The sequence below is a fragment of the Stenotrophomonas sp. YJH_SMC_17 genome (assembly GCF_059371655.1).
Genome location: NZ_JCAFUU010000009.1, coordinates 56232 through 112206, shown reverse-complemented (window position 1 = coordinate 112206; position 55975 = coordinate 56232). Strand labels below are relative to the sequence as shown.

Sequence of the window (55975 nt, the reverse complement as noted above, 5' to 3'; positions counted from 1 at the left end):
CATGCGCAAGCCGGTGTTCCGCGACGCACTGCGTGCCGGCATCATCTTCGGCGTCATCGAGGCGATCACGCCCATCATCGGCTGGTTGCTCGGCCGTGCCGCCCTGCAGTACGTCGAGGCCTTCGACCACTGGATCGCGTTCGGCCTGCTCGGTGCGCTGGGCATCCACATGATCTACAACGGCCTCCGTCCGGACAGCGCCGAGGAAGACGAAGACCCCTCGCTGCACCACGGCTTCTGGAAGCTGGCGCTGACCGGTTTCGCCACCAGCATCGACGCGATGGCAGTGGGTATCGGCCTGGCGTTCATGGACGTGCATATCGGTGTGATGGCTGCGGTCATCGGCCTATGCACGCTGACCATGGTCACCGTCGGCATCATGCTCGGCCGCGTGCTGGGCAGCATGGTCGGCAAGCGCGCCGAGATCATCGGCGGCGTGATCCTGGTGATCATCGGTGCGACGATCCTGTACGAACACCTGCACGGCGTGGGGTAACACCAGATCCTGTAGAGCCGAGCCTGCGCTCGGCTTACGCGCGTAGCGCGGTCTTCAAGCAGACAGCAGCCGAGCATGGGCTCGGCTCTACGGGTTCAGGCGCCGCAGAGTCCTGTAGAGCCGAGCCCGCGCTCGGCTTACGCGCGCAGCGCGGTCTTCAAGCGGACAGCAGCCGAGCATGGGCTCGGCTCTACAAGGGGGCATTGGCTGACAGGTCATGCGGTGTTGCACTGATGGGCAGCCTGGCGGTCGCTGCATAGTCTTCGGGCATGTCCAGCCCCGCACTCCGTATTGGCCGGTGGTCGCAGATCGGCAATGTCTATGCGATCACCGCAGTGACCTACGCGCGGCGACGCTGGTTCGACGATGAGACGAACGTCGATCTGCTGATCGAGGCACTACGCACGGTCGAGCGGACGGGGCGGACGTTCTCCCTGGCTTGGGTAATCATGCCGGACCACCTGCACTGGTTGATCGAGCTGCGACACGGAACACTTGCCGGGTGCATGCAGATCCTCAAGTCCAGAAGTGGACGGTCCATTGCCAGGCGCGTTGATGCCAGTGAGCCGATCTGGCAACCGGGGTATTACGACCACGCGCTGCGCAGCGATGAATGCCTGCGTACGCAGGCAATGTACATTGCGGGCAATCCGGTTCGGGCCGGGCTGGCCACGCATCTTGGCGAGTACCCTCATGCCTGGAGTAGGTGGCGTCTGCAGGGGTAGCGCCATCTTCAGGCGAACAGCAGCCGAGCATGGGCTCGGCTCTACAAAGGCAGGTGCCGCAGAGTCGTGTAGAGCCGAGCCTGCGCTCGGCTCACGCGCGCAGCGCAAGACCGTCAGTCTTCTTCCGGCGGCAGCACGATGGCGTCGTCGTCTATCGCCAGCTTGCCGGCCATCAGCACGGCCTGGGTGCGGTTGGTCACGCCCAGCTTGCGCAGGATCGCGGTGACGTGGGCCTTGATCGTCGCTTCGGAGACGTTGAGGTCGTAGGCGATCTGCTTGTTCAAGCGGCCTGCGCCGAGCATCTGCAGCACGCGGAACTGCTGCGGGGTCAGTTCGCGCAGGCGCTGGCCGACTTCGCGTTCCTCGCGCTCGGTCGGCGGTACGTTGTGCGCTTCCGGCGGTGCCCAGGTCTCGCCATCGAGGATGGTGCCCAGCGCGTGGCCGATGGTGTCCGAATCCGCCGACTTGGGAATGAAGCCCAACGCGCCATGATCGAGCGCGCGCCGCATCACCGTGGCTTCCTCGCGCGCGGACACCACCACCACCGGCAGGTGCGGATGCAGCGAGCGCATGTGCACCAGTGCGTTGAAACCCTGTGCACCGGGCATGTTGAGATCCATCAGGACCAGGTCGGCGTCGTTGTGCTGGTCGGCCAGCGCATACAGCGCTTCCACGCTGTCGGCCTCGAACAGCTGCACGCCGGGGATGACCCGCTGCACGGCCCCACGCAGGGCTTCGCGGAACAGCGGGTGGTCATCGGCAATCAGGAGGGTGGTCATGGTCGGGGGGAACCGTGGGGGAAACCAGATGGGGTCAGAGCCCTTTCCTCGCGGAAAGGGATCCGACCCCTGTCGTGCATCAGCGCACCTTGCGCTCGTCCACCAGCGACGCCACCACCGACGGATCGGCCAGGGTCGAGGTGTCGCCGAGCTGGTCCGGCGCGTTCTCAGCGATCTTGCGCAGGATGCGCCGCATGATCTTGCCCGAGCGGGTCTTCGGCAGGCCCGGCGCCCACTGCAGGTGGTCCGGCGTGGCGATCGGGCCGATTTCCTTGCGTACCCAGGCGACCAGTTCCTTCTGCAGTTCGTCGCTCGGCGCTTCTTCGGCCACCAGGGTCACGTAGGCATAGATGCCCTGGCCCTTCACGTCGTGCGGGAAGCCGACCACGGCCGCTTCGGCCACCTTCGGGTGCGAGACCAGCGCGCTTTCCACTTCGGCGGTGCCGATGCGGTGGCCGGACACATTGATCACGTCGTCAACGCGGCCGGTGATCCAGTAATAGCCGTCTTCGTCGCGGCGGCACCCGTCACCGGTGAAGTAGCTACCCGGGTAGGTGCGGAAATAGGTGTCGATGAAGCGCTGGTGGTCGCCGTACACCGTGCGCATCTGGCCCGGCCAGGAGTCGCGGATGATCAGGTTGCCTTCGGTCGGGCCGTCCTGCACTTCGCCGTCGGCATTGACCAGCGCCGGCTGCACGCCGAAGAAGGGCAGGGTGGCCGAACCCGGCTTGAGGTCCATCGCACCGGCCAGCGGCGAGATCAGGATGCCGCCGGTCTCGGTCTGCCACCAGGTATCGACGATCGGGCAGCGGCTGTCGCCGACCACCTCGTAGTACCAGCGCCAGGCTTCCGGATTGATCGGCTCGCCGACGCTGCCGAGCAGGCGCAGCGAGGCGCGCGAGGTCTTCTTCACCGGTTCCTCGCCCTCGCGCATCAGCGCACGGATGGCGGTCGGGGCGGTGTAGAAGATCGTCACCTTGTGCTTGTCGATCACGTTCCAGAAGCGCGAGGTGTCCGGGTAGTTCGGCACGCCTTCGAACATCAGCGAGGTCGCGCCGTTGGCCAGCGGGCCGTACACGATGTAGCTGTGGCCGGTGACCCAGCCGACGTCGGCGGTGCACCAGTAGATGTCGTCCTCGCGCAGGTCGAACACCGCTTCATGGGTGTAGGCCGCGTACAGCAGGTAACCGCCGGTGGTGTGCAGCACGCCCTTCGGCTTGCCGGTGGAACCGGAGGTGTAGAGGATGAACAGCGGGTCTTCCGCGTTCATTCGCTCCGGCTCGCAGGTCGACGGCTGGCTGTCCACCACGTCGTGGAACCAGCGGTCGCGCGGGGCCTGCATGTCGACCGCCCCGCCGGTGTGACGCACCACCAGCACGGTTTCAACCGTGTTCGTGCCGGGCAGCTTCAGCGCGGCATCGACGTTGGCCTTCAGCGGGATCTTCCGGCCACCACGCAGACCTTCGTCGGCGGTGATGATCAGCTTGCTCTGGCAGTCGCTGACGCGGTCGGCGATCGAGTTCGGCGCAAAGCCCCCAAACACTACCGAGTGGATCGCACCGATGCGCGCGCAGGCCAGCATGGCCACGGCCGCATCGACGATCATCGGCAGGTAGATGGTGACCCGGTCGCCCTTCTTGACGCCGAGGTTGCGCAGCGCGTTGCCGAGGCGGCAGGTGCGCTCGTACAGCTCGCGATAGGTCACGTGCTGGGCCGGCGCATCCGGGCTGTCCGGTTCGAACAGCAGGGCGGTCTTGTCGCCGCGCGTTTCCAGCTGGCGATCCAGGCAGTTCACGCTGGCATTGAGCTCGCCATCTTCGAACCACTTGATGTGGAAGTCGGACAGGTCATAGCTGACGTTCTTGATCTTCGTCGGCGTGCGCATCCATTGCAGGCGCTCGGCGGCCTTGCCCCAGAAACCCTCCGGATCGGTCACCGACGCCTGGTACTGCTGTTCATATGTCTTCTTGTCGATGCGTGCCTTGGCGGCGAACTGCGGATCGACGGGGTAGATATCAGCCATGGCACCCTCACTTGCACGTTGACTTTGTGTGTGCGGTCGCAGCATTGCGGCGACCGATCCCCCTCAGTTTGCCCCATCCACCCCCTGCCGCGTCACCACCCTGGTTAGACCATGGTCGAAAGTGAGCGCCCAGCAGGGCCAGGTTCGACCAATGGCGAATAGCCGCTATACATAATCGCCCCGCAGTCTCGGCTCGACCGTGCCCCACGCGCGGCATCACCTTGCCACTTGGGAGAGAGGGCAACATGAGCCACCGTACGTTGAAAGCCGTGCGCACACCTTTGGCGGCCTGCCTGTTGGTCGCCCTGGTCGCACCGGGCATGGCGTTCGCAGAGACCGCCAAAGAGAAGGCGCTGGAAGCACGCGTTGCCGAACTGGAACGCCAGGTCCAGCTGCTGCTGTCTTCGCAGCAACAACAACAGACCCAGATCAGCCAGACCCAGCAGGCCGTAACCGAAGTCCGCACGCTGCAGGCCGAGCAGAAGCCGGTCGCACAGGTTCCGGCCGGCAAGCAGCCGATCCAGGTCACCACCATCACCCCGGGCGCCGCGCCGGGTACCACGGTCAAGATCGGTGGCTTCATCAAGGCCGACTTCCTCGCCACCCAGACCAGCGATGGCCAGCTGGCCGACGATGCCACCGGCCGCGCGCTGTACCTGCCGGGCCAGACCCCGGTGGAAGGCGCCGGCGGCAGCGGCAAGCGTTCGGGCACCGACTTCAATGCCCACGCCAAGTTCTCTCGCTTCAATCTGGGCATCGACAATGTGAGCGAATCGGGCAACAAAGCCGGCGCGTTCTTCGAGATGGACTTCTTCGGCAACTCGCTGGGCAACCAGACCGCCACCAACACCTACGGCGTGACCCTGCGCCATGCCTACATGTACTGGAACAACTGGCTGGCCGGCCAGACCTGGTCCAACTTCATGGACGCGGCCGCATTGCCTGAGGCGGTCGACTTCGTTGGCCCTACCGACGGCGTGATCTTCGTGCGCCAGGCGCAGGTGCGTTACACCCAGGGCGGCTTCAGCGTCGCGCTGGAAAACCCGGAAACCACCACCCTCACCGGTACCCGCAACCCGGTCACTGGGGCATGGACCAATGCCAGTGCCAACTCCGACCGTGGCAGCCTGCCCGATCTGACCCTGCGCTATGGCTGGAAGGGCGACTGGGGCACCTTCGGCGTCGGCGGCATCGTTCGCCAGCTGAAGGTCGACAACCAGGCCACCGGCGCCAAGGCCGACAAGGTGGCCGGCGGCCTGACCCTGGGCGGCAAGTGGGTGATGGGTGACAGCGATTCGCTGCACTACCAGCTGACCGGCGGCGAAGGCATCGCCCGCTACATCGGCTTGGGCATCACCGCCGACAGCGCCTATGACGTTGCCCGCGACGAACTCAATCCGACCGGCGTGCTGGCCGGCTACGTGGGCTGGCGGCATGCGTTCTCGCCGAAGCTGCGCACCAACCTGATCTACGCGCGTAGCGACTACGACAATGACAGCATCCTCGGCCCGCTGGTGACCAAGAGCGTGCAGAGCATCCGCGGCAACATCTTCTACTCGCCGTTGCCCAAGGTCGATGTCGGCGCGGAGTTGATGTACGGCCGTCGCGAAGTGGAGAACGGCAACAAGGGTGACATCACCCGATTGCAGTTCACCACGAAGTACAGCTTCTAAAGGAGTGCCGACCAAGGTCGGCACCTACAGCGATTGCGTACCGGCCAACGGTCGGCACCCACCGACCCAGGTCGGCACCTACAGAGGGAAAACGTCCCATGTCCAGCACTGCATCAAGCCCGCACAATCCAGCGGGCACCCTGACCAAGGGCCACAAGAAGGTCATCTTCGCCTCGAGCCTCGGCACGGTTTTCGAGTGGTATGACTTCTTCCTGTACGGCTCGCTCGCGGCCATCATCGCCAAGCAGTTCTTCAGTGGTGTCAACGAAACCACCGGCATGATCTTCGCCCTGCTGGCGTTCGCCGCCGGCTTCTTCGTGCGCCCGTTCGGCGCGGCCTTCTTCGGCAGCCTCGGCGACCGTATCGGCCGCAAGTACACGTTCCTGGTCACGATCCTGATCATGGGCATCTCGACCTTCCTGGTCGGCGTGCTGCCCAACTACGCCACGATCGGCTTCGCGGCACCGGTCATCCTGATCGTGCTGCGCCTGGCCCAGGGCCTGGCGATGGGCGGCGAGTACGGTGGTGCCGCCACCTACGTGGCCGAGCACGCGCCGGACGACAAGCGTGGCCTGTACACCAGCTTCATCCAGTGCACCGCCACGCTCGGCCTGTTCATGTCGTTGCTGATCATCCTGGCCTGCCGTTACTTCCTGGGCAACGAAGCCTTCGAAGCCTGGGGCTGGCGCATCCCGTTCCTGGTGTCGATCCTGCTGCTGGGCGTGTCTGTATGGATCCGCCTGCAGCTGAGCGAGTCGCCGCTGTTCCAGCAGATGAAGTCCGAGGGCAAGGGCTCCAAGACCCCGTTCCGTGACAGCCTGAAGGGCGGCAACCTGAAGCTGATGCTGCTGGTCCTGCTCGGCGCTGCAGCCGGTCAGGCCGTGGTCTGGTACGGCGGCCAGTTCTACGCGCTGTTCTTCCTCAGCAGCATGCTGAAGGTCGATGCCACCACCTCCTACCTGCTGATCGCGGCCGCGCTGGCGCTGGGCGTGCCGTTCTTCATCTTCTTCGGCTGGCTGTCCGACCGCATCGGCCGCAAGAAGATCATCCTGGCCGGCTGCCTGCTGGCGGCTGTTACCTACATCCCGATCTTCAAGGGCCTGACCCACTTCGCCAACCCGGCCATCGAAGAGGCACGTGCGTCCTCTCCGGCGCTGGTCGTGGCTGATCCGAACACCTGCTCGTTCCAGTTCGATCCGGTGGGCATGCGCAAGTTCACCAGCTCCTGCGACGTGGCCACCGCCGCGCTGACCAAGGCCGGTGTGCCGTACGACGTGCAGCCCGCCGCCGCCGGTTCGCTGGCGATGGTGAACGTGGGCAGTGCCAGCGTCACCTCGTATGAGGCCGCTGGCCTGACCAAGGAAGAAGGCAAGGCCAAGGCCGATGCGTTCGGTGCGGAACTGAAGACCGCCCTGACCACCGCGGGCTACCCGGCCAAGGCCGATGGTTCGCGCATCCACTTTGCCGGCACGATCTTCATGCTGTGGCTGCTGGTGCTGTACGTGACCATGGTCTACGGCCCGATCGCCGCCTACCTGGTCGAACTGTTCCCGACCCGCATCCGCTACACCTCGATGTCGCTGCCGTACCACATCGGCAACGGCTGGTTCGGTGGCTTCCTGCCGGCGATCTCGTTCGCGCTGGTGGCCGGTACCGGCAACCTGTACTACGGCCTGTGGTACCCCATCATCATCGCGCTGATGTCGGTGGTGATCGGTGGCCTGTTCCTGCGCGAGACCAAGGACGTGGATATCACCAAGTAGGAATGATGTTCACCGGATGAAGGAAAGGCCGCGGTGCAGACCGCGGCCTTTCTGTTCGAGGGAATGGGGGAATTGAGGCGGGGTAGAGTCGACTGTCAGTCGACTATCGCGCGCAGCGCGGGGTTTCCAGATGTCCCGCAAAGGGCAGTCGACTGACAGTCGACTCTACCCAGTCGGCTCTACCGTTACATGGCTCGGCCCCCCCCCGTATAGTCGGTCCATGACCACAACCGCCCCAGCCGACCTTCCTGCCCTCCTGCACGCCCTGCGCAGCGCCTGGCAGTCGCAGCGCCCCACGCTCGACCAGCGTGAGGCCGACCTGCGCCGCCTGCGCGAGGGGCTGAAGCCACGCCTGGACGAAATGGCGCAGGCCATCGCCGAGGACTTCGGGCATCGCGCCCACGTTGAATCGAAGCTGGCCGATGGCATGAGCGTGCTGTCGGCCATCGACCACCTGCGCCGCCACCTGCGGCGCTGGTCGAAGCCGCAGCGCGCATCGTCCGGCTGGAAGCTGTGGCCGGCGCGCGCGCAGCTGCGGCCGACGCCGTTGGGCGTGGTCGGGGTGATCTCGCCCTGGAACTACCCGGTCACGCTGGCACTGGTGCCGCTGGCCACCGCCATCGCCGCCGGCAACCACGTGCTGCTGAAGCCTTCGGAACACACGCCGCGCACCAGCGCGTTCCTGGCCGACCTGCTGGCCAGCGTGTTCCCGCCGGATCGAGTGGCGGTGGTGCAGGGTGGCGCGGACGTGGCCGCAGCGGTGTCGTCGCTGCCGCTGGACCATCTGCTGTTCACCGGCTCGACGGCCGTGGGCCGCAAGGTGATGGCAGCGGCCGCCGAGCATCTGGTGCCGGTCACGCTGGAACTGGGCGGCAAGTCGCCGGCCATCGTCTGCCGCGACTTCCCGCTGGACAAAGCCGCCGCGCGGCTGGCCACCGGCAAGTGGTTCAACGCCGGGCAGACCTGCATTGCGCCGGACTATGTGCTGATCGACACCGCGCGCCAGCGCGAGTTCGTGCAGGCGCTGCAGCAGCAGGTGCGCGAGCGCTACGGCGATTTCAGTGATGCCGATGACTACACGCGCATCATCAACGACGGCCAGTACCAGCGCCTGCAGGGCTATCTGGCGCAGGCGCGCGAACACGGCGTGCCGGTCATTCCGCTGGCGCAGGTGGAAGAGGCGCGCGCCGACCGCGAGCGCCTGCTGGTGCCGACCGTGGTGCTGGACCCGCCGGATGACCTGGACCTGATGCGCGAGGAGATCTTCGGGCCGATCCTGCCGGTGCGCGCCTATCCGGATCTGGATGCCGCATTGGCCGACGTGCTGTCGCGTGACCGGCCGCTGGCGCTGTATCCCTTCAGCCATGACACGGCCACGGTGGAGCGCATCCTCGGCCAGGTCGTGGCGGGCGGGGTGACGGTGAACGACACGCTGCTGCACTTCGCCGCCGACGGCCTGCCGTTTGGCGGGGTGGGGGCGAGTGGCATGGGCGCGTACCACGGGCGCGCCGGGTTCGATGCGATGAGCAAGCGGCTGCCGGTGCTGTGGCAGTCGCGCTGGGCGGCCAGCGACCGGGTGCGGCCGCCGTATTCGAAGATTGCGGGGTTGTTGAAGCTGATGGTTCGGTGAAGCCACGCATGGCGTGACTCTGTAGAGCCGAGCCCATGCTCGGCTGCCGTTGAGCGGCCGGGGTACAGGCAGCCGAGCGTGGGCTCGGCTCTACAAGGCAACCCAGGCCCACCCGGGTAGAATGCCCCCATGAAAATCGCCTCGTGGAACGTCAATTCGCTCAATGTCCGCCTGCCGCACCTGGAGCAGTGGCTCAAGGAGTTCGGCCCGGACATCGTCGGTATCCAGGAAACCAAGCTGGAGGACCACAAGTTCCCCGACTCTGCGCTGATCGCTGCCGGCTACCGCAGCGTGTTCGCCGGCCAGAAGACCTACAACGGCGTGGCGCTGCTGTCGCGTGAGCCGGCGCAGGACGTGCAGATCGGCATTCCCGGCTTCGAGGACGAGCAGAAGCGCGTCATCGCCGGTACCTTCGGCGACCTGCGGGTAATCAACCTGTACGTGGTCAACGGCCAGGACATCGGCACCGACAAGTACGACTACAAGCTGCGCTGGCTCGAGGCGGTGCATGCATGGATCGCCGAAGAACTGCAGCGGCACCCGAAGCTGATCGTGATGGGCGACTTCAACATCGCCCCGGACGCGCGCGATGTGCACGACCCGGAGGTGTGGAACGAAAACCACATCCTCACCTCCACCGCCGAGCGCGGCGCACTCAACAAGCTGCTGCAGCTGGGCCTGCACGATGGTTTCCGCCTGCACAACGACGAGGCCGGGGTGTTCAGCTGGTGGGATTACCGCGCGGCCGGCTTCCGCCGCAACCTGGGCCTGCGCATCGACCTGACGCTGGTCTCCGACGCACTGAAGGCCAGTGCGGCGGCCTCGGGCATCGACCGCGAGCCGCGCACCTGGGAACGTCCGAGCGACCATGCGCCGGCGTGGGTGCAGCTGGGCTGAACGAACGGGGCCCGGCGATTGCCGGGCCCGTTCTGGAAGGACTGCCGGCCAGCGGTCGGCGCGACCCTCAGGTCACCGTATGCTCTTGCGGGTGAACAGGTTGACGATCGCCAGCAGGATCACCGCACCGATCAGCGAGAACAGGAAGGTGCGGAGGGTGATCGCTTCGTTGATGCCGCCGCCGAACAGCCAGCCGGAAATCAGCGCGCCGACGATGCCGACCACGATGTTCAGGACGATGCCCTGCTGGGCGTCGCGCCTCATGATGATGCTGGCCAGCCAGCCTACGATGCCGCCGACGATCAGCCAGATGATGATGCCCATGATCGAACCTCCGGTGGAAAACTGTGACCAGTTGACGCGCACGGCCGTGAACCCGTCGTGCAATTGCGTGATGGGGGCTTGCGGATGAGCCTGCCAGCCACCCTCGACGGCCCGTGGCGCTTCGGCCCGGTGACGGTCTGGCGGCGCCCGCACGTGCCCGGCCATCGCGGCGAACCGCAGGCACGGCAGGTACTGGCACAGGCACTGGGCACCGATCCGGAGACGCTGCCGCTGGTCCGCGACGACAAGGGCCGGCCGGAGCTGAGCGGTACGCTGGCCCACTACGGCACCGGCTGGAGCCACAGCGGCGAGGTGCTGCTGGTGGCGCTGGGCGAAGGCGTGCGGTTGGGCGTGGACCTGGAATTGCTGCGACCGCGGCCGCGCCTGCTGGAGATCGTGCAGCGCTTCTTCCACCCCGCCGAGGTGGCCTGGCTGGAAAGCCTGGGCGAGGCCGACCGCGAGCACTGGTTCTTCCGCGTGTGGTGCGTCAAGGAAGCCATCCTGAAGGCACACGGGCAGGGCATCTCGTTCGGCCTGCACCGCCTGCAGCTGGCGCCGGGGGCGGATGGCGCCCTGCATCTGCGCTGGTGCGACCCGGAACTGGGCGAGGCCGCGCGCTGGCACCTGCACGAATGGCAGGCCACCGGGCAGTTCCGTGCTGCATTGGCCTGGTATCCGCACTGAAGCGGGGAATCAGCGTGCAAAACCGGCGATAATGCCGGCATGAGCGAACACCCACTTCCCGCCAGCGTGGCCGCCACGCTGGAACAGGGCCTGGCCAGCATGGGCCTGGACGCCGCGCTGGCGCCGCCGCTGCTGCGCTACCTGGCCCTGCTGCACCGCTGGAACGGCACCTACAACCTCACCGCCATCCGCGACCCGCAGGAGATGGTCACCCGCCACCTGTTCGATTCGCTGGCGATGCAGCCGTTCGTGGCCGATGGCAGCCTGGCCGACCTCGGCACGGGCCCCGGCCTGCCCGGCATCCCGCTGGCGATCGCCTGCCCGGGCCTGCAGGTCACCCTGGTGGAGAGCAACGGCAAGAAGGCGCGCTTCATGCGCGAGGCCGTGCGCCAGCTGGGCCTGGGCAATGCCCGCGTGGCTGAATCGCGCGCCGAGGCCCTGGACGAGGCAGGCCGCTACGACCAGCTGACCGCGCGCGCGATGGACACCCTGGCCGGCATCGTCCGCGTCGGCGGCCACCTGCTGCGCCCGGGTGGCGTACTGCTGGCCATGAAGGGCGTCTATCCCCATGAGGAGATCGCGGAGCTGCCGGCGGGCTGGCAGGTGCGCGAGGTGACCCCGCTGAGCGTGCCCGGCCTGGCCGGCGAACGCCACCTGGTCACGGTTACAGGCCCCTGATTGCCATCGCCAGCCCCTTGTGGAACAAGAGGTTGGCGATTCACGATTTCCGCCCGGGGCCGGTTGTACGCATAATGACCGGTCCCAACCATCCGTCGACGAGGCACACCTGCATGGCCCGCATCATCGCCATCGCCAACCAGAAGGGTGGCGTCGGCAAGACCACGACCGCCGTCAACCTGGCCGCTTCCCTGGCCAACGCCCCCAAGCGCGTGCTGCTGGTCGACCTTGATTCGCAGGGCAACGCGACCATGGGCAGCGGCGTGGACAAGCGCGAGCTGGCCGCCTCCACCTGTGATCTGCTGCTGGGCGAGAACAGCGCCGCCGATGTGCGCGTGCAGACTGCCGAAGGCTACGACCTGCTTCCCGGCAACATCGACCTGACCGCCGCCGAGATCCAGCTGATGGGCCAGAGCGAGCGCGAGCAGCGCCTGAAGCGCGCGCTGGCGCCGATCCGCGACGAGTACGACTACATCCTGATCGACTGCCCGCCGGCACTGTCGCTGCTGACGCTCAATGCGCTGGCCGCCGCCGACTCGGTGATCGTGCCGATGCAGTGCGAGTACTACGCGCTGGAAGGCCTGAGCGCGCTGGTGGAAACCATCGAAGCGCTGCGCACCAGCCTGAACCCGGCGCTGGAGATCGAAGGCGTGCTGCGCACCATGTTCGACGTGCGCAACAACCTGGCCAACGCGGTCTCGGCCGAGCTCACCGAACACTTCGGTGATCGCGTGTTCCGCACCATCGTGCCGCGCAACGTGCGCCTGGCCGAGGCGCCCAGCCATGGCCAGAGCATCGTCGGCTACGACCGCGCCTCGCGCGGTGGCGTGGCCTACCTGGGCCTGGCCGGCGAGATCATCCGCCGCAACAACGAACGCAACAAGGCCGCCAAGGCCGTGGAGACCGTCTGATGACCAGCACCAAGCCGGCAGCCAAGAAGCGGGGCCTCGGCCGTGGCCTGGACGCGCTGCTGGGCCCGAAGGGAGCGGTCAGCCAGGTGCAGGCCACCACCGCGGTGATCGAGCCGCTGCCGGGTGAAGTGCTGCGCAAGCTGGCCGTGGGCCAGTTGCAGCCGGGCAAGTACCAGCCGCGCCGCGAGATGGACGAGGGCAAGCTGTCCGAGCTGGCCGACTCGATCAAGTCGCAGGGCGTGATCCAGCCGATCCTGGTGCGCCAGCTGCCCGCCGGCAACTACGAAATCGTCGCCGGTGAGCGCCGCTGGCGCGCATCGCAGCTGGCCGGCCTGGACGAGGTGCCGGTGGTGGTGCGCGAGCTGGAAGACCGCACCGTCATCGCGATGGCGCTGATCGAGAACATCCAGCGCGAAGACCTCAACCCGCTGGAAGAAGCCGAGGCGCTGCAGCGCCTGATCAGCGAATTCACCCTGACCCATGCCGAGGCCGCCGAGGCCGTCGGCCGCTCGCGCGCGGCGGTGTCCAACCTGCTGCGCCTGTTGGAGCTGCCGGTGGCGATCCGCCTGCTGCTGGAAACCCGCCGCCTGGAAATGGGCCACGCCCGCGCGCTGCTGACCCTGGCCCCGGAGCTGGCGGGCAAGCTGGCCCAGGAAGCAGCCGATGAAGGCTGGTCGGTGCGCGAGGTCGAGCGCCGTGCGCAGGCCTTTGCCGCAGGCAAGGTGCCGAGCAATCGCCCGGTGGCCACCCCGAAGGTGCAGCAGGCCGACATCGCCTCGCTGGAAACCGAGCTGTCCGAAGCGCTCGGCGCCAAGGTGGCGATCAATCACGGCCGTGGCGGCAAGGGCAAGCTGATCATCCACTACACCGACCTGGATACCCTGGACGGCGTGCTGGAAAAGCTGCGTACGCGCCAGGGCTGAGCCCGGCGCAGTGACAGGGGGCGCGGCCCGTTCCTGCCGTGTCCCGCGAATGACAGGGAACGTACCGCCGCGCGCGCCGTGGGATGTACTGCCTTCCGGCCCGTGGCCTCATCCAGGGAGCAGGACATGAGCAACGCATTCGACGACGTCAGCCCGGGCGGCAGCCCGATCCTGGTCCACAGCCGCCAGAAGGACTTCACCCCGCCGCAGGGTGAAGAACACATCGAGGCGATCGGCGCGCACATTGAGCGCCACCTGGGCCCGGTATCCGGCGTCTTCCACGAGATCATCTCCGACCTGGTGCACATCGACGTGCACGTGGTGCCGGCCACCGACCAGTTCCCGTACCTGCGGCTGGTGACCTCCGGCATGAGCGATCTGCCGATGGCCGTGCCCGCCGAGGTGGACGCGGACGTGCCGCGCTACATGGAACTGATGGTGACGCTGCCGGCCGACTGGCCGATGTCCCAGGACGCCTTCGAGGACGAGCGCAATTACTGGCCGGTGCGCCTGCTGAAGGGCATGGCGCGTTTGCCACACGAGTACGACACCTGGCTGGGCTTCGGCCACACCATTCCCAACGGCCATCCCAGCGAGCCCTACGCGCCGGGGGTGGGCTTCGACGGTGCCATCGTGCTGCCACCGGTGACTGCCCCGGAAGAATTCGCCACGCTGGAACTGGACGACGGCAGGACCATCAGCTTCATGACCCTGGTTCCGCTGTATCCGGAAGAGATGGATCTGAAGCTGAAGAAGGGCGCCGAGGCGCTGCTCGACCGCTTCGATGCGAAGAAGATCCAGGACGTGATCGAACCCGGCCGCGCCAATGTGGCCAAGAAGCGTTTCGGGCTGTTCTGAGCCCGCAGCGTATCCTCTGCACCTGTACTCATTGATTTCCAGGCAACTGCAATGACCATCCTGCTCACCGGCGCTGCCGGCTTCATCGGTGCCTATACCGCCCGCGCGCTGCTGGAGGCGGGCCAGGCCGTGGTCGGGCTGGACAACTTCAACGACTACTACGACCCGCAGATCAAGCATGATCGCGTGGCTGCGCTGTGCCCGACGCTGGACCTGCGCACACTGGACCTGACCGATCGCGATGGCCTGGCCGCGCTGTTCGACGAGGTGCAGCCGACCGCCGTGATCCATCTGGCCGCGCAGGCCGGCGTGCGCTATTCGCTGGAAAACCCGCACGCCTACGTCGACAGCAACCTGGTCGGCTTCGTCAACATGCTCGAGCTGTGCCGCCACCGTGGCGTGCAGCACCTGGTGTATGCCTCCAGCAGTTCGGTCTACGGTGATTCGGCCACGCCGCCGTTCTCCGAGGACCAGCGCGTGGACCAGCCGCGCTCGCTGTACGCGGCGACCAAGGCCGCCAACGAGCTGATGGCTTATACCTACGCGCAGCTGTACGGCCTGCATGCCACCGGCCTGCGCTTCTTCACCGTGTACGGCCCGTGGGGCCGGCCGGACATGGCACCGCTGCTGTTCTCGCGCGCGGTGCTGGCCGGTCGGCCGATCGACGTATTCAACGAAGGCCGCATGCAGCGCGATTTCACACATGTCTCCGACATCGTCTCCGGTATCCTCGGCGCCCTCGCGCATCCGGCCGACGGTACGGTGCCGCACCGGGTGTTCAACCTCGGCAACCATACGCCGGTGGAGCTGGAGCGCTTCATCAGCGTGATCGAGCAGGCCGCCGGCCGCCCCGCGCAGAAGGTCTACAAGCCCATGCAGCCCGGCGACATGGTGCGCACGATGGCCGATACCCGCCGCGCACATGACGCTTTCGGCTTCGATGCGGTGACCCCGATCGAAGAAGGCCTGCCGCCTGTGGTGCAGTGGTGCCGCGAGTATTTTGGTGATCGCGCCTGAGCACGGATCCTCACGCCGCCGGGTTCATCTTCGGATAACCTCGGTTTCGGAGAATGCGCGGTCTTTGTCCCCCCTTTGGCCGAGTGCCTTATGAGCCAACCCGAGCTTTCCGTTGTTGTCCCGGTGTTCAACGAGCGCGACAACGTCGCCCCGCTGGTCGCCGAAATCACCGCTGCACTGCGCGGGCGGCTACCGTTCGAGATCGTCTACATTGACGACCACTCGCGCGATGACACCTTGGCCGTGCTGCAGGGGCTGAAGGCGACCACGCCGGAACTGCGGGTACTGCACCACGTGAACCAGAGCGGGCAGAGCACCGCCGTGCGCACCGGCGTCAAGCACGCACGGGCGCCCTGGATCGCTACCCTCGATGGTGACGGCCAGAACGATCCAGCCGATATTCCCAAGCTGCTGGCCGCGCGCGATGCCGCCGAGGCACAGGTGAAGCTGTTCGCCGGCTGGCGCGTCAACCGCCAGGACAGCGGCAGCAAGCGCTGGGCCAGCCGCTGGGCCAACGCCATCCGCGCGCGCATGCTGCGCGACGACACGCCTGACACCGGCTGCGGCATCAAGCTGTTCGAACGCAGCGCGTTCCTCGACCTGCCGTACTTCGATCACATGCACCGTTACCTGCCGGCGCTGATGCAGCGCGCCGGCTGGAAGACCACCAGCGTGCCGGTCAATCACCGCCACCGTACCGCCGGTGTGTCCAAGTACAACAATCTGGGCCGCGCGCTGGTCGGCATCCGCGACCTGCGCGGCGTGGCCTGGCTGATCACCCGCAGCAAGCGCACCGCGGTGGAGGAGCGTTGATGGACCTGGAGCTGCACTGGCTGGACCAGCCGCTGACCTGGCTGTACTGGACCGGCCTGCATGTGACCGGCTGGAAGCTGATCGGCTACACCGGCGCACTGATGTTCGGCGGCCGCTGGCTGGTCCAGTTCATCGCCTCCAAGCGCGCCGGCAAGCCGGTCATCCCGCGACTGTTCTGGTACATGAGCGTGATCGGCAGCCTGATGACGCTGAGCTACTTCCTGTTCTCGGCCAAGCAGGACTCGGTGGGCGTGCTGCAGAACCTGTTCCCGGCGTTCACCGCGCTGTACAGCCTGCACCTGGACATCAAGCACCGGGGCTGGAAGCGGGACAGGGCCAGCCACTGAGGCTGCGCCGGGATGCGGTCTGCCGTGGGTAGCGTCGTCTGTCAGTCGACTCTCGCGCGGAGCGCGGGCTTTGCTGCATGTGGCGGGAAAGCAGCCGACTGACAGTCGGCTCTACAACGCGCCTTCGGCGCTGGGGCCCTGGCCTGTGGCCGGGGCCCGGTCCTGCCTGCGTTGCAGGCAGGACCTTCGTCCCATGCCATGGGCCGTGGGCGGTGCCATGATCGGGGTCTGCCTTCCCGGGAACCTGTGCTCGTGAAAACCCGTCTTGCCGTTGCCCTGCTGATTGCCCTGTCCGCCCCCGCCGTGGCCCTGGCCGCGCCGCCCGCCGCCGCCGCGCCGGCCAGCGTCGCCACCGAATCGCCTGCCGATGCCGCCTTCCGCGCGCTGTACGAGAAGGAATGGAAATGGCGCCAGGATGGTGGCGGCGAGGCCAGCGAGGACGAGGACGCCCCGGCCAATGCCACCCGCATGCCCGATGTCGGCCCGGCCGCACAGCAGGCGCGCCTGAAGGTGTGGGACGAGACCCTCGCCGCGCTGAAGAAGATCGATCCGAAGACCCTGTCGCCCGACAACCAGGTCAACTACGCGATCTACCGCGACCAGGTGTTCAACCTGGCCGAAGAGACGCGCCTGCGCGGCTACGAGATGCCGTTCAACGCGGACTCCTCGTTCTGGTCCAACCTGTCCTTCATGGCCCGGCGCGAGATGAAGACCGTGCAGGACTATCAGAACTACATCGCACGGCTGAACGATGTGCCGCGTTACTTCGGCCAGCAGACCGAGAACATGCGCGCCGGCCTGAAGCGTGGCTTCAGCGTGCCGCGCGCGGTGCTTGATGGTCGCGAGGTGTCCATCGCCACCGTCGCCGAGCTGAAGGACCCGACCGAGTCGCCGTTGTACGCGCCGTTCAAGAAGCTGCCCAACAACATTCCGGCCGCCGAACAGGTCAGGCTGCAGGCGCACGCGCGTGAAGCGATCAGTGGCAAGGTGGTGCCCGCGTTCCAGCAGCTGCGCACCTTCTTCGTCAACGAGTACGTGCCGCAGGCGCGCACCACCCTGGCCGCCGAAGCAATGCCGGACGGCAAGGCGTACTACAAGCAGCAGATCCACGAATACACCACGCTCGATCTGTCGCCGGACGAGATCCACCGCATCGGACTGGAGGAAGTCGCGCGCATCCAGGGCGAGATGAACGACATCATCAAGCAGGTGAAGTTCAAGGGCAGCTTCGCCGAATTCCTGACCTTCCTGCGTACCGACCCTCAGTTCTATGCCAAGACGCCGGAAGAGCTGCTGTCACGTGCCGCGTGGATCTCCAAGCGCGCCGATGGCCAGCTGGGCAAGTACATGACGCTGCCGCGCGCGCGCTTCACCATCGTGCCGGTACCGCCGGATATCGCACCGTTCTGGACCGCCGGCCGTGGTGGCATGGGCACCTACTGGCTCAACACCTACAACCTGCCGTCGCGCCCGCTGTACAACCTGCCGGCGCTGACCCTGCATGAATCCGATCCGGGCCACGCACTGCAGGGCGCCATCGCCGCCGAGCAGAAGAACCTGCCGGAGTTCCGCCGCAACGCCTACATCTCCGCCTATGGCGAAGGCTGGGCGCTGTACTGCGAAAAGCTGGGCGTGGAAATGGGCATCTACGAAACCCCGTACGAGGATTTCGGCCGCCTGACCTACGAGATGTGGCGCGCGGCGCGCCTGGTGATCGACACCGGCGTGCACAGCAAGGGCTGGACCCGCGAGCAGGCGCTGGCCTACCTGCGTGACCACACCGCGCTGAGCGAGCATGAAGTGACCACCGAAGTGGACCGCTACATTTCCTGGCCGGGCCAGGCGCTGAGCTACAAGCTGGGCGAGATCGCCATCGTGCGCCTGCGTGCGCAGGCGGAGAAGGAGCTGGGCGCCAAGTTCGACATCAAGGGTTTCCACGACACCCTGCTGAAGCAGGGCTCGGTGCCGCTGCCGGTGCTGGAACAGCAGATCCAGGCCTACATCGCCGAGCGCAAGAAGGCCTGACCGTTCCGAGGCAGTTCCGGCCGCTGGCCGGCAACCCGCACGCACCGCAATCGTTCGACATTGCCGACCAGCGGCCGGCACTACCGGGAAACGGGGTCGGATCCCAGGATCCGCCCCCGTGGTCTTTCAGCCGACCGCCCGCGGCTTGGCCACGCGTGCGGCAAATGTCGGCAGCACCAGAAGGGTCAGCACGGTGGCGGTGATCAGCCCGCCGATCACCACGGTCGCCAGCGGCTTCTGCACTTCTGCACCCGAGCCACTGGCAATCGCCATCGGGATGAAGCCGACGATCGCCACCAGCGCCGTGGTCAGCACCGCACGGATACGGCTGGAAGCGCCGTTGATCGCCGCCTGCAGCGGCAGGTCACCGGCGTCCAGGCGCTCGCGGATCGCCTGCATCAACACCAGGCCATTCAAGGTCGCTACGCCGGAGACGGCGATGAAGCCGACCGCCGCCGACACCGAGAACGGCATGCCACGCAGCAGGAGCGCGAGGACGCCGCCGACCAGTGCCAACGGCACGCAGCTGAACACCAGAATGGCTTCCTTGCCGCTGCGCAGGGCCATGAACAGCAGGCTGCCGATCAACAGGAACACCACCGGCACCACCGTCGCCAGCCGCTTCTCCGCACGCTGCAGGTTCTCGAACTGGCCACCCCAGGTCAGGTAGGCACCCGGCGGCAGCGGAACGTCGGCCACCGCCGCCTGCGCTTCACCGACGAAGCCGCCCAGGTCACGCCCACGCACATTGGCCTGCACCACGACGCGGCGGCTGCCGTTGTTGCGGCTGATCTGGTTCGGCCCTTCGCTGACCGTGATGCGGGCGACCGACGACAGCGGAATCACCAGTCCCGACGGCGTAGCGATGGGCAGCGACGCCAGCTGGTCCGGCTCGTTGCGTGAGGCATCGTCCAGGCGCACCACCACGTTGAAGCGGCGATCCCCTTCGAAGATCTTGCCGGCCGCGGTACCGCCGATGCCGGTGGACAGCGCATCGCTCACATCCGCGGCGGTCAGCCCGTACTGCGCCGCCGCCACGTGGTCGATTGCTACGTTCAGCGTGGGCAGGCCGGAAATCTGCTCCACCCGCACGTCGGCCGCGCCCTCCACCGCACGCAGCTTCAGCGCCACCTGGTCGGCCACCTTCTGCAGCTGGCTGAAGTCATCGCCGAAGATCATCACCGCCAGGTCGGTACGCACGCCGGAAATCAGCTCGTTGAAGCGCAGCTCGATCGGCTGGCTGAACTCGAAGCTGTTGCCCAGCTGCTGCCCGGCCAGTTTTTCGAAGCGCGCCACCAGTGCGTCCTTGGCCAGCTTCGGATCGGGCCAGTCCTTGCGTGGCTTCAGCACGATCACGCTGTCGGAGATGTTGGTCGGCATCGGGTCGATCGCCGCCTCGGCAGTACCGGTACGGGAGAACACGGTCTCTACTTCCGGCTGCTTGGCGATTGCCTTCTCCAGCGCCAGCTGCATCGCCAGCGACTGCTCCAGCGAGGTCGAGGGTGCGCGCAGGGCCTGCATGGCCACGTTGCCTTCGTCCAGCGTCGGCATGAACTCGCGACCCAGCAGCGAGAACGAGCCGAGGCCCACCACCACCATCATCACTGCACCGGCCAGCACCGTGCGCGGATGCGCCACGGCCTTGCGCACGACCGGCTCGATGCGCGCGCGCAGCATGCGGATCAGCTTGGTTTCGTGCTCGCCATCGTCGGCATGGGCCTCGCCGTCCTTCAGCTTCGGCTCGCGCACCAGCAGTGCGGCCATCGCCGGCACGAAGGTGAAGGAGAAGATGAAGGCACCGACCAGGGCCAGCATGAAGGTCGCCGCCATCGGGTGGAACGTCTTGCCCTCCACGCCTTCCAGGGTGAGTATCGGCGCGAACACCAGCAGGATGATCAGCTGGCCGAATGCCGCCGGGCGCGCCATCTTCATTGCCGAATCGGCGGCCACGCGCAGGCGCTCCATCGCGGTCAGCGCACGGCCCAGTTCGGCGCGGCGCTGGCCCAGCATCAGCAGCGTCGATTCGACCACGATCACCGCACCGTCCACCAGGATGCCGAAATCCAGCGCACCCAGGCTCATCAGGTTGCCGCTGATGCCGAAGCGGTTCATGCCGATCACTGCGAACAGGAACGACAGCGGAATCACCAGCGCGGTGATGGTGGCTGCACGCAGGTTGCCCAGCAGCAGGAACAGCACCACCACCACCAGCAGCGCGCCCTCGGTGAGGTTCCTGGCCACGGTCTTGATGGTGGAGTTGACCAGCACACTGCGATCCAGCACCGGCGCGGCCACGATGTCGGCCGGCAGCGATGTGTTCACCTGTTCAAGGCGCGCCGCAGCGGCCTGCGCCACGGTGCGGCTGTTGCCACCGGCAATCATCAGCGCGGTGCCCAGCACGGCCTCGTGGCCGTTGCGGCTGGCCGCACCCAGGCGCGGCGCGCGGCTCAGTTCCACGGTGGCCACATCGGCCACGCGCACCACCACGCCATTGCGGGTGGCCACCGGCGCCTGTGCCAGGTCCTCGGTGGTCAGCGCCAGGCCATCGGCACGCACCACCAGGCCTTCGCCGGCACGCTGCACGAAACCGGCGCCGGCCTGCACGTTGGAACGCTGCAGGGCAGTGACCAGGTCGGCCAGGCCGAGGCCGTGCGCGGCCAGCCGCGCACTGTCCGGATGCACGCCGTATTCCTTGACGTAGCCGCCGACCGTATCGACACCGGCCAGCCCCGGGCTGGAGCGCATCTGCGGCGCGATGATCCAGTCCTGCACGGTGCGCAGGTAGGTCGCGCGTTCTTCCGGCGTGCGCAGCAGGTTGCCTTCCGGTGTGCGGTAGACCTCACCGGGCTGCCAGCCGGCGTCACCGGGCTTGGCCAGCCTGGCTGGATCGAACGTGGTGAAGTCCACCGTCCACATCAGCACTTCGCCGAGGCCGGTGGTGACCGGTGACAGCATCGGCGATGCGCCATCGGGCAGGTCATCGGCTGCTTCGCGCATGCGTTCGGCCACCTGCTGGCGCGCGAAGTAGATGTCGGTGGCATCGGTGAAGATCGCGGTGACCTGCGAGAAGCCGTTGCGCGACAGCGAACGTGTGGTGGTCAGGCCGGGAATGCCGGCCAGCGCGGTTTCCAGCGGGTAGGTCACCTGCCGCTCGATCTGCTCCGGGGTCAGCGCAGGTGCCACCGTGTTGATCTGCACCTGGCGGTTGGTGATGTCCGGCACCGCGTCGATCGGCAGCTTGCCCAGCTGGAACAGGCCCACGGCGGCGATCAGCGCGGCCATGAACACCACCAGCCAGCGGTGGCGCACCGCTGTTTCAATGATCAGCTTGAACATGGTCGCCTCCTCAGTGGCCGTGCTCGGCTTCGCCCTTGGCCAGCTCGGCCTTGAGCAGGAAGGCGTTGGCACCGACGATGCGCTCGCTGCCGGTCAGTCCACCGAGGATCTCGATGCGGTCGCCGGCACGGCGCCCGGCCAGCACCGGCTGCGCCTTGAAGCCACCTTCGACGGCGACGAACACCGCGCTGCTGCCATCGACGTTCTGCACCGCATCGGCGGGCACGCTGAGCGAACCGTCCTGGTCTTCGGTGACCACCACGGCTGACACCGGCGAACCGGCCGGCGGCAGCGGCGCATCCACCGGCGTGGCGCGGATCACCGCGACGCCGCCCTGCTGCCGCACATCGGCGGCCGAGCCGGTAACGGTGGCGGTGAAACTGCCGCCTGGCACACTTACTTCCAGTTTCATGCCCGGCGTGACCTGCGCGGCCAGCGCAGGCGGTGCGGTGAACACCAGCTCGTTCATCGCCGGATCGGCGACGTCGGCCACGGCGCTGCCGGCGGCGACCACACCGCCTGGCGTGACCTGCACATTGCCAACGATGCCGGCCACCGGGCTGGTGATGCGCACGCGGCCACTGGCATCGGGCGCACCGTTGGCGGCGGCCTGTGCCTGTGCGGCAGCGGCCTGGGCCTGTGCCGCCAGCGAACGTGCGCGCGAGGCTTCCATCTCCTGGCGTGCGACCACGCCCTGGTCGACCAGCGCCTTGTCGCGGCCATAGGCCAGGCGTGCGGCCTCGGCTTCGGCCGATGCCGCCAGCGCATTGGCGCGGAACACCGCGGCCTCACCGCTGAGCACGATGGCCAGCGTCTGGTTCTGCTTCACCGCTGTGCCCGGTGCCACCAGCACGCGTTCGACGCGGCCGGTCACCGTGGAGGCCACCGAGGCACGCGCACCGACCGAGGGCTCGACCCGGCCTGCGAGGCGGGTTGAACCGCCCCCGCCACGACCGACGGCGACCACTTCGATACCGGAGGCCTTGATCTGTTCCGGGGTCAGCTGCACCACGCCTTCATCGGCGTCCGCCGGCGCCTTCGTGGCTTCGGCCTTGGCTTCCTTGCTGTCGGCGGCGTGGCCGTGGCCATCATCGGCGCCGGCCTTGGCCGTGGCGGGGTCCTCATTTGCAGGTGTCTGCGCATTGCCTGCGCAGCCGGCCAGCAGCACGGTCAGCAGCACGCCGCCGATCAGCGGGAAAGTACGGGAGAGAGTCATGGGGCCTCCACAAAGGGTGCGCGCCCTTCCAGGCGGGCAAGATCGATTTCCGCGGCGACGCGCGACAGGCGCGCATCCACGGCGGTGCCGCGGGCGGCGATGAGGGCGCTGCGCGTGCTGCGCAGTTCCAGCTGGGAGATGCGCCCGGCGTCGAAGCCGATGCGTGCAAGGCGGTAGGCCTCTTCGGCGGCGACCACGCTTTCATCGGCGGCGCGGGTACGGCTGCCGGCGGCCTTCAGACCGGCCACGGCGGACAGGCGCTCGGCCTCGCTGTCGCGACGCTGCTGGTCCAGGCGCGCTTCGGCCGCGCGCTGGTCGGCGTTGGCGGCGCGGATGCCGCCACGGTTGCGGTCGAACAGCGGGATGCTGAGGCTGAGCCCGAGGTTGTAGGCACGCTCGCCGCCTTCGCGGAAGCGGGTCTGCGCGGCGGTGACGCTGAGGTCGGGCAGGGCGCGCTTGCGCTCCACGTCGACCCGCTTGCCCGCCGCATCGGCTTCGGCTTCGGCGATGCGCACTGCCAGTGCGGTATCGGTGGCACCGCGCGGCAGCGGTGGCACGCGGTCGAGCAGGCTGTTGTCGATCGACTGCACCGGCGCATCCAGCAGCGCGGTGCCGGCCAGGCGTGCGAGTGCGGCATCGCGGAAGGCCTGTGCCTCATCCAGCGCGGCGCTGGCGTTGGCCACTTCGCTCTGTGCCTGCACCGCGCGCAGCTGCGGTTCGCGGCCCTGCTTGACCATCGCATTGACGGCAGCCGCATCGTCGCGGGTCAGGGTCAGTGCTTCGCCTGCGAGGGCGTAACGACGCAATGCACTTTCCGCCTGTGCGTAGACCGCCGCCAGTTGGCTGGCGACATCACTGCGGCTCTGCGAACCACGCAGGGCAGCGGCTTGTGCCTCGGCCCGGGCGGCACGAACGCGCGCGCCACGCTGGCCCCAGACCTCCAGCGGCTGGGACAGGGTGAGCACGGTATCGGCCTTGTCCATGCCCCGGTAGATGCCGGAGCCCCAGGCGTTTTCGGCCGACCAGGAAAGGGAGGGATTGGGCAGCGCACGGGCCTGGTCGGCGCGCGCATCGGCGGCCTCGGCCAGCGCCGTGCCCACACGGGTGCCGGGCAGCTGGTCCAGGCGTTCAAGCAGGGTGTCGTAGGAGGGGGCGGCTTGCGCCATCACCGATGCCGCCGGGGCCAGGCCCAGCAACACGGCGACGACCAGCCCGGCCGCACGCGGCGACCGAGGTGTCAGGATCGACATAGGGGGATTCCGGTTGTGAGTGAAACGGGAGCCCGCAATCGCGGGACGCGCTCAACTCACGCCCGGGGTGGACGCGTCAATTCATCCTGGGCGACCACATAGGCCGCCGCATCGCCCGCACTCATCCAGCGCGCCGCCAGTGGCGCCCCGAACGCGGCCAGCGTGTGTGCCGGCAGGCTCAGGTTGGAGTGGTGGCAGTGGTTGTGGCCACAGGCACCGACATGCTTGCCGTCGGTATCGCCATCGGCATCCGGTGCGGATTCCACATGCACCGTGCTGGCATGCGGTTCCACCGTGCACGCCAGGGCGTCGGCCACCGGCACGACCACGAATGCCGCCATCAGCAGCATCAGCAGGGTCGAACGGAGGTGGCGGGTGATCCAGCGCATGAAGGGCAGGCTAGCAAGCGGTTTTCGCCGGATACAATATCAATGGCCGCTTCGGGAATACGTCGGAATCTCCCGTTCAGGTGGGCGGCGTGGCGACATTTTTCGGCCCGTGGAGTCGGGCACCGGGCTGCGCGTCTGTAGAGCCGAGCCCATGCCCGGCTGCTCTCGCACGACCAGCCGAGCATGGGCTTGGCTCTACATTAACGGTCACGGCAGCTTCGCGATCACCTTGATCTCGAACTGGAACCCGTACAGCCAGGTCACGCCGATGCCGGTCAGGGTCGGGTGCGGTGCCTCGCCCCAGTACTCGGGCACGATCGCCCAGGCCCTCTCGAAATTCTTCTCTGGATCGACCAGAAACACGGTCACATCGATCACGTCATCGAACGTGCAGCCTGCGGCGGCCAGCACCGCATTGAGATTCTCGAAGGCGCGGCGCACCTGGGTTTCGAAGTCCGGCTCGGGCGAGCCGTCCTCGCGGCTGCCGACCTGGCCGGAAACGAACAGGAAGCCATCGGATCGGATCGCCGGCGAGTAGCGGTTGCGCTCATAGAGGGCCTGGCGCCCGGCGGGGAAAACGACATCACGCTGTGACATGGGGACGATCCTGTGGGAGAGATCACCATCCTCCCCGCCAGCGCTGTCTGGATAAACTGCGATGATCGGCCTAGATTGATTGCAAATCCCAAATAATCACGGCCGCCCATGGACCGTTTCGAGGCGATGCGGGCCTTTGCCCGGGTGGTGGAAACGGGCAGCTTCACCCGCGCTGCGCACACCCTGCAGATCAGCCGCACCAAGGTCACCCAGCTGGTGCAGCAGCTGGAGGTGCACCTGCGGCTGCGCCTGCTCAACCGCACCACCCGGCGGGTCAGCGTCACCGCCGACGGTGCGGCCTATTACCCGCGCATCGCCCGGCTGCTGGCCGAACTGGATGAGGTGGAGGGCGGGCTGGGCGACGCGGCCGTCCAACCGCGCGGGCGCCTGCGCGTGGATGTGCCCGGGCCCTACGCACGGCTGCGGCTGGTACCGGCGCTGCCGGATTTCCAGGCGCGCTACCCGCAGATCCAGCTGGATGTCGGCGTGAGTGATCGCGAGGTCGATGTCATTGCCGACAACGTCGACTGCGTGATCCGTGGCGGCACCCCATCCGACCCGGCGCTGGTGGCGCGGCCGCTGGGGGCGTTGCCAATCGGCTTCCATGCCAGCCCGGCGTACATGCAGCGTTTCGGTGTGCCGACCGACCCGCGCGCGCTGGAGGGGCCGGACCACCACATGGTCGGCTTCCTCAGCCCACGTAGTGGCCGGGCGAGAGTATTCAGCGCGCAGCGCGGCGACGAGCGCGTAGAAGTGCAGGGTCGCTATACGGTTGGCTTCGACGACGGCAACGCCTATCTGGCGGCGGCGCTGGCAGGTCTCGGCGTGGTCGCGCTGCCCAGCTACATGGCCGAATCGCATGTCGCACGTGGCGAACTGCTGCCGGTACTGGAGGACTGGCAGCTGCCGCCGATGCCGATGCATGTGATGTTCCCGCCCAATCGGCACATGAGCCAGCGGCTGCGGGTGTTCATCGATTGGGTGGTGGAAGCGCTGGGTTGATCGCGCGCGCCTGTAGAGCCGAGCCCACGCTCGGCTGCGTCTGGCACCAGCGCCCAAGGCCCGCGCTTCGCGCGTGAGCTGAGCACGGGCTCGGCTCTCCAGTGGGACCTTCCTGCTGCAGACATGCGAAAATCATCGCGGCACGCTACAGGAACCATCGCCACGCATGAGTCGCATCGTCGCACTGGATACCGAAACCACCGGCATCTCCCACCGCCTGGGTCATCGCGTGATCGAGATCGGTGCCGTCGAACTGATCGAAGGCCAGCTCACCGGGCGCCAGTTCCACACCTACCTGCAACCGCAGCGCAGGGTCGATTGGGGCGCGCAGCGCGTGCACGGCATCAGCGATGCAATGCTGGTGGGAAAGCCGCTGTTCTCCAGCAAGGCCGCCGAACTGCTGGACTTCCTGCGCGGCAGCGAGATGGTCGCGCACAACGCCACCTTCGATGTGGGTTTCCTCGACAACGAGCTGCGCCTGGCCGGCATTCCCGCCACGCTGGCCCAGCACTGCCGCATCACCTGCAGCCTGAAGCTGGCGCGCTGGCGCTGGCCCGGGCAGGGAAACAAGCTGGATGATGTGCTGCAGCGCCTGCGCATTCCCGGCAACCGGGGCCTGCACGGCGCGCTGAAGGATGCCCATCTGCTGGCCCAGGTGATCCCGCATCTGCGTTGATGGCCGGGCGGGGTTACGCCGGCTGCAGCCAGCGCTCGATCATCGCCGCGCCCGTGGCCACGCCATCCTCGCTCGCCATTGCTACGCCCAGTGCAACCGCACGCGCACGCGTCGCGCCGTCCTCGGCGAACCTGATGGCCGCCGCCAGGACTCCCGCATCCAACCGCTTGGGTGACAACGGCGCAGTCGCCACCCCCAGCGTCTGCAGGCGCCGCGCCCAGAAGAACTGATCGGCGGCGAACGGCATCACCAGCGAGGGAATGCCGGCGCGGCAGGCCGAATGCGTGGTGCCGCTGCCGCCATGGTGGATGGCCAGCGCGCAGCGTGGCAACAGTGCTTCATGCGGGGTCGGGCCGACCACGAACACGTTCGCTGGCAAAGCACCCGTCGGTAGTCCGGCCCAGCCCGGAAACAGCAGCACGCGGCGTGGTGCCAACGCCTGCAGCAGGGCCGACAGCACGCGCTCGCGGTCGAAGCCGGTCATGCTGCCGAAGCCGAGATAGACCGGCTCGGGCCCGGCATCGAGGAAGGCCTGCAGGTCGGCGGGCGGCGACCAAGATTGTTCCGGCATCCGCCATTGCCCGCACACCACATGATCGGTCGGCCAGTCGGCAGGCGGCGGCAGCAGCTGCGGGGAAATGCCGTACAACATCGGCAGGCCGGTCCACAGCGTGCGGCGCGGCGGTTGCCCCAGTGCGGCGCGCGCGGCGTTGATCGGCCCGCGGAAGGTGCGCCACACCGCCTGGTTGACCAGCCCGTAACTGGCCCGGCGCAGGACGCCCGGCAGCGGCATCGGCGGCAGGAAGGGCGATGCGAAGTCGCGCGTCGGCGTCAGCGGAATCATGCCGGTGCCGATGGCCGGCAGGCCGTGCCGCTCAGCCACGCTGAGGCCGACAAGCGCGGCCAGGCCGCCGGTCAGCACGGCATCGCAGCCGGCGGCGGCCGCATCGGCCTGCGTCATCCAGGCCGGCACGTGGCGACCGGCCATCCGCGCCAGGCCGCGCGACGCGGCGGCCAGGTTGTTGCCGCGTGCCACCAGGGCCACCACGTCGTCGTGGATGTCGCCTTCCAGCGCCGCGTGCGGCACCCCCAGCGCGCGCGCGCTGCCCAACGTTCCCTGTTCGGCCAGCAGCAGCACCTCGTGGCCGGCCTGGCGCAGCCCATGGCACAGCATCACCAGCGGCCGGGTGTCGCCTTCGGTTCCATAAGTCAGGGCCAGCAGTCGCATCGGGGGGCGGCGCCACGGAAGGGCCGTCAGTATGGCCAGCCCTGCCATGAACGAGGCGTGCCACGTTCAGTCGCCTCGCCTGTGGGTAACTTGCGCAAGTGCTTGAACCCGTGCATAATGCGCGGCTCGCTGTGTCCGGTTTTCTGCCGGGCGGCGCCCCCGGGAGCACGTCCCCGGCCGCCCAACGCCAGCGTAACCCTTTGATTCTCTTGACGTGTGGTGGGCAACCATCGAGGCCGCCGTCTCCCGGGCTACGGGCTGACAACTACTACTATCGAGGTGCGCAATGTCCCGCGTATGCCAGGTTTCCGGCAAGCGAGTGCAGACGGGTAACAACGTCTCGCACGCCAACAACAAGACCCGTCGTCGTTTCCTGCCGAATCTGCACGAGCGCCGTTTCTGGGTGGCCAGCGAGAACCGCTGGGTCAAGCTTCGTGTTTCCGCGCATGCACTGCGCACCATCGACAAGAACGGCATCGATTCCGTTCTGGCTGAGCTGCGTGCGCGCGGCGAAAAGGTCTGAGGAGTAAAGCATCATGGCAGGCAAGCGCGATAAGGTCCGTATGATTTCCTCGGCCGGTACCGGCCACTTCTACACGACCGACAAGAACAAGAAGAACACCCCGGGGAAGATGGAATTCCTGAAGTACGATCCGGTCGTGCGCAAGCACGTCCTGTACAAGGAAGGCAAGATCAAGTAATCCGCACGGATTGCTGATCCCCGCGAAGAAACCCGCCCTTGTGGCGGGTTTTTTCATGCCTGGCATCCAGGTGGTGGGTGCCGACCGTTGGTCGGCACGCTGTTCCCATACCCGGCGGCCGCCAACCCTGGCCGGCGCACTGTCCCCGTGCTCGGCAGGTGTCGACCTTGGTCGACACGCGGTCCCACCCCGGTAGATGCCAACCTTGGTTGGCACACTGCTTCAAAGCAGTCGAGCATGGCTCGACTCTGCAAATCCTGCTGGGCAGAATGGCCCATCACCTCCCGACGGGCGACGCGATGCTGTTCGAGTGGTTGCTGGGTTCGTATCTGCTGCTGATCGACTGGCTGATCCGGCTGGTCGCGCTGTGCTGGATTCCCACCCGCACCACGCCGGGTGCGGCGCGCAGCTGGCTGCTGCTGGTCGGCTTCGTGCCGCTGCTGGGCCTGCCGCTGTACCTGCTGTTCGGCCACCCGTGGCTGTCGCGCGAGCGCATCCGCCGCCAGGCCGAGGCCTCGCAGGTCATCCGCGAGGAACAGGCGCTGCAGCATCGCCTGCGCTGGTCTCCGCAGCCGGACACCGCCAGCGCCGAGATCGTGCCGCTGGTGCAGCGCCAGGGCGATTTCATGCCGGTACACGGCAACGCCGTCGATCTGCTGACCGACTACGACGAATCGCTGCACACGCTGATCGCCGATATCGACCAGGCCGAAGACCGCGTGCACCTGCTGTACTACCTGATGTTCGACGACGCGGTGGGCGAGGCCATCGTCGAGGCATTGCAGCGCGCTGCCGCGCGCGGCGTGCAGTGCCGCGTGCTGCTCGATGCGGTGGGCGCCAAGCGCGGGCTTCGCGCCTACCGCAACCGCCTGGAAGCGCGCGACATCGAAGTGCGCGCGATGCTGCCCGGTGGCCTGCGCTGGCGCCGCAGCGGGCGCATGGACCTGCGCAACCACCGCAAGATCGCGGTGATCGACAACGAAGTGGCCTATGTCGGTTCGCAGAACCTGGCCGGCCCGCAGTTCGTACCCGGCCACCCGAACCGCGAGCTGGTAGCGCGCGTGCGCGGCCCGGCAGTGGCGCACCTGGAAGCGGTGTTCGCCAGCGACTGGTACATGGAAACCGGCCAGCGCCTGGACGTGATTGCCGATGTGCCCGAGTGCAGCGACGACATCGCCACCCAGCTGCTGCCCAGCGGCCCGGCCTATCCGTACAGCAACGCGCGCGATGCGGTGGCGGCGCTGATCCACCTGGCACGGCGGCGGCTGGTGATGGTCACCCCGTACTTCGTGCCGGACGAAGCCACGCTGAGCGCGCTGCGCATTGCGGCGTTGTCCGGCGTCGAAGTGCAGCTGATTCTGTCGGCCAGCAACAACCAGCGGCTGACCTCGTGGGCACAGGAGGCCTACTACGACGAGCTGCTGCGCTGTGGCGTGCGCATCGCGCTGTATGAACCGCAGTTCCTGCATGCCAAGCACATGAGCGTGGACGAGGACATCGCCGTGCTCGGCTCGATCAACATGGATATCCGCTCGTTTGCGCTGAATGCCGAAATCGGCCTGATCTGCTACGACCGTGCGCTGGTGCAGCAGCTGTGCGCGATCGAGGACGGCTACCTGCGCGAGTCGCGGCAGCTGGATCTGCAGCAGTGGCGCAGCCGCCCCACGTGGCGGCGCAGCCGCGAAGGCATCGCACGGCTGGCTGATGCGTTGATGTGAGCGGCGCGTGCAACCGACGGGGTGGATGCCGCCGGCGGGGTGGATGCAACCGACGGGGTAGAGTCGATTGTTGGTCGACTGCTCTTGCGAAAAAACCCCGCGCTGCGCGCGATAGTCGACCAACAGTCGACTCTACCCCCTGTCATTCCCGTCATCGTCAATGGCCTACAATCGGCGCATGACTGATTCACCGCGTAATGGCGAACTGGACCTGGCAATCATCGGCGGTGGTGCCGCCGGCGTGCTGGTGGCGATCCATGTATTGCGCCAGGCGAAGGCGCCGCTGGCGCTGGCCATTTTCGAACCGGCCTCGCAGCTGGCCCAGGGCATCGCCTATGCCACGCCGTGGCCGGAGCACCTGCTGAACGTGCCGGCAGCGAAGATGAGTGCGTTTGCCGACCAGCCCGGCGATTTCCTCGATTACCTGATGGCCGCCAACGCCTACCCGGGGGAGGCGCGCGAGGTGCTGGGCGAGCGCTATGTGTGCCGCCACTTCTTTGCCGCCTACCTGCAGCAGCGCCTGCAGGACGCCGTGGCCGCCAGCCCGGCGCAGCTGCAGGTGATCGCGCAGCCGGTGCTGGGCCTGCAGACGGATGACCACGGCTACCCGCTGGCACTGGGCGATGGCAGCACGCTGCACGCCGCGCAGGCGGTGCTGGCCACCGGCAACAGCATGCGGCCGCTGCCGGTGCCCGGCGCCGACGTGCTGCCCGCCGATGACGTGGTCGAGGCCTGGGACTACGACGGCGTGCGTACCCTGGCCGGGGAACAGGCCGTGGCCATTGTCGGCTCCGGCCTGAGCATGGCCGACACCGTGCTGGCATTGGTCGCTGCCGGTCACACCGGCCCGCTGCATGTGATCTCGCGTCACGGCCTGCTGCCGCTGCCGCACGCACACGGCGGCCTGCCCACGTTCGATCCGGCCACGCTGCTGCCGATGAACCTGCGCCAGCGCCTGCGTGCGTTGCGCGGGTTTGCGCGCCAGGCGCAGGCCGATGGCCTGCCGTGGCAGGGCGTAATGGACCGCATCCGTCCGCATGGCCAGGCGCTCTGGTGCAGCCTCGATGAGGCCGACCAGCGTCGCTTCCTGCGCCATGTGGTGCGCTACTGGGATGTGCATCGCCACCGCATCGCCGAAGAGGTGGACGCGCAGCTGCAGGCCCTGCAGGACAGCGGTCAACTGCGTATCCACCGGTCCCGCCTGCAGCGCGTCTGGCGCGAAGGCGAGGCCCTGCAGTTGTCTGGCCGCGACACCTCCGGCAATGAACAGCAGTGGACGATCGGCGGCGTGATCAACGCCACCGGCGTGGAGACCCGCGCCAGCGCGTTGCGCAATCCCTTGCTGCAGCAGCTGCAGGCCGATGGACTGGCCCGTCCCGGTCCGCATGGGCTGGGTCTGGACAGCACGGTGCCGGGCGACCGCCTGCGCGCCGCCGGTGGCCAGCCGCAGGCGCGGCTGGGCGTGCTCGGCAGCCTGCGCATCGGCAGCCTGTGGGAAAGCCTGGCGGTGCCTGAACTGCGTCAGCAGGCGCAGGCGCTCGCCACCGAAGTGGTCGCAGGAGCCGCGACGGCGATGCCGTAAAATGGGGGCATGGATGTCTCCCACCTGCTTGATGGCCTGAACCCGGCCCAGCGCGAAGCCGTCTCCGCTCCCCCCGGCCACCACCTGGTGCTGGCCGGTGCCGGTTCCGGCAAGACCCGCGTACTCACCCACCGCATCGCCTGGCTGCATGAAGTCGATGGCGTGCCGACCCACGGCATTTTCGCGGTGACCTTCACCAACAAGGCGGCCGGCGAGATGCGCCACCGCATCGATGCCCAGCTGCCCAATGGCAGCCGCGGCATGTGGATCGGTACCTTCCACGGCCTGGCCAACCGCCTGCTGCGCCTGCACTGGCAGGACGCCAAGCTGCCCGAAGGTTTCCAGGTGATGGATTCGGATGACCAGCTGCGGTTGGTCAAGCGCGTGGTGCAGGCGCTGGAACTGGACGACGGCAAGTACCCGGCCAAGCAGATTGCGTGGTGGATCAACGCACAGAAGGACGAGGGCCGTCGCCCGCAGCACATCCAGCCCGAGCCGCACGATGCATGGCTGGAAACCATGCGCCAGGCCTACATCGAGTACCAGTCGCGCTGCGATCGCGCCGGCCTGGTCGACTTCGCCGAGCTGCTGCTGCGCGCGCATGAACTGCTGCGCGACAACCCGGCGCTGCTGTCGCATTACCGCGCCCGTTTCCGCGAGATCCTGGTGGACGAGTTCCAGGACACCAACGCCATCCAGTACGCCTTCGTGCGGGTGCTGGCCGGCGATTCCGGCCATGTGTTCGTGGTTGGCGACGATGACCAGGCCATCTACGGCTGGCGCGGTGCCAAGGTCGAGAACGTGCAGGGCTTCCTGCGCGACTTCCCGGGTGCGCAGACCATCCGCCTGGAGCAGAACTACCGCTCCACCGCCAACATCCTCGGTGCCGCCAACGCGGTGATCGCGCACAACCCGGATCGCATCGGCAAGCAGCTGTGGACCGACAGCGGTGACGGCGAGCCGATCGATCTGTACGCCGCGTACAACGAGATGGACGAGGCGCGCTACATCGTTGAGCGTGCCCGCCAATGGGTGCGCGACGGTGGCAGTTACACCGAAGTGGCCGTGCTCTATCGCAGCAACGCGCAGTCGCGCGCGCTGGAAGAAGCGCTGCTGAGCGAACAGGTGCCATACCGCGTGTACGGCGGCATGCGCTTCTTCGAGCGTGCCGAAATCAAAGACGCGCTGGCCTACCTGCGCCTGCTGTCCAACCGCAACGATGACGCGGCGTTCGAGCGCGCGGTCAACACGCCCACCCGGGGCATCGGCGACCGCACGCTCGACGAAGTGCGCCGCGAGGCGCGCGCACAGGGCATCTCGTTGTGGGAAGCGACCATGCTGGTCACCCAGGGCAACGCGCTGGCCGCACGCGCGCGCAATGCGCTGGCCGGCTTCCTGGGGCTGGTCAACGAGCTGCAGGCCCAGACCGTGCACATGACCCTGGCCGAGCGCGTCGACCACGTGCTGGCCCGCTCGCAGCTGCGCGAGCACTGGAGCAAGGAAAGCCGCAACGCGCTGGACTCGGAATCGCGCACCGACAACCTCGACGAACTGGTCTCGGTGGCCTCGCGCTTCGTGCGCCGCGCCGACGACATCGAGGAAGTGGGCGAGGACATGGACGAGCTGGTCGCGTTCCTGGCCTACGCCGCGCTGGAGGCCGGTGAAGGCCAGGCGCAGGCCGGCGAGGACGGTGTGCAGTTGATGACCCTGCATTCGGCCAAGGGCCTGGAATTCCCGCTGGTGTTCCTGGCGGGCATGGAAGACGGCCTGTTCCCCAGCGCACGTTCGCTGGAAGAAAGCGGGCGGCTGGAGGAAGAGCGCCGCCTGGCCTACGTCGGCATCACCCGCGCACGCCAGAAGCTGGTGCTGAGCTATGCCGAATCGCGCCGCATCCACGGCCAGGACAACTACAGCCTGCCCTCGCGCTTCCTGCGGGAGATTCCGCGCGAGCTGCTGCACGAAGTGCGCCCGAAGGTGCAGGTCTCGCGGCCGGCCTCGATGGGCGCCAGCCGGGTGATGGGCCATGCCTCGATCGAGGCGCCGCCAGTCAAGCTCGGCGCGCTGGTCACCCATCCCAAGTTCGGCGAAGGCATGGTGACCGACTACGAAGGCAGCGGCGCGCACGCCCGCGTGCAGGTCGAATTCGCCGACGCCGGCAGCAAGTGGCTGGTGATGGCGTACGCCAACCTGACGGTGATCTGATCACCGTCGGGGGGCGGGAACTCCTGTAGAGCCGAGCCATGCTCGGCTGCTTTTTGGCGGAGAAAACCAGCCGAGCATGGCTCGGCTCTACAAAGGTGCGTACGCATGACCCGCAACGTGCTCTTCCTCTGCAGCCAGAACCGCCTGCGCAGCCCCACAGCTGAGCACGTGTTCGCCGATTGGCCGGGCATCGAGACCGCCTCGGCCGGGCTGCTGGCCGACGCCGAGGAAGTGCTCAGCCCCGAGCTGCTGCAGTGGGCCGATATCGTGTTCGTGATGGAGCGCGCCCACCGCAACCGGCTGTCCAGCCGCTACAAGGCCTGGTTGAACGGCAAGCGGGTGATCTGCCTGGATATTCCGGATGACTACGAGTACATGGACCCGGTGCTGGTGGAGCTGCTGAAGCGCAAGGTCACGCCCTTCCTGCGCTGACGCGCTGTTGTAGAGCCGAGCCCATGCTCGGCTGCTTCTGGCGGGAAGAACAGCCGAGCATGGCGATGCCGGTTGTCCTGACCGGCACCCTTCGGGCCGTCGCAAGCGACGTTGGCAGCGGCTCGTGCCGCTACCTTCGGCTCTACAATAGGCGGCGACATCTTCCAGGAACGCCCCATGACCGAATCCGCGCTGCACGTCACCGTGAAGTTGAATGCCCGGCTGCAGCCCGAGCATCGCCACGAGCTGTTCGAAGATCCGCTCGACGCGCTGCTGCAGGCGGCCCAGGTGGGCGAGCTCACCGGCGGCGGCACCGCGATGTCGGATCTGGGTGAGGTCGAATACGGCGATATCGAAGTGGCACTGGTCGATGCGGATGGCGTGCCGAAGCTGATCGACCTGCTGGAGCAACTGGGTGCGCCGAAGGGGTCGCAGCTGCAGGGTGCGGGCGGGGCCGATCGCAGCTTCGGCGTGACCGAGGGGCTGGGCATCTATCTGGACGGTCTGAACCTGCCGGACGACGTCTACGAACAGTGCGATTCCAACCACGTGTTCGAACAGCTGTCGGAGAGCATCGACGGCCTTGGCGAGATCTGCAGCTGGTGGCAGGGCCCGACCGAGACCGCGCTGTACATGTACGGCGAATCGTTCGAGGCGATGCGCGATGCGATCGCCGAATTCGTGGCCAGCTATCCGCTGTGCCAGAACGCGCGCGTGGTGCAGATCGCCTGAGGGCGGGCCTGATGTAGAGCCGAGCCCATGCTCGGCTACGGATGAAGCAGCCGAGCATGGGCTCGGCTCTACACAGAAGCAGGTTACTTGCCCGCTGCCTGAAGGGCGTTGTCGCGCAGCGCCATGTCCGTGCCGATCTGGTAACCGCCGAACAGCACCGGAAAGGCGATGATCGCGGCGACCATGATGGATTTCTGGGAACTCCAGACGGGCGGCTTGTTGTCCTGCATGTCGGTCGTCCTTGAGCGCGGCAGCGCGCCGCCCGCCGAGCATGCGCCGCCCGACCGGTGCGTGCAAGCCGGCGGTGCGCACACGCCGCTGCGCGGCGCCGGATTGATCCTGCTCAAGGCGCAGCCTGCACATCCGGTGTGTAATGGTGTCGTTCCCATCTGGCAGATCGCCACGGAGCCCCACCATGTACAAGCGCATCCTGATTGCCACCGACGGGTCCGAGCTGGCCGACAAAGGCCTGGCCAAGGGCCTGGAGCTGGCCAAGGACCTCAATGCCGAGGTCGATATCGTGACTGTCTCCGAGCCGTGGGCCGTCGGCATGTACGACGCCATGGGCTGGAGCGTGGGCTACATGAACAGCCCCGAGTACAAGGCTGACCGCGAGGAAGGCGCGCAGAAGGTGCTGCAGCCGGCGCTGGCCAAGGCGGCCGAGCAGGGCATTACCGCCAATCCGGTGCATGTGCTGGACCGCTATGCGGCCGACGGCATCATCGAGACGGCGGGCGAGCGCAACAGCGACCTGATCGTGATGACCTCGCACGGCCGCCGCGGCGTGACCCGCGTGCTGCTGGGCAGCCAGACCGCCGAAGTGCTGGCACGCAGCACTCTGCCGGTGCTGGTCATCCGCTGATCCACACCCACTGATTCAAGCGTTCCCGGGGAGGGGACCCGACGCCGGCCGCAGGATGCGCGCCGGCGTTGTTCTTTGTGGGGGCCGTGCCGGTTGCCATGATGGGGGTCAGAGCCCTTTCCTTTGGAAAGGGGTCCGACCCCGGTCACCTCACCAGCTGTACAGCTTCCAGTACACCGGCGACACGCCGTCCTTGTCGTTGTCGAAACGACCATCGCCGTTCTTGTCGTACATGTAGTACGGCGCGCCGCGCGACGGGGTCACCTTGACCATGCGCAGCTGCCCGGACACGCGGTACTCCTCGATGGTGTCACCGTTGTCCATGGTCCGCTTGGAGACATCGGCGCCCTTGACGTCGACCGGGGGAGCCCCGGCACCACCCATGCTGGCGCAGCCGGCCAGCAGGAGCAGGGAGGCCAGCATCAGAGTCTTCATGGGTGGGGTTCCTTTGCCTGGAATGGGCTTCGATTATGCCCCATCGCGGCGTGGGGACCGTGTCGCCGCGGTGCAGGCACGGGCGCGTAGAATCGACCCATGAGCAGATTAGTCCTGATCGACGGGTCCAGTTACCTGTACCGCGCGTTCCACGCGCTGCCGCCCCTGTCCAATGCACAGGGTGAACCCACCGGCGCGCTGTTCGGCGTGGTCAACATGCTGCGTTCTACGCTGAAGGAGCGCCCGGCCTACGTGGCGTTCGTGGTCGATGCGCCCGGCAAGACCTTCCGTGACGACCTGTACGAGCAGTACAAGGCCAACCGCCCGCCCATGCCCGATGAACTGCGCAGCCAGGTGGAGCCGATGTGCCGCATCGTTGAAGCGCTGGGCATCAGCATCCTGCGCATCCCCGGCGTGGAAGCCGACGATGTGATCGGCACGCTGGCCCTGCAGGGCCTGGCGCAGGACCTGAAGGTGACCATTTCCACCGGCGACAAGGACTTCGCGCAGCTGGTGCGCCCGGGCATCGAACTGGTCAATACCATGACCGGCAGCCGCATGGATTCGGACGCAGCGGTGATGGAGAAGTTCGGCGTGCGCGCCGACCAGATCGTCGACCTGCTGGCGCTGATGGGCGATACCGTCGACAACGTGCCGGGCGTGGAGAAGTGCGGGCCGAAGACCGCTGCCAAGTGGCTGGCCGAGTACCAGCATCTGGACGGCGTGATGGCCGCCGCGCCGACCATGAAGGGCAAGATCGGCGAGAACCTGCGCGCCGCGCTGGAACGCCTGCCGCTGAACCGTGAGCTGGTGACCATCCGCACCGATGTGGAGCTGGACGCCAGCCCGACCACGCTGGCCCTGCGCGAGCAGGACGTGCCGGTGCTGACCGAGCTGTATTCGCGTTACGGCTTCACCCAGGCGCTGAAGGAGCTGGGCGCGCCGCTGCCGGCACCGGTGGCCGCCAGCGAGGCGACCCCGAGCCTGCGCGGCACTGCGGCCGGTTTCGCCCGTGGCAGTGCAGAGGCGCCCGCCGCCGGCACGCTGGACCCGGCACTGTCCGCGCCGGGTGAATACGAGACCGTGCTGACCGCCGAGCAGCTGCAGTCCTGGGTCGAACGCCTGCAGCAGGCCGACCTGATCAGCTTCGATACCGAGACCGATGCGCTGGACGCGATGCGTGCGCGGCTGGTCGGCGTCAGCCTGGCGGTCGAGCCGGGCAGGGCCGCCTACATTCCGGTCGGCCACGATTACCCCGGCGCGCCGGCGCAGCTGCCGGTGCAGCAGGTGCTCGATGCCCTGCGCCCGGTGCTGCAGGACCCGGCGAAGAGGAAGCTGGGCCAGCACGGCAAGTACGACCTGCACGTGCTGCGCCGCCATGGCGTTGACGTACAGGGCTACCACGACGACACGATGCTGGAGAGCTTCGTGCTCAACTCCACCGCCACCCGCCACGACATGGATTCGCTGGCCCTGCGCTACCTGGGCTATAGCACCATCAAGTTCGAGGATGTGGCCGGCAAGGGCGCCAAGCAGATTCCGTTCTCGCAGGTGGGCATCGACGAGGCCAGCCGCTATGCGGCCGAGGACGCCGACATCACCCTGCGCCTGCACCGCGCGCTGCAGCCGCTGCTGCTGGCCGAGCCGGCGCTGGACAGCGTGTACCGCGACATCGAGATGCCGCTGGTGCCGGTGCTGACCACGATCGAAGCCAACGGCGTGCGGATCGACACCGACGAGCTGCGCCGGCAGAGCCAGGATCTGTCCTCGCGGATGCTGGCCGCGCAGCAGAAGGCCACCGAGCTGGCCGGTCGCAGCTTCAACCTGGATTCGCCCAAGCAGCTGCAGGCCGTGCTGTTCGACGAGCTGAAACTGCCGGCGGTAGTGAAGACCCCGAAGGGCCAGCCCAGCACCAATGAAGAGGCGCTGGAAGCGATTGCCGACCAGCACGAACTGCCGCGCGTGATCCTCGATTACCGCGGCCTGGCCAAGCTGCGCAGCACGTACACCGACAAGCTGCCGGAGATGGTCAACCCGGACACCGGCCGCGTGCACACCAGCTATCACCAGTCCGGTGCCGCCACCGGCCGCCTGTCCTCGTCGGACCCGAACCTGCAGAACATCCCGATCCGCACCGAGGATGGCCGCCGCATCCGCCGCGCGTTCATCGCCCCGGAGGGTTTCCAGCTGCTGGCGGCCGACTATTCGCAGATCGAGCTGCGGATCATGGCCCACCTGTCCGAGGACCCGGGCCTGGTGCGTGCCTTCGAGCAGGGCGCCGACGTGCACCGTGCCACTGCGGCCGAGGTGTTCGGGCGCACGCTGGAGGAAGTGACCCCGAACGAGCGCCGCGCCGCCAAGGCGATCAACTTCGGCCTGATGTACGGCATGAGCGCCTTCGGCCTGGCCCGCAATCTGGGCATCGACCGTGGCCAGGCACAGGACTACGTGGCGCTGTACTTCAGCCGCTACCCGGGCGTGCGCGATTTCATGGAGCGGATGCGCCAGCAGGCCCGCGACCAGGGCTATGTGGAAACCCTGTTCGGCCGCCGGCTGTACCTGAACGACATTCATGCACGCAACCAGGGCCTGCGTGCCGGTGCCGAGCGTGCCGCGATCAACGCCCCGATGCAGGGTACCGCCGCCGACATCATCAAGCGCGCGATGGTGGACGTGGACCAGTGGCTGCGTGACAGTGGCGCACCGGCGCGCATGATCCTGCAGGTACACGATGAACTGGTGTTCGAAACCGAAAGCAGTTTCGTCGAGGAGTTGCGTTTGCAGGTGGTCGAGCGCATGTCGCAAGCGGCCAGATTGCGGGTGCCGCTGGTGGTCGATACCGGTATCGGCAACAACTGGGATGAAGCGCACTGACGGGTTTTCAGGCCGAAAACGACGTGAATTTGTTCATCCGCCGGAAGTTTCTGACTCGCTCATGAATGTTGCCCCGATGGAAGCTGATTAAATTGGGCCCCTTCACGAACCGTTAGTGTTCGGAGTGCTTCTATAACTCTCGACAGGCGCAACGCCTGTTGTGGATCTCTCCCATCCCCTGGAGCAGATCTCGGAACGGGGACTCCTCCCCAAGTGCCCGTTCCCCGGCCCCGTTGACCTCCCCCTGGTCAGCGGGGCTTTTTATTTGTGCCGCCGGTATCGCAGATGGGGTCAGATCCCTTTGCCCGCCGGGCAAAGGGATCTGACCCCAGGTGCTAGGCTGGGCCACTGTCCAGCTGGGGAACCCGCAATGCCCGACCTGTTCGCACTGGCGATGCCGTGGTGGGAGTTCATCCTGCGTGCGGTGGTGGTCTACGTCGTGGTGCTGGGCATGGTCCGGCTCAGTGGCAAGCGCCCGCTGGGGCAGATCACCCCGTTCGACGTGCTGCTGGTGGTGCTGCTGGGCAACGCGGTACAGAACGCGCTGCTGGGCACCGACACCTCGCTGGGCGGCGGCCTGTTGCTGGCGGCCACCCTGATCCTGCTCAACTACGGCGTGGGCTGGGTGAGTACCCGCAGCCGCCGGATTGAGCGCCTGGTGGAGGGAGAACCGGTGGTAATCGCGCGTGATGGGCGCCTGTTCGACGCCGTTCTGCGCCGGGAGCAGGTCACGCGTGCCGATTTCGACGCCGCCATGCGCCAGCAGGGCTGCCTGGGCGTGGAGGATGTCGAGCTGGCCCTGCTGGAAATCAACGGGCACATCACCATCGTCCCCAGGAAGAGCACCTGACGACATAGAGCCGAGCCCCTGCTCGGCTGCGCTGGTTCATCAGCCGAGCGTGGACTCGGCGCTACATCACGCTGCTCAGGGAGTGCAGCGGACGTTGCCTGCAGCCGCCTTGCGCTCGTAGTACGCGAAGCGGTTGCCGCTGTCGACGCCCACCAGGTTGCCGTTCTGCAGCAGCTGCAGCACGAAGTCGCTGCCGACATCGCGGTGCAGGAGCACCTGGCCGTCGCGCAGGCTCGCGCGCAGGCGCACGTCCTCACCACCGGCTTCCACGATGCCGCCATCCAGGAAGCGCAGCTGCGACAGCACGCTGCGTTCGGCGACAAAGCTGCCGCAGGGCAGAGCGGTGGCGGCGATCGGTTCAAGTGCCGCTGCGGTCGCACCGGCAACAGCAGCGAGGTCCTTGGCCGGTCCGCAGGACGGCGCATCCGCGCGCTGTGCGCAGGCCAGCTGCAATGCCTCGCGTGCCTGCTGCAGGCGCCCGCCGCTCCACAGCGACTCGGCCGCCGCTTCACAGAAGGTCTCGCCGTGCTGTTCGCGGCAGAGTGCCGCCAGCTCATCCAGCTGCGCCGGCGGCAAGGGCGCATCGACCGAATGCCGCAGGCCCAGCAGTGCCTCCCCTGCCATCTGCGAAGCGACCTTCCTGGCTGCCGCCATGCAGCCTTCGGCGTCGAAGGACGGTGATTCCTCCTTGCAGATCTCAGGCGTCGGCGGGTCCGTCACTTTCGGTGCCGCTGCGTTGGCCTGTTCCTGGTAGGTCTCCAGCAACCGCATGCAGGCTGCGCCCACGCCCTCGGCACACCAGGCGTGCAGTTTCACGGGTGCGGCCTCCGGCAGCGCCTCCAGGCACTCGGAGGTGTTCATCACGCAACCGTCTTCGACGGGCTCTGGCATCGCCTTGCAGGCGGCGGCGTGCTCACGGGTGAACTCGCGATAGGGCGTGCTGATCGTGCGGTCGTTGTCCGAGAAGTACCAGTTCTCCAGCTGGCCGGTGGACAGGTTGCCGGTACCGAGCACGTCTTCCTGGCGGGCGATGCGCAGGTTCTCGGTGGCCTGGTAGGGGCCGGACAGGGAGCCGTGGCCTTCACTCTGGAGGGTCAGCGTGGTGTTGCCGCTGCTGTCCTTGTAGGTGCCACAGGCCATCGACTGCGCGGCAGCCGGCAGGCTGGCCGAGGCCAGGGCCAGCAACAGCAGGGAACGCCAGCCCGCAGCGCGGGGGCGAAGGAAAACAGCAGCAGACATTGGTTCGTCCTTGAAGGAGGTGGCACAGGACCTGTCCGGTGCAGGGCGCACCACAGGCAACGCAGGCGCCACCGTCAGCCGTGGCACCGGAACTTCAGAGCCAGTCGCGCGGCACCAGGTAGTCGGCCAGACGCGCCTCGGCGCTGCCCGCTTCCGGGGTGAAACCGTATTCCCAGCGCACCCGCGGCGGCAGGCTCATCAGGATGCTCTCGCTGCGGCCACCGCTCTGCAGGCCGAACAGCGTGCCGCGGTCATAGACCAGGTTGAACTCCACATAGCGGCCGCGGCGGTACAGCTGGAACTCGCGTTCGCGCTCGCCATAGAGGGCGTCCTTGCGCTGCTGCACGATCGGCAGGTACGCATCGAGGAAGCCATCGCCGACCGCACGCAGATAAGCGAAATCGCGCTCGAAGTCGCCGTGCAGGTCGTCGAAGAACAGACCGCCGACACCGCGCGTTTCATTGCGGTGGCGCAGGAAGAAGTACTCGTCGCACCAGCGCTTGTGTGCGGCATAGCGTTCGTCGCCGAACGGCGCACACAGATCGCGTGCGACGCGGTGCCAGTGCTGCACATCTTCATCGAACGGATAGAACGGGGTCAGGTCGAAACCGCCGCCGAACCAGCTGGCCACCACTTCGCCATCGCGCTGCGCCTGGAAGAAGCGCACGTTGGCGTGGGTGGTCGGCACGTAGGGGTTGAGCGGGTGGAACACCAGCGACACGCCGGTGGCGCGCCAGGAGGCGCCGGCCAGTTCCGGGCGGTTGGCCGAGGCCGACGGCGGCAGGCGGCTGCCGGCCACGTCGGAGAAGCCGATGCCGGCCTGCTCGAACACCGCACCGTCGCGCAGCACGCGGGTACGCCCGCCACCGCCCTCGGCACGCTGCCACAGGTCTTCCTGGAAGCGGGCCTGGCCATCGACGGCCTCGATCGCCGCACAGATGCGGTCCTGCAGGTCGGTGAGGTAGGCGCGCACGCGCTCGAATTCGTTCATGGCGCGTACTTTACCGCAGGGCCCGGCCAGGCAAGCCCCCTTACTGCTTGTGGTTGGGGGTGCGTGGGGCCGGTCTGGTCCGATCCTCGTGCGCGGACTGTTCCTGGACCGCGCGGTCCAGAGCCTGGCCGAACTCCAGCAACTCCCAGTTGCGCGTCGCCAGCACGTCGCAGGCTACATGGAGGCCACTGCCATCGGCCTCGCAGATGGCCTCAAGCATGGGGCGGACGTCTACCCTGCTGCTGTTCTCCATCACGCTGACCAGATTCTCACAGCCCTGGCGGATACCGGCCTGGCAGACCTTCTGGTAATGCTGGCTGGCCTCCACCCACTTCCCGTTCAGTGCGGCGCGGCTGCCCAGCACGTGGCAGCCCTGCATCCTGCCGGCCGTGCAGCAGCCTTCGGCTTCGCCGTCGATCGGTGCGCGCGGGCAATCCTGCGGGAACGGAGTTTCGTCGAACACCAGTGGCGCGCTGCACTGTGCATTGCCCGGCTGCCGCTGGAACCGCTGGAAACGCGTCGAATCGTCCAGCCCCAGCAAGTCGCCGTTGGCCAACGGTTGCAGTACGTAGTCAGCCCCACGCTCGTGGCGCATGCGGATCTGGCCGTCCTGTACGCGCGCGCGTACTCGCGAGCCGAAGCCAACCTCCACCACGCCACCGTCGCCGAACGTCAGTTCGTCCATCAGCCCGCCGGAGGCCGCATAGTGGCCACAGGGCACGGCGGCGGCGGGGTGCTGCACCAGCGCTTCGCCCAGCTGCAGCAACGCGGACGCCTGACGGCACGATCGCTCGTCGCCGCCGCCGCAGGCCACCTGCAAGGCCGCCCGGCCTTGCTGAAAATTGCCGGCGGTCCACTGCAGCTTCGCGACATCCTCGCAGAAGCCACTTTCGCCCACCTTCGTGCAGAGCCCCTGCAGGCGTTGCAGCCGAGTATCCGACAGCGTGGGCTTGACTGCAGGCGAGAACACTTCAACCATGCTGGCCGCCACCGAGGCCGTACGAATGGCAGTGGCGACTGCCTCGACGAGCTCCGGCCGCTCTTCCAGAATGGCCATGCAGGCATCGGCGTCGGCCGCAGGGTCATCGTCGCGACACTGTCGTGGAAAATCCATCTCGGCCATGGCCTTTTCCATGGTGGCCTGCATCACCGCGATCTGCGCTTCGGTCGGTGTATCGCTGCCAGGGGCCTGGTCGGCCTCGCGATAGCGCTCGGGCAGGCGCTGACAGAGTCGCGGAACGCCTTCGGCGCAGGCTGATTCCAGTGCCGGCAGGCTCAGCTCATGATGGTTGTCGAGGCACTGCTGCGCGTCCGCCAGGCAGCTGCCTGGCGCGTGCTCGAGAGGGGGCAGGCACGCCGCTGGTTGGATCAGGCGGTAGCGCACGTTGCCCTCCTGCAGGACGCGACCGCCACGCTGGACCTTCAGTCCAGATGAGAATCCGAAGGTGAGATTGACGAGGTTGAGGTTGCCCTCGATCCCTTGGACAACGAAGGGCCGATCAGAGATGTGCTTACTCTTCTCTACCCCGCGGTCGGGGCCGTCCACGCGTAGCTGGGTGCCGCCGCCGTCGGCCTCAAATACGCCGCAGCGTGGCAGGCCAGATGCAACGGCCTGCGTGGCACAGAGCAGCAGCGACAGTAACGCGATGCAGCCCAGAACAGGGGGGCGCGGTATGAGAGTGGGCATTTCGGAGCCAGAGCATAAAGACGCGGGCCACGATAGCCAGCCCGTTTCGATCTGCAATCAAATCCGCCAGAGCGCAGGAGCTGCCGTCGCGGCTTCAGCGCTGGGCAGGTCGTTCGCGACAAAACTGCGGGGCGTCCGGCGGGCGCCGGTAACGCTGGTACCCGGTAAATGCGTCCAGCCCCAGCAAATCGCCATTGGCCAGCAGGCCCAGCACGTAATCGGCCCCATTGTCGTGGCGTATGTGGAGGGTGCCGTCCAGCAGCAGCGCGCGCACCTCCTGCGTGTCGACCCTGGCCCGCCCGGCATCGTCGAACGTGAGCGTGTCCAGGCTGCCACCACCGGCCTGGTAGCGGCCGCACGGCACCCGGTGGGCCGGGACGAGGCGCAGATCCGCACCGAGATCGCGCAGCGGTGCGATGCGTTCGCAGGCACTGATGCGTCCTGCATCGCAGACCACCTGCAGGGCCTGCACCGCCAACGTGGGTTTCAGCGCGATCAACTGCTGTTCGGCCACTTCGGCGCAGAAGCGACCACTGCGGTGTTGCAGGCACAGTTGCTGCAGACGGTCGCGTGCAGCGGCCGGAAGCGGTGAATCCAGTGTGTCTTCGTCTTCCTGTTGCAGGCGTTCACCCACCGACTGCATCGCGGCAGCCAGCGCATCGTCAGTCAGCGCTTCGCAGGCCTGCGGGTCATGCCCGGGTGTGTGTTCGCGGCAGGCGGGCGGACGTTCGAAGCGCACGGGGCCGGTGTCTCCGCTTCCGGCCGCAGTTACGCCATCGCGCAGTTGCCGCAACAGCGCCGAGCAGCCCGCGCCAACGCCCTCGCGGCACGCGCGCTGGGCCTGGCCGGGAGAGGCGGCGGGCAGCTGCGCGATGCAGTGGCTGCCGGCGGCGCGGCAGCTGCCGTCCGTCGCGCTGGGCTCGGTGGCGCAGGTGCGGGACTGGCGCAGGGTATAGACCACGACGCCCCCGTCCTCAATGCGCTGGCCATCGGCACTGATCCGGATCGGTGCCGCCACGCCATCGTCGAGCATGACCAAGCGTGTCTGCGCCGCACTGCGATCAACCCACAGCGGCTCCGGCTCGCTGATGTCGTTGTGGCGGTAACCGGTGTTGGGGGTGGTGAACACCAGCGCCATGCCACCATCGGTGCTGCGGTACTCGCCACATCGCAACGCGTCAGCGGCAGCCGGCAGCGCGGCGAACAGCAGCAGTGCGGGGAGAACAGCCAGCAAGCGCATGCGACGGTCCTTGTCGTGCGGGAAAGGGATGGGGCTCAGTGGAAACGCGAGCGGATATCCGGCCGCAGCAGGCGCCAGGCCAGCCAGCCTTGTGCAACGAGGATGGCCACGGCGCCTCCGGACAAGGTCAGTGACACCAGGATTCGTTGGACCCGGGCTTCGCGCAGCGTATGTGGATCGACGATATGCGTCATGAGGTCAGCGAAGATGCTGTCCAGCCACCAGACGACCGCGAAATTCGCCACCGCGGACAACCACAGCAACGCCACGTAGCTCCAGAGTCCCCAGCGATGCTGCCGGTAGAAGCCCCAGCTTGAAAGCACGGCAGGTATGCCGGGTACCGACAGCCATAATGTGGCGGCGACCGGGTCCTTCAGCATCCACAGCACACTGTGGGGGAAACCCTGCTCAGTGGCCATTATGATCATTCTCTGCCAGAGCGGACTGTCAGCCAGCTGCCAAAGCAACACTGTTTGAAGTGCAATGAGTACGATGAACCCTGCGCAGACCAGCAGGGAAGCCAGGCCCAGCGGTCGGATGAAATCCTGGGCGGTGACTGCGCTGGAAGGACGGCCTTGGTGCGATTGAAGCGACATCCGATGTCCTGGGCAGCAGTGGGGTAATCAGCGGGCCGTCACCCGGGTGGCGACCGCCGGCAGGATATGGTGTTCGCTCAAGGGTGCCAAGGGCAGGCCATGCGGCGGTTGCAGCGGCACCCAGGCCAGTTCGGCGATCTCGGCGCGCGCCTGTGGCGTGCCGTGCACCTGCACCCACCACGCCTGTGCCTGCACGCGGTGGCCCGGTTCATTCACCGCCCAGTCCTCGAACGTGCCCAGCGCGATGGCGGTCCCGGCGCGCAGCTGCACACCAATTTCTTCATCCAGTTCGCGGGCCAGTGCCTGCAGTGGCGTCTCGCCGGCTTCGGGCTTGCCGCCCGGCTGGATGAAGCGGCTGGCGCCGTGCTTGCGCACCACCAGCGCCTGGCCGCGGTCATCCAGGATGACCGCGGCCACGATCTGGATCGTGGCCGCGGCGTCGCTCACTTCAGGTTCTGCTCGAACAGCTTGAGGATGCGCTTGTACTGGTCCAGCCAGGAGTCGGCGCGCACGTAGCCGTGGCGCTCCAGCGGGTATGGTGCGATCAACCAGTTGTCCTTGTGCAGTTCGATCAGGCGCTGGGTCAGGTTCACCGAGTCCTGGAAGAACACGTTGTCATCCATCATGCCGTGGGCGATCAGCAGGTTGTCCTGCAGGTTCTGCGCGTACTCGATCGGCGAGGACACGCGGTACGCCTCCGGATCGATGTCCGGGGTGTTGAGGATGTTGCTGGTGTAGCCGTGGTTGTACTGGTGCCAGTCCACCACCGGGCGCAGCGCGGCGCCGGCCTTGAAGGTGCCCGGCGAGCGGAACAGCGCCATGAAGGTCATGAAGCCGCCGTAGGAACCGCCGTAGATGCCGGCGTGGTCGCGGTCACCCTGCTGGGTGTCGACCAGCCAGTCCAGGCCGTCCTTGTAGTCTTCCAGTTCGGGGTGGCCCATGTTGCGGTAGATCGCCGTGCGCCAGTCGCGGCCGTAGCCCTCGCTGCCGCGGTAATCCATGTCCAGCACGATGTAGCCCTTCTGCACCAGCAGGTTGTGGAACATCTGCTCGCGGAAGTAGGCCGGGTAGCGCTGGTGCACGTTCTGCAGGTAGCCGGCGCCGTGCACGAACATCACGATCGGGTACTTCTTCCCCGGTTCCTTGGTTTCCGGCTCGTAGTACTTGGCCCAGACCACGCCGGCGCCGTGCTTGGACGGCACCGCCACCAGCTTCGGCTGGATCCACTGGCGGGCCTTGTAGTCGGCGGTACGGGTATCGGTCAGCACGCGCGCCTGCCCACCGGCGCTGGGCAGCACCGCCAGCTGCGGCGGCAGGTAGGCACCGGAGTAACGCACCAGCAGCTGCTGGCCGTCCGGCGACAGCGAGAAGTCTTCCACGCCGTTGAGGCTGGTCAGCTCGCGCACCTGGCGGCTGCCGGTATCGACCGCGCAGACTTCGTAGTCATGCGGCGCCTGCTGGTTGCACAGGAAGTAGAAGCCCTTGCCATCGGCCGAAGGCACCGGCGCCGAGGTTTCCCACTTGCCGCTGGTCAGCGCCTGCGGCTTGGCGGTGCCGGCCTGGGTGTACAGGTGCGAGAAGCCCGATTCCTCGGACAGCAGCCACAGCGTGCGGCCATCGGCCATCCAGCCGAAATCGTTGAAACCCCAGTTGATCCAGGCGTTGTCGGTCAGGCGGTGGCGGTTCTGCACGCGGCCGTCGGCAGCGTTGACGCTGATGATCCAGCGGTCCTTGTTGTCGTTGGCACGCAGCATCACTGCGGCCTGCTGGCCGTCGGCGCTCCAGCGGATGCCGCCGCCCATGAAGTCGCTCATCACCTGCACGCTGCGTTCGCCCTTCAGCGCATCCTTGCCGGCCTTGCGGCGCAGCTCGGCCAGCGGATCGGTGCTGATGCCTGGCAGCCCGGCCAGCGAGACCTTTTCGGCCTTGCCGGTGCGCACGTCCACGTACCACAGGGTGTGCGGCTCGAAGCCGTTGCGGCCGACGCGGGTGCGGGTGTCTTCGGTTTCCTCGTAGCCCGACTCGGTCACGTACAGCGGCATCTTGCCGCCGCGGCCGTCATCGAAGTCCTTCGGCTTGGTCACCACGATCAGGTGGGTCAGGTCCGGCGACAGCACGCTGTCGGCGATCTCCACGTCGGCACCCAGATAGACCGGGCCCGGTGCGCGGGTCGGATCAGCCTGGCGCCAGCGCTGGTCCTGGTCCTTCAATGCCTCGCGCTGGTCGCGGTCGCGGCGCAGGGTTTCCAGCGTGCGAAGCTGCTGGTCGCGCAGCACGTCGGCCTTCGGCGGCGTGCGCGGGTCCTTCTCGGCCTTGAGGCTGGCCACCTGCTGCACGCCGTTGGCGGCGGTCCAGTGGAACCAGTTCTGGCCGACGCGCCAGATCACGCCGTTGTCGGCAGCGAAGTTCACGTTGCCCGCGCGCTCGTTGCTGCGGGTCAGCTGGGTCAGCGCGCCGCTGCGCAGGTCGCGCACGAACACGTCGCCATTGCGCACGAAGGCGCTGCGGCTGCGGCTGCGGTCGTAGACCGGCTCGGCCACGTCCAGGGTACCGCGCTGGTCATCGGCCACCTGCGCGGCCACGCCACCGGCCAGCGGCTGGCGGAAGGTATCGCGCACCGGGCTGCCGTTGCGCTTGAGCTGGTATTCCACCTGCTGGCTGTTCCACGACCACCAGGCCTTTTCGACCGGCGGACCGATCCAGTCCGGGTCGGCCATGGCCTGTTCGATGGTGATCGGCGTGGGCGCAGCATGCGCGGCCGGTGCGGCCAGCACGGCCGACAGCAGGAGGGACAGGGGCAGCACTCGGGACATGGGCGGACGGCACCGGATGAGGAAACCGGCCAAGGGTAGCAGCCGCCCCGGCCCGGGGCAGGGGCCACAGGTCATGGCAACGGAATCGGCAAAATGCTGCAACCGGTTGCCGGGGTCGCGCATCCAATCTCCTGAACCCGCATCATCCATCGAACAGGAGCCCGACCATGCAGGAACTCATCCCGATCACCCTCTTCATCTGCATCGCCTACGCGATCCATGCCATTGCCGATGCCCGCGCCCGCAGCAAGCTGGTGGCCCCGCACGTGCCGGAGGAAGTGATCCGCTCGCTGGCCGTACTGGAAGAGGAGCGCCGCCGCCAGGGGGCGCTGCGCTGGGGCATCAGCCTGGTCAGCCTGGCCGTGGCGATGGGCCTGCTGGAGGCGATCGGCGCACGCGAGCTGACCTTTGGCGCCGCCGCCGCGATGGTCGGCAGCGCCGGCCTTGGCCAGCTGCTTGCCTGGCACTTCACCCGTCCTGCCGCGCGCAAGGGCTGAGGCAGGCATGCCACGGGCACAGGGGGCGCCCCGCGCATGAGCCTGCTGGGCGGAGCACTGGCTGCATTGCGGGGACGACGCCGCGACGTCCCCGTCGAGCCCACGCCGGACGCGGACGACGACCGCGCCCTGGTCATCGCCATCATCGATGGCTCGCAACCGGCGTTCGCGCAGCTGGTGCAGGCCCATCAACGTACCTGCGCGCATGTGATCGGGCGGATGGTCGGCGACCGCGACCAGGTCGCCGACCTGCTGCAGGAAACCTTCTTTGCGGTGTACCGCCAGCTGCACCGGTTCCGTTTTGAATCCTCGCTGCGCACCTGGGTCTCACGGGTGGCCTATACGACCGCGCTGCAGCACCTGCGCCGGCGACGCCTGGAAGCGCAGTGGATGGTGGCGGTGGAGGTGCCGGAAGAACTGGGCATCGGCGATGAAGGCCCAGGCCCGGCGGAGCTGAGCGAGGCATTGCAGACCGGGCGCCAGCTGGGCGCGGCACTGGAGCGGCTGAGCGCGCCACAGCGGCTGATCGTCGGTCTGCACTATCTGGAAGATTTCGATCTGGCCGAGATCGAACAGGTGACCGGGCTGGCACGCGGTACCATCAAGAGCCACCTGTTCCGCGCACGTCAGGTCCTGAAACAGGAACTGACGCGGCACGCCACCGCCGGAGAACTGCTGTGAACCCACCGACCGATCCCCGCGATGCGGAAGCGCGCGCGCTGGCACAGGCGTTGCGAGAGCAGGCGCGGCAGGAGGAAACGCCGGATGTAAGCGAGGCGCTGAATAAGCGCATTGCCGCTGAGTCGCGCGACAGTGGCGTGGGCTATGTGGTGGTGCAGGTGGCGTTGCTGGGGGCGTTGGTGGCAGGGGCTGTCTGGTACTTCTGGCGCTGACAGGACGTGGTGATGCGTTGGACGCATTCTGCGTGGTCTGCAGGACCAACGACCTGGAATGAGGACTCGTGAAATTCGCGAGCTTCATCAAGATGTGGTGATTGGCGCCATGACGAGTGGTGATCGCATCGCCAATCGTAAGCTGATGCTGCCGACAGTGATTCCGAGCGCTCAACCATCTTGAGGATAGTTGCAGAGTTCCAGTCCGCTATTGAGGTTCGTGTGCGTTCTGGGGAACGCTCGGTCGTCGGCAGTCGCTGACGCAGGTCATGGCCGGGGAGGCTTGAACATGTTCGCGTTCCATCAACTTCAACGGAGATGCGTCATGTCGAAGATCGGCAAGTCTGTGCTGCCCGTGCCTTCAGCCCGTATCTGGCCACTCCTGGCGATCCAGTGAGAAGCGGGGATCCGCTCCTGCGTGGGATGCCGATCGCGTCGGTCTAGGCGAAGGGTCAACGCTATGGAGGGTATGTGATTTTCTATTACGTTTCTCTGTCGCTCAAGCGCTTTCGGCAGCGCCTCGGGACGCACATTGCCGTGGCCCTCATGCTTGGTGCTGGCGTGGGAACCGCGATGGTGATGCTGTCCATTGTGCTGCAGGCATCCTCCGATCCGGCCCCGGGACGCAGCGGGTCGCTCTTCCGTCCACACCTGGATGTGCGCCCACGGGCACAGCATGCGGCAGCGCCTGATCCTGGGCAGGGGTTGACCTGGCCTGATGCCAAAGCCCTGCTGGAGCAAGGGCATGCCTGGAACCAGGCAGCCATGGCCGGTGGCGCCGTGACCCTGCTGAAAGCCGGGCAGTCAAGTGTCCGGCTGCGTGCGAGATACGCGACGTCAGAGGTGTTCAGCGTGCTCGGGATCACGCTGGTGCAAGGGCGATCGTGGACGGCGGAGGAAGGGCAGGCCGGAAGTCGGATCGCTGTGCTGTCGCAGGGAGCCGCAGCGGTCGAGTGCCCGGCAGGATGCATCGGCCATCCGCTGGAGCTGAGCGGGCGCACGTACACGGTTGTCGGCGTGGCGGAGGACTGGCATCCGGTGCCGATGTTCCAGGGAGACGTGACCCGCCGTCCTTTCGTGGAACCCGATCAGATCTATCTGCCGGTTGAAACCGCCATTGAGGACGGGTTGACCGTGGTCGACGGCGTGGCGGTCTGGGGCGGCGGCGAGGGGGTGGAACTTGGCGGCGCCCAGGCGTCCTAGCTGCAACTGTGGGCATGGCTACCGACAGTGGATGACGTGTCTGGATACCGCGCGATGCTGAATGCGTATGCACAGGCCCGGGATGTGCAGGTCGACCCGGATGGCGATCAGGTCGGGCTCTGGCCGCTGATGGCGTGGCTGGATCGACAGGAGCTGGTCCCTGAGCGCACGCGGACCCAGCTTCATCTGGCACTGCTTCTGCTGGTGGTCTGCATCGTCAATGCGGCCGCGCTGCTGGGATTCAGCCTGGGCGCACGCCGTCGCGAGCTTGCGATACGTCGCGCGCGGGGTGCCCGGCGGGGGGATGTCTTTGCCCAGCTCATGTGGGAGTCGGCATCGTCGGGATTGGCCAGTGCCGCATTGGCGGCCATTACGTATGCGGTGGGCATGCGGCTGGTGGCGACAGGGAAGGTGCTTCCGTCGGCAATCACTACGCTGGATCCGGCATCCGTACTGATGGCGGCCGGGGTTGGGTTCGCGACAGCACTGTTGTGTGCGCTCATCCCGGCGCTGGAAGTCTGCCGGAGCGGGTCGCTGTCGCGGTTGTTTGCAAAGGGAGCGGCGTGAAATGCTGGATTCAATGCAGGAAGTCCGCAACCACCTGGGGCGCGCGTCGCTGCTGTTTGTACAGGCCGCACTGGCCAGCCTGGCCTGCGCCTTTGCCCTGCAGTCTGCAGCAGATGGTTTCTCACGATTGAACACGCGGGGCATCGAGGGAGCACAGGCGATCGGTGTCATCCGGGTCTCCGATATCGAAGAGAGGGTGGCGCCTTCGGTGGTGCGATCGGACCTCTCCGCCATCCAGCTACCTGGCGTCCGGCAGGTGGTCGCCAGCGATTCGGTTCCATTCGGAGGCAGGGCACATCACTACGGCGCATGCACCAGCGATGCGGCCATGGCCCGCGCCATGGCGGCTGGTAGCAGCGACGTGGCTGGCTGTGACCGCATTTCCGTGGTAACCGCCAGCCCAGGCTTGTTGACGATGCTGGGGGCACAGGTGGTGACGGGGCGTTTGCCGGCAGACCATGAGGCGGCCGACGGCGCGCCTGTCGTGCTGATCAGCGAGGCATTGGCCGTGCGTCTGTTTGGCTCGGAGAGCGCCGTGGGTCGTCAGCTGTACTTCGGGCCGGGAAGCAGCAGGGTGATCGTGGGTGTGTTCTCGTCCATCGTCGGGCCTGCGCCAGGGGGAAACGATCGGGACTCGCAGTGGGCGCTGTTTCCCGGATTTCCAACCGGCGCGAGCCGCTATTACCTGACCCGATCCCACGCGGAGGTGGACCGCGTGCTGCTTGACCGCACCGTTGAAGCGCTGCGGCAGCCCTATCGCGTCGTGAATCCGTCAGGCGTTGACACGTTGGCGGGATATCGTGATGCCTACCTTCGGGCAGACCGCTTCACGACGGCCATGCTTGCTTTCATGGCGGCGGTGGTCCTGGGTGTGCTGATGGCCGGCGTGTCCGGCGTGGTAGGCGCATGGCTGGAGCGCAGGCGGCGCTCCATCGGTATTCGTCGAACATTGGGTGCCCGCGGATCGGTGATTTTCGCGGAGATCATCTTCGAAGTCAGCATCTTCACTGTTCCCGGCGCCCTGCTGGGTGCGTGGTTGCTGCACCTGCTCTGGTCGCCGCAGCACGAGGTCGCGATATCGCCTTGGCTGACAGGGTCGCTGGCGTTCATGCTGGTGATGCTGGCGAGCCTTGCCGCCCTGCTGCCCCGTGCATGGCGGACGGTCCGGCAGGAACCGCTGGCATTGTTGAAACCGTTCTGACACGTTCACCGACGAAAACGCTCGCCCCCTGCGACAAAGTGAAGCAGCGCGTCACCCGGTCGCATCCCACCTTAACGAAATCCTCCTAAAGTGGTCCGGTATCCCACCGGTCGCAGGCAGGAGGCGTCCCTTGGACGCGTTGTTGTTGTCCCGGATCCAGTTCGGATTCGTCATCAGTTTCCACGTGCTGTTCCCCGCCTTCACCATCGGTACGGCCAGCTGGCTGGCCTTCATCGAATGGCGCTGGCTCCGCACGAAGCTGCCCGTGTGGCGCGAGCTGTATTTCTTCTGGCAGAAGATCTTCGCGGTGTCGTTCGGCATGGGTGTGGTCAGCGGCATCGTCATGGCCTTCCAGTTCGGCACCAACTGGCCGCGGTTGAGCGAGGTGGCCGGCACGGTCATCGGCCCGCTGCTGACCTATGAAGTGCTGACCGCGTTCTTCCTGGAAGCCAGCTTCCTCGGCGTGATGATGTTCGGCTGGGGCCGGGTCTCGCCGCGCCTGCATTTCCTGTCCACCTGCATGGTGGCGCTGGGCACGCTGTTCTCCACGTTCTGGATCCTGTCGTCCAACAGCTGGCTGCACACGCCGGCCGGCTACGAGATGGTCAACGGCATCGTGCATCCGGTGGACTGGTGGCAGGTGGTGTTCAATCCCTCGTTCCCCTACCGCCTGGCGCACATGGCGCTGGGGTCGTTCATCACGACCTGTTTCGTGATCGGTGGCGTGGGCGCGTGGTACCTGCGCAGGGGCACGCACGTGGAAGCGGGCCGGCGCATGCTGATCGCCGCCGTGGCGTTCGCCGCGCTGACCGTGCCGGTGCAGATCTTCGTCGGCGACATGCATGGCCTGAACACGCTCAAGCACCAGCCGATGAAGATCGCGGCGGTGGAAGCGCACTGGCATGAAACCCGGGAAGGCGAGGGCGTACCGCTGGTGGTGTTCGCGCTGCCCAACGAGAAGGAAGAGCGCAACGATTTCGAAGTGGCCATCCCGAAGCTGGGCAGCGTGATCCTGACCCACAGCCTGGACGGCACCTTCGACCCGCTGACCTCAGTACCGGCCAGCGAGCGGCCGCCGGTGATGCCGGTGTTCTTCGCCTTCCGCATCATGGTCGGGCTGGGCACGCTGATGCTGCTGCTGGCCTGGGTATCGGCCTTCCAGCTGTGGCGGAACAAGCTGCTGGATTCGCCGTGGCTGCTGCGCGGCTGGAACTGGATGCTGCCCAGCGGCTTCATCGCACTGTTGTCGGGCTGGTTCGTCACCGAGATGGGCCGACAGCCCTGGGTGGTGTATGGCGTGCTGCGCACTGCTGATGCAGTCGGCCCGCAGAGCGCGTGGATGACGGCGTTGTCGCTGGGTGTGTACGTGGTTGGCTACGCCTTCGTGTTCGGCTGGGGCATCTGGTACCTGGTGAAGATCCTGCGCCACGGGCCGCAGCCCTACGCCGAAGGCCCTTCGCTGGACCACGGCAGCCATACCCCGGCGCGCCCGTTGTCGGCCGCCGACGAACCGCTGGAGGAGCGCTGACATGGACCTGATGACCTGGCTGCCGGTGGCATGGTTCGCGGTGATCGGTTTCGGCGTACTGATGTACGTGGTGCTGGACGGCTTTGTGCTCGGCATCGGCATCCTCGCCCCATTCGCCGAGGACGAGGACCAGTTGGACCTGATGATGAACACCGCCGCGCCGATCTGGGACGGCAACGAGACCTGGCTGGTGCTGGGCGGCGCCGGCCTGCTGGCGGCGTTCCCGAAGGCGTATGCGGCGCTGCTCTCGGCGCTGTACCTGCCGGTGCTGCTGCTGGTGGTGGCACTGGTGTTCCGTGGCGTGGCGTTCGAGTTCCGCTTCAAGGCACACCGTTCGCGCCGGCTATGGAGCGTGGCGTTCGCGCTCGGTTCGCTGCTGGCCACGTTCGCGCAGGGCGTGATCCTGGGCACCCTGGTACAGGGCATCCCGCTGGTGGGCGGTGTTTATCAGGGCGGACCGTTCGCTTGGTTCAGCCCGTTCGCAATGCTGACCGGTGCCGCGCTGGTGGCCGGCTATGCGTTGCTGGGCAGCACCTGGCTGATCCTGAAGACCGAAGGGCGCGTGCAGGCGCTGGCGCGGCAGCTGACCCGGCCGCTGGTGGTGGCGGTGATCGCGGCGATGGGCCTGGTCAGCAGCTGGCTGCCATTCCTCGATTCGCGGTTGATGGCGCGCTGGTTCAGCGACGGCAACTTCTGGTGGCTGTCGCCGGTGCCGCTGCTGACCTTGGCGGTGGCGGCCGCGCTGTGGCGCAGCGCCACCCACCCGCGCCGCGACCTGCCGCCGTTCCTGCTCAGCCTGGCTCTGTTCGTGCTCGGCTTCCTCGGCCTGGTGCTGGGCATGTGGCCCTACCTGCTGCCGCCGTCGATGACGC

53 protein-coding genes (2 of these 53 only partly in view) are annotated in these 55975 nt (G+C 67.2%); 35 read left to right on the top strand and 18 right to left on the bottom strand.

Annotated features, from left to right (window positions below; all coding sequences use genetic code 11):
- Together AC5P8Z_RS18400 and AC5P8Z_RS18395 are read left to right on the top strand one after the other, a co-directional pair.
- Nucleotides 1-496, top strand: the 3' portion of a protein-coding gene (locus tag AC5P8Z_RS18400; RefSeq protein WP_495229703.1) for a manganese efflux pump MntP. Its footprint begins 80 nt before the window's first position; 496 of the gene's 576 nt are visible here — the last part of the coding sequence; its start codon lies off the left edge, out of view; the stop codon is at nt 494-496.
- Nucleotides 497-765: 269 nt separating this feature from the next.
- On the top strand, nt 766-1221 hold the full coding sequence (locus AC5P8Z_RS18395; RefSeq protein WP_295567631.1) for an REP-associated tyrosine transposase: 456 nt from the start codon (nt 766-768) through the stop codon (nt 1219-1221).
- 113 nt (nt 1222-1334) lie between these two features.
- On the opposite strand, the gene AC5P8Z_RS18390 is transcribed toward AC5P8Z_RS18395, so the two are convergent.
- Together AC5P8Z_RS18390 and acs are read right to left on the bottom strand one after the other, a co-directional pair.
- Nucleotides 1335-2000, bottom strand: coding sequence for a response regulator transcription factor (locus AC5P8Z_RS18390; RefSeq protein ID WP_005411662.1), 666 nt, complete (start codon nt 1998-2000; stop codon nt 1335-1337).
- Between the two features lie 79 nt (nt 2001-2079).
- Complete coding sequence (gene acs, locus AC5P8Z_RS18385; protein ID WP_286070392.1) at nt 2080-4023, bottom strand: acetate--CoA ligase; 1944 nt, start codon at nt 4021-4023, stop codon at nt 2080-2082.
- Nucleotides 4024-4268: 245 nt separating this feature from the next.
- Here acs and AC5P8Z_RS18380 point away from each other — a divergent pair, with 245 nt between their 5' ends.
- The 4 genes from AC5P8Z_RS18380 to xth all read left to right on the top strand — a co-directional run bounded on the left by AC5P8Z_RS18380 (nt 4269) and on the right by xth (nt 9986).
- Complete coding sequence (locus AC5P8Z_RS18380) at nt 4269-5696, top strand: DcaP family trimeric outer membrane transporter (protein ID WP_495229702.1); 1428 nt, start codon at nt 4269-4271, stop codon at nt 5694-5696.
- A gap of 98 nt (nt 5697-5794) precedes the next feature.
- Nucleotides 5795-7459 (top strand): MFS transporter, encoded by a 1665-nt coding sequence (locus AC5P8Z_RS18375; protein WP_495229701.1) that lies wholly within the window; start codon nt 5795-5797, stop codon nt 7457-7459.
- A gap of 220 nt (nt 7460-7679) precedes the next feature.
- A complete protein-coding gene (locus AC5P8Z_RS18370) occupies nt 7680-9089 on the top strand; it encodes a coniferyl aldehyde dehydrogenase (protein ID WP_495229700.1) in 1410 nt (469 codons plus the stop codon).
- 129 nt (nt 9090-9218) lie between these two features.
- The gene (xth, locus tag AC5P8Z_RS18365; protein ID WP_495229699.1) at nt 9219-9986 is read left to right on the top strand and encodes an exodeoxyribonuclease III; all 768 of its coding nucleotides are present in this window, start codon (nt 9219-9221) and stop codon (nt 9984-9986) included.
- 72 nt (nt 9987-10058) lie between these two features.
- Here xth and AC5P8Z_RS18360 read toward each other — a convergent pair whose 3' ends face one another.
- A complete protein-coding gene (locus AC5P8Z_RS18360) occupies nt 10059-10310 on the bottom strand; it encodes a GlsB/YeaQ/YmgE family stress response membrane protein (protein WP_495229698.1) in 252 nt (83 codons plus the stop codon).
- Between the two features lie 84 nt (nt 10311-10394).
- Between AC5P8Z_RS18360 and AC5P8Z_RS18355 the strand changes: the two genes are divergently transcribed.
- From AC5P8Z_RS18355 to AC5P8Z_RS18315, 9 genes are all read left to right on the top strand, one after another.
- Nucleotides 10395-10994 (top strand): 4'-phosphopantetheinyl transferase family protein, encoded by a 600-nt coding sequence (locus tag AC5P8Z_RS18355; protein WP_495229697.1) that lies wholly within the window; start codon nt 10395-10397, stop codon nt 10992-10994.
- A 39-nt stretch (nt 10995-11033) separates the two neighbouring features.
- Nucleotides 11034-11672 (top strand): 16S rRNA (guanine(527)-N(7))-methyltransferase RsmG, encoded by a 639-nt coding sequence (gene rsmG, locus AC5P8Z_RS18350; protein WP_495229696.1) that lies wholly within the window; start codon nt 11034-11036, stop codon nt 11670-11672.
- Between the two features lie 113 nt (nt 11673-11785).
- Nucleotides 11786-12583 (top strand): ParA family protein, encoded by a 798-nt coding sequence (locus AC5P8Z_RS18345; protein ID WP_005411653.1) that lies wholly within the window; start codon nt 11786-11788, stop codon nt 12581-12583.
- Nucleotides 12583-13506, top strand: coding sequence for a ParB/RepB/Spo0J family partition protein (locus AC5P8Z_RS18340; protein ID WP_286070384.1), 924 nt, complete (start codon nt 12583-12585; stop codon nt 13504-13506). Before AC5P8Z_RS18345 ends, AC5P8Z_RS18340 begins: the two co-directional genes overlap by 1 nt.
- A 126-nt stretch (nt 13507-13632) precedes the next feature.
- The gene (locus AC5P8Z_RS18335; RefSeq protein WP_286070383.1) at nt 13633-14364 is read left to right on the top strand and encodes a suppressor of fused domain protein; all 732 of its coding nucleotides are present in this window, start codon (nt 13633-13635) and stop codon (nt 14362-14364) included.
- Nucleotides 14365-14415: 51 nt separating this feature from the next.
- On the top strand, nt 14416-15381 hold the full coding sequence (locus tag AC5P8Z_RS18330) for an NAD-dependent epimerase/dehydratase family protein (RefSeq protein WP_286070382.1): 966 nt from the start codon (nt 14416-14418) through the stop codon (nt 15379-15381).
- 90 nt (nt 15382-15471) lie between these two features.
- The gene (locus tag AC5P8Z_RS18325; RefSeq protein WP_049443806.1) at nt 15472-16194 is read left to right on the top strand and encodes a glycosyltransferase family 2 protein; all 723 of its coding nucleotides are present in this window, start codon (nt 15472-15474) and stop codon (nt 16192-16194) included.
- Complete coding sequence (locus AC5P8Z_RS18320) at nt 16194-16541, top strand: lipid-A-disaccharide synthase N-terminal domain-containing protein (RefSeq protein WP_049415940.1); 348 nt, start codon at nt 16194-16196, stop codon at nt 16539-16541. The genes AC5P8Z_RS18325 and AC5P8Z_RS18320 overlap by 1 nt, the downstream gene beginning before the upstream one ends.
- Before the next feature lie 252 nt (nt 16542-16793).
- Complete coding sequence (locus AC5P8Z_RS18315) at nt 16794-18566, top strand: DUF885 domain-containing protein (RefSeq protein ID WP_495229695.1); 1773 nt, start codon at nt 16794-16796, stop codon at nt 18564-18566.
- Nucleotides 18567-18692: 126 nt separating this feature from the next.
- On the opposite strand, the gene AC5P8Z_RS18310 is transcribed toward AC5P8Z_RS18315, so the two are convergent.
- The 5 genes from AC5P8Z_RS18310 to AC5P8Z_RS18290 all read right to left on the bottom strand — a co-directional run bounded on the left by AC5P8Z_RS18310 (nt 18693) and on the right by AC5P8Z_RS18290 (nt 25354).
- On the bottom strand, nt 18693-21902 hold the full coding sequence (locus AC5P8Z_RS18310; RefSeq protein ID WP_495229694.1) for an efflux RND transporter permease subunit: 3210 nt from the start codon (nt 21900-21902) through the stop codon (nt 18693-18695).
- 10 nt (nt 21903-21912) lie between these two features.
- Nucleotides 21913-23118, bottom strand: coding sequence for an efflux RND transporter periplasmic adaptor subunit (locus AC5P8Z_RS18305; protein WP_495229693.1), 1206 nt, complete (start codon nt 23116-23118; stop codon nt 21913-21915).
- A complete protein-coding gene (locus AC5P8Z_RS18300) occupies nt 23115-24368 on the bottom strand; it encodes a TolC family protein (protein WP_495229692.1) in 1254 nt (417 codons plus the stop codon). Before AC5P8Z_RS18300 ends, AC5P8Z_RS18305 begins: the two co-directional genes overlap by 4 nt.
- Nucleotides 24369-24424: 56 nt before the next feature.
- On the bottom strand, nt 24425-24757 hold the full coding sequence (locus AC5P8Z_RS18295; RefSeq protein WP_286070377.1) for a hypothetical protein: 333 nt from the start codon (nt 24755-24757) through the stop codon (nt 24425-24427).
- Nucleotides 24758-24964: 207 nt separating this feature from the next.
- On the bottom strand, nt 24965-25354 hold the full coding sequence (locus AC5P8Z_RS18290; RefSeq protein ID WP_495229691.1) for a RidA family protein: 390 nt from the start codon (nt 25352-25354) through the stop codon (nt 24965-24967).
- Nucleotides 25355-25462: 108 nt separating this feature from the next.
- Here AC5P8Z_RS18290 and AC5P8Z_RS18285 point away from each other — a divergent pair, with 108 nt between their 5' ends.
- Together AC5P8Z_RS18285 and dnaQ are read left to right on the top strand one after the other, a co-directional pair.
- On the top strand, nt 25463-26356 hold the full coding sequence (locus AC5P8Z_RS18285; protein ID WP_495229690.1) for a LysR family transcriptional regulator: 894 nt from the start codon (nt 25463-25465) through the stop codon (nt 26354-26356).
- 166 nt (nt 26357-26522) lie between these two features.
- The gene (gene dnaQ / locus AC5P8Z_RS18280) at nt 26523-27032 is read left to right on the top strand and encodes a DNA polymerase III subunit epsilon (RefSeq protein ID WP_495229689.1); all 510 of its coding nucleotides are present in this window, start codon (nt 26523-26525) and stop codon (nt 27030-27032) included.
- 13 nt (nt 27033-27045) lie between these two features.
- Here dnaQ and AC5P8Z_RS18275 read toward each other — a convergent pair whose 3' ends face one another.
- The gene (locus AC5P8Z_RS18275; protein ID WP_495229688.1) at nt 27046-28260 is read right to left on the bottom strand and encodes a glycosyltransferase; all 1215 of its coding nucleotides are present in this window, start codon (nt 28258-28260) and stop codon (nt 27046-27048) included.
- Between the two features lie 286 nt (nt 28261-28546).
- On the opposite strand from AC5P8Z_RS18275, the gene rpmB reads away from it, so the two are divergent.
- The 7 genes from rpmB to AC5P8Z_RS18240 all read left to right on the top strand — a co-directional run bounded on the left by rpmB (nt 28547) and on the right by AC5P8Z_RS18240 (nt 35627).
- Nucleotides 28547-28783: a 50S ribosomal protein L28 gene (rpmB, locus tag AC5P8Z_RS18270; RefSeq protein WP_005411638.1), complete on the top strand. Its 237-nt coding sequence runs from the start codon at nt 28547-28549 to the stop codon at nt 28781-28783.
- A gap of 10 nt (nt 28784-28793) precedes the next feature.
- Nucleotides 28794-28961 carry a 50S ribosomal protein L33 gene (gene rpmG, locus AC5P8Z_RS18265; protein WP_169411268.1) on the top strand — a complete coding sequence of 56 codons (168 nt, stop codon included), beginning with the start codon at nt 28794-28796 and terminating at the stop codon, nt 28959-28961.
- A gap of 299 nt (nt 28962-29260) precedes the next feature.
- On the top strand, nt 29261-30679 hold the full coding sequence (cls, locus tag AC5P8Z_RS18260) for a cardiolipin synthase (RefSeq protein ID WP_197595482.1): 1419 nt from the start codon (nt 29261-29263) through the stop codon (nt 30677-30679).
- Nucleotides 30680-30839: 160 nt separating this feature from the next.
- Nucleotides 30840-32261, top strand: coding sequence for an FAD/NAD(P)-binding protein (locus AC5P8Z_RS18255; RefSeq protein ID WP_286070374.1), 1422 nt, complete (start codon nt 30840-30842; stop codon nt 32259-32261).
- A 9-nt stretch (nt 32262-32270) separates the two neighbouring features.
- A complete protein-coding gene (gene uvrD, locus AC5P8Z_RS18250; RefSeq protein ID WP_286070373.1) occupies nt 32271-34463 on the top strand; it encodes a DNA helicase II in 2193 nt (730 codons plus the stop codon).
- 105 nt (nt 34464-34568) lie between these two features.
- Nucleotides 34569-34895: a low molecular weight protein tyrosine phosphatase family protein gene (locus AC5P8Z_RS18245; RefSeq protein WP_295567596.1), complete on the top strand. Its 327-nt coding sequence runs from the start codon at nt 34569-34571 to the stop codon at nt 34893-34895.
- Nucleotides 34896-35072: 177 nt separating this feature from the next.
- Entirely contained in the window at nt 35073-35627 is a 555-nt protein-coding gene (locus AC5P8Z_RS18240) for a hypothetical protein (protein WP_286070371.1), read from the top strand.
- A gap of 83 nt (nt 35628-35710) precedes the next feature.
- On the opposite strand, the gene AC5P8Z_RS18235 is transcribed toward AC5P8Z_RS18240, so the two are convergent.
- Nucleotides 35711-35857, bottom strand: a complete 147-nt coding sequence (locus tag AC5P8Z_RS18235) for a hypothetical protein (protein ID WP_495229687.1) — start codon at nt 35855-35857, stop codon at nt 35711-35713.
- A 185-nt stretch (nt 35858-36042) separates the two neighbouring features.
- Here AC5P8Z_RS18235 and AC5P8Z_RS18230 point away from each other — a divergent pair, with 185 nt between their 5' ends.
- Nucleotides 36043-36489 carry a universal stress protein gene (locus AC5P8Z_RS18230; RefSeq protein WP_005411629.1) on the top strand — a complete coding sequence of 149 codons (447 nt, stop codon included), beginning with the start codon at nt 36043-36045 and terminating at the stop codon, nt 36487-36489.
- Between the two features lie 150 nt (nt 36490-36639).
- Here AC5P8Z_RS18230 and AC5P8Z_RS18225 read toward each other — a convergent pair whose 3' ends face one another.
- Complete coding sequence (locus tag AC5P8Z_RS18225) at nt 36640-36924, bottom strand: DUF2782 domain-containing protein (protein ID WP_057500897.1); 285 nt, start codon at nt 36922-36924, stop codon at nt 36640-36642.
- A 99-nt stretch (nt 36925-37023) separates the two neighbouring features.
- On the opposite strand from AC5P8Z_RS18225, the gene polA reads away from it, so the two are divergent.
- Together polA and AC5P8Z_RS18215 are read left to right on the top strand one after the other, a co-directional pair.
- A complete protein-coding gene (polA, locus tag AC5P8Z_RS18220; protein ID WP_495229686.1) occupies nt 37024-39798 on the top strand; it encodes a DNA polymerase I in 2775 nt (924 codons plus the stop codon).
- A 370-nt stretch (nt 39799-40168) separates the two neighbouring features.
- On the top strand, nt 40169-40648 hold the full coding sequence (locus tag AC5P8Z_RS18215; RefSeq protein WP_109813727.1) for a DUF421 domain-containing protein: 480 nt from the start codon (nt 40169-40171) through the stop codon (nt 40646-40648).
- 75 nt (nt 40649-40723) lie between these two features.
- Here the strand turns inward: AC5P8Z_RS18215 and AC5P8Z_RS18210 are convergent, their stop codons facing one another.
- From AC5P8Z_RS18210 to AC5P8Z_RS18180, 7 genes are all read right to left on the bottom strand, one after another.
- Nucleotides 40724-41887, bottom strand: a complete 1164-nt coding sequence (locus tag AC5P8Z_RS18210; RefSeq protein WP_495229685.1) for a hypothetical protein — start codon at nt 41885-41887, stop codon at nt 40724-40726.
- Nucleotides 41888-41981: 94 nt separating this feature from the next.
- Nucleotides 41982-42878 (bottom strand): oxygen-dependent coproporphyrinogen oxidase, encoded by an 897-nt coding sequence (gene hemF, locus AC5P8Z_RS18205; RefSeq protein ID WP_495229684.1) that lies wholly within the window; start codon nt 42876-42878, stop codon nt 41982-41984.
- Nucleotides 42879-42918: 40 nt separating this feature from the next.
- Nucleotides 42919-44622: a hypothetical protein gene (locus AC5P8Z_RS18200; RefSeq protein WP_495229683.1), complete on the bottom strand. Its 1704-nt coding sequence runs from the start codon at nt 44620-44622 to the stop codon at nt 42919-42921.
- Between the two features lie 37 nt (nt 44623-44659).
- Nucleotides 44660-45805: a hypothetical protein gene (locus AC5P8Z_RS18195; RefSeq protein ID WP_495229682.1), complete on the bottom strand. Its 1146-nt coding sequence runs from the start codon at nt 45803-45805 to the stop codon at nt 44660-44662.
- Between the two features lie 35 nt (nt 45806-45840).
- The gene (locus tag AC5P8Z_RS18190; RefSeq protein WP_495229681.1) at nt 45841-46401 is read right to left on the bottom strand and encodes a hypothetical protein; all 561 of its coding nucleotides are present in this window, start codon (nt 46399-46401) and stop codon (nt 45841-45843) included.
- A gap of 27 nt (nt 46402-46428) precedes the next feature.
- Nucleotides 46429-46848, bottom strand: a complete 420-nt coding sequence (locus AC5P8Z_RS18185; protein ID WP_286070362.1) for an NUDIX hydrolase — start codon at nt 46846-46848, stop codon at nt 46429-46431.
- Entirely contained in the window at nt 46845-49214 is a 2370-nt protein-coding gene (locus AC5P8Z_RS18180; protein WP_495229680.1) for a S9 family peptidase, read from the bottom strand. The genes AC5P8Z_RS18185 and AC5P8Z_RS18180 overlap by 4 nt, the downstream gene beginning before the upstream one ends.
- Before the next feature lie 167 nt (nt 49215-49381).
- Between AC5P8Z_RS18180 and AC5P8Z_RS18175 the strand changes: the two genes are divergently transcribed.
- The 8 genes from AC5P8Z_RS18175 to cydB form a co-directional block, all read left to right on the top strand.
- Nucleotides 49382-49711, top strand: coding sequence for a hypothetical protein (locus AC5P8Z_RS18175; protein ID WP_010482336.1), 330 nt, complete (start codon nt 49382-49384; stop codon nt 49709-49711).
- A 36-nt stretch (nt 49712-49747) separates the two neighbouring features.
- Nucleotides 49748-50392: an RNA polymerase sigma factor gene (locus tag AC5P8Z_RS18170; RefSeq protein ID WP_495229679.1), complete on the top strand. Its 645-nt coding sequence runs from the start codon at nt 49748-49750 to the stop codon at nt 50390-50392.
- Nucleotides 50389-50604 carry a hypothetical protein gene (locus AC5P8Z_RS18165; protein WP_495229678.1) on the top strand — a complete coding sequence of 72 codons (216 nt, stop codon included), beginning with the start codon at nt 50389-50391 and terminating at the stop codon, nt 50602-50604. Before AC5P8Z_RS18170 ends, AC5P8Z_RS18165 begins: the two co-directional genes overlap by 4 nt.
- Before the next feature lie 471 nt (nt 50605-51075).
- Nucleotides 51076-51807: an ABC transporter permease gene (locus tag AC5P8Z_RS18160; RefSeq protein WP_495229677.1), complete on the top strand. Its 732-nt coding sequence runs from the start codon at nt 51076-51078 to the stop codon at nt 51805-51807.
- Between the two features lie 54 nt (nt 51808-51861).
- On the top strand, nt 51862-52374 hold the full coding sequence (locus AC5P8Z_RS18155; protein ID WP_495229676.1) for an FtsX-like permease family protein: 513 nt from the start codon (nt 51862-51864) through the stop codon (nt 52372-52374).
- A gap of 1 nt (nt 52375) precedes the next feature.
- On the top strand, nt 52376-53575 hold the full coding sequence (locus AC5P8Z_RS18150; protein ID WP_495229675.1) for an ABC transporter permease: 1200 nt from the start codon (nt 52376-52378) through the stop codon (nt 53573-53575).
- 130 nt (nt 53576-53705) lie between these two features.
- Nucleotides 53706-55103, top strand: coding sequence for a cytochrome ubiquinol oxidase subunit I (locus AC5P8Z_RS18145; protein WP_286070356.1), 1398 nt, complete (start codon nt 53706-53708; stop codon nt 55101-55103).
- Between the two features lies 1 nt (nt 55104).
- Nucleotides 55105-55975 carry the 5' portion of a cytochrome d ubiquinol oxidase subunit II gene (gene cydB / locus AC5P8Z_RS18140; protein ID WP_495229674.1) on the top strand. The gene runs 143 nt beyond the window's last position, so only the first 871 of its 1014 coding nucleotides appear in the window; the start codon lies at nt 55105-55107; its stop codon lies off the right edge, out of view.

Coding starts and splice junctions, on each gene's coding strand:
- AC5P8Z_RS18395 (WP_295567631.1), top strand. CDS start 766: ATGTCCAGCCCCGCACTCCGTATTGGCCGGTGGTCGCAGATCGGCAAT.
- AC5P8Z_RS18390 (WP_005411662.1), bottom strand. CDS start 2,000: ATGACCACCCTCCTGATTGCCGATGACCACCCGCTGTTCCGCGAAGCC.
- acs (WP_286070392.1), bottom strand. CDS start 4,023: ATGGCTGATATCTACCCCGTCGATCCGCAGTTCGCCGCCAAGGCACGC.
- AC5P8Z_RS18380 (WP_495229702.1), top strand. CDS start 4,269: ATGAGCCACCGTACGTTGAAAGCCGTGCGCACACCTTTGGCGGCCTGC.
- AC5P8Z_RS18375 (WP_495229701.1), top strand. CDS start 5,795: ATGTCCAGCACTGCATCAAGCCCGCACAATCCAGCGGGCACCCTGACC.
- AC5P8Z_RS18370 (WP_495229700.1), top strand. CDS start 7,680: ATGACCACAACCGCCCCAGCCGACCTTCCTGCCCTCCTGCACGCCCTG.
- xth (WP_495229699.1), top strand. CDS start 9,219: ATGAAAATCGCCTCGTGGAACGTCAATTCGCTCAATGTCCGCCTGCCG.
- AC5P8Z_RS18360 (WP_495229698.1), bottom strand. CDS start 10,310: ATGGGCATCATCATCTGGCTGATCGTCGGCGGCATCGTAGGCTGGCTG.
- AC5P8Z_RS18355 (WP_495229697.1), top strand. CDS start 10,395: ATGAGCCTGCCAGCCACCCTCGACGGCCCGTGGCGCTTCGGCCCGGTG.
- rsmG (WP_495229696.1), top strand. CDS start 11,034: ATGAGCGAACACCCACTTCCCGCCAGCGTGGCCGCCACGCTGGAACAG.
- AC5P8Z_RS18345 (WP_005411653.1), top strand. CDS start 11,786: ATGGCCCGCATCATCGCCATCGCCAACCAGAAGGGTGGCGTCGGCAAG.
- AC5P8Z_RS18340 (WP_286070384.1), top strand. CDS start 12,583: ATGACCAGCACCAAGCCGGCAGCCAAGAAGCGGGGCCTCGGCCGTGGC.
- AC5P8Z_RS18335 (WP_286070383.1), top strand. CDS start 13,633: ATGAGCAACGCATTCGACGACGTCAGCCCGGGCGGCAGCCCGATCCTG.
- AC5P8Z_RS18330 (WP_286070382.1), top strand. CDS start 14,416: ATGACCATCCTGCTCACCGGCGCTGCCGGCTTCATCGGTGCCTATACC.
- AC5P8Z_RS18325 (WP_049443806.1), top strand. CDS start 15,472: ATGAGCCAACCCGAGCTTTCCGTTGTTGTCCCGGTGTTCAACGAGCGC.
- AC5P8Z_RS18320 (WP_049415940.1), top strand. CDS start 16,194: ATGGACCTGGAGCTGCACTGGCTGGACCAGCCGCTGACCTGGCTGTAC.
- AC5P8Z_RS18310 (WP_495229694.1), bottom strand. CDS start 21,902: ATGTTCAAGCTGATCATTGAAACAGCGGTGCGCCACCGCTGGCTGGTG.
- AC5P8Z_RS18305 (WP_495229693.1), bottom strand. CDS start 23,118: ATGACTCTCTCCCGTACTTTCCCGCTGATCGGCGGCGTGCTGCTGACC.
- AC5P8Z_RS18300 (WP_495229692.1), bottom strand. CDS start 24,368: ATGTCGATCCTGACACCTCGGTCGCCGCGTGCGGCCGGGCTGGTCGTC.
- AC5P8Z_RS18295 (WP_286070377.1), bottom strand. CDS start 24,757: ATGCGCTGGATCACCCGCCACCTCCGTTCGACCCTGCTGATGCTGCTG.
- AC5P8Z_RS18290 (WP_495229691.1), bottom strand. CDS start 25,354: ATGTCACAGCGTGATGTCGTTTTCCCCGCCGGGCGCCAGGCCCTCTAT.
- AC5P8Z_RS18285 (WP_495229690.1), top strand. CDS start 25,463: ATGGACCGTTTCGAGGCGATGCGGGCCTTTGCCCGGGTGGTGGAAACG.
- dnaQ (WP_495229689.1), top strand. CDS start 26,523: ATGAGTCGCATCGTCGCACTGGATACCGAAACCACCGGCATCTCCCAC.
- AC5P8Z_RS18275 (WP_495229688.1), bottom strand. CDS start 28,260: ATGCGACTGCTGGCCCTGACTTATGGAACCGAAGGCGACACCCGGCCG.
- rpmB (WP_005411638.1), top strand. CDS start 28,547: ATGTCCCGCGTATGCCAGGTTTCCGGCAAGCGAGTGCAGACGGGTAAC.
- cls (WP_197595482.1), top strand. CDS start 29,261: ATGCTGTTCGAGTGGTTGCTGGGTTCGTATCTGCTGCTGATCGACTGG.
- AC5P8Z_RS18255 (WP_286070374.1), top strand. CDS start 30,840: ATGGCCTACAATCGGCGCATGACTGATTCACCGCGTAATGGCGAACTG.
- uvrD (WP_286070373.1), top strand. CDS start 32,271: ATGGATGTCTCCCACCTGCTTGATGGCCTGAACCCGGCCCAGCGCGAA.
- AC5P8Z_RS18245 (WP_295567596.1), top strand. CDS start 34,569: ATGACCCGCAACGTGCTCTTCCTCTGCAGCCAGAACCGCCTGCGCAGC.
- AC5P8Z_RS18240 (WP_286070371.1), top strand. CDS start 35,073: ATGACCGAATCCGCGCTGCACGTCACCGTGAAGTTGAATGCCCGGCTG.
- AC5P8Z_RS18235 (WP_495229687.1), bottom strand. CDS start 35,857: ATGCAGGACAACAAGCCGCCCGTCTGGAGTTCCCAGAAATCCATCATG.
- AC5P8Z_RS18230 (WP_005411629.1), top strand. CDS start 36,043: ATGTACAAGCGCATCCTGATTGCCACCGACGGGTCCGAGCTGGCCGAC.
- AC5P8Z_RS18225 (WP_057500897.1), bottom strand. CDS start 36,924: ATGAAGACTCTGATGCTGGCCTCCCTGCTCCTGCTGGCCGGCTGCGCC.
- polA (WP_495229686.1), top strand. CDS start 37,024: ATGAGCAGATTAGTCCTGATCGACGGGTCCAGTTACCTGTACCGCGCG.
- AC5P8Z_RS18215 (WP_109813727.1), top strand. CDS start 40,169: ATGCCCGACCTGTTCGCACTGGCGATGCCGTGGTGGGAGTTCATCCTG.
- AC5P8Z_RS18210 (WP_495229685.1), bottom strand. CDS start 41,887: ATGTCTGCTGCTGTTTTCCTTCGCCCCCGCGCTGCGGGCTGGCGTTCC.
- hemF (WP_495229684.1), bottom strand. CDS start 42,878: ATGAACGAATTCGAGCGCGTGCGCGCCTACCTCACCGACCTGCAGGAC.
- AC5P8Z_RS18195 (WP_495229682.1), bottom strand. CDS start 45,805: ATGCGCTTGCTGGCTGTTCTCCCCGCACTGCTGCTGTTCGCCGCGCTG.
- AC5P8Z_RS18190 (WP_495229681.1), bottom strand. CDS start 46,401: ATGTCGCTTCAATCGCACCAAGGCCGTCCTTCCAGCGCAGTCACCGCC.
- AC5P8Z_RS18180 (WP_495229680.1), bottom strand. CDS start 49,214: ATGTCCCGAGTGCTGCCCCTGTCCCTCCTGCTGTCGGCCGTGCTGGCC.
- AC5P8Z_RS18175 (WP_010482336.1), top strand. CDS start 49,382: ATGCAGGAACTCATCCCGATCACCCTCTTCATCTGCATCGCCTACGCG.
- AC5P8Z_RS18170 (WP_495229679.1), top strand. CDS start 49,748: ATGAGCCTGCTGGGCGGAGCACTGGCTGCATTGCGGGGACGACGCCGC.
- AC5P8Z_RS18155 (WP_495229676.1), top strand. CDS start 51,862: ATGCTGAATGCGTATGCACAGGCCCGGGATGTGCAGGTCGACCCGGAT.
- AC5P8Z_RS18150 (WP_495229675.1), top strand. CDS start 52,376: ATGCTGGATTCAATGCAGGAAGTCCGCAACCACCTGGGGCGCGCGTCG.